This is a genomic window from Phytopseudomonas straminea (assembly GCF_900112645.1).
Classification (GTDB): domain Bacteria; phylum Pseudomonadota; class Gammaproteobacteria; order Pseudomonadales; family Pseudomonadaceae; genus Aquipseudomonas; species Aquipseudomonas straminea.
Genome location: NZ_FOMO01000009.1, coordinates 1 through 57,671, shown reverse-complemented (window position 1 = coordinate 57,671; position 57,671 = coordinate 1). Strand labels below are relative to the sequence as shown.

Annotated in this window: 49 protein-coding genes and 2 pseudogenes; 16 read left to right on the top strand and 35 right to left on the bottom strand. The window is 61.2% G+C overall.

The window, feature by feature from the left end; translation table 11 throughout:
* Positions 1–98: 98 nt before the first annotated feature.
* The gene (locus tag BM279_RS19040; RefSeq protein WP_093506340.1) at positions 99–1,529 is read left to right on the top strand and encodes a TolC family outer membrane protein; all 1,431 of its coding nucleotides are present in this window, start codon (positions 99–101) and stop codon (positions 1,527–1,529) included.
* A 171-nt stretch (positions 1,530–1,700) separates the two neighbouring features.
* Here the strand turns inward: BM279_RS19040 and waaA are convergent, their stop codons facing one another.
* Together waaA and BM279_RS19030 are read right to left on the bottom strand one after the other, a co-directional pair.
* Complete coding sequence (gene waaA / locus BM279_RS19035) at positions 1,701–2,981, bottom strand: lipid IV(A) 3-deoxy-D-manno-octulosonic acid transferase (RefSeq protein WP_093506338.1); 1,281 nt, start codon at positions 2,979–2,981, stop codon at positions 1,701–1,703.
* A gap of 51 nt (positions 2,982–3,032) precedes the next feature.
* Positions 3,033–3,920, bottom strand: a complete 888-nt coding sequence (locus tag BM279_RS19030; protein WP_093506336.1) for a LysR family transcriptional regulator — start codon at positions 3,918–3,920, stop codon at positions 3,033–3,035.
* A gap of 86 nt (positions 3,921–4,006) precedes the next feature.
* On the opposite strand from BM279_RS19030, the gene BM279_RS19025 reads away from it, so the two are divergent.
* The 4 genes from BM279_RS19025 to BM279_RS19010 all read left to right on the top strand — a co-directional run bounded on the left by BM279_RS19025 (position 4,007) and on the right by BM279_RS19010 (position 7,414).
* Positions 4,007–4,339, top strand: coding sequence for a DMT family transporter (locus BM279_RS19025; RefSeq protein WP_013793240.1), 333 nt, complete (start codon positions 4,007–4,009; stop codon positions 4,337–4,339).
* Positions 4,340–4,378: 39 nt separating this feature from the next.
* A complete protein-coding gene (locus BM279_RS19020; protein WP_093506334.1) occupies positions 4,379–5,551 on the top strand; it encodes an NAD(P)/FAD-dependent oxidoreductase in 1,173 nt (390 codons plus the stop codon).
* Entirely contained in the window at positions 5,551–6,384 is an 834-nt protein-coding gene (locus BM279_RS19015) for an aldo/keto reductase (RefSeq protein WP_093506332.1), read from the top strand. The genes BM279_RS19020 and BM279_RS19015 overlap by 1 nt, the downstream gene beginning before the upstream one ends.
* Positions 6,385–6,454: 70 nt before the next feature.
* Positions 6,455–7,414 carry a metal ABC transporter ATPase gene (locus tag BM279_RS19010; protein WP_093506330.1) on the top strand — a complete coding sequence of 320 codons (960 nt, stop codon included), beginning with the start codon at positions 6,455–6,457 and terminating at the stop codon, positions 7,412–7,414.
* A 55-nt stretch (positions 7,415–7,469) separates the two neighbouring features.
* Here the strand turns inward: BM279_RS19010 and hldE are convergent, their stop codons facing one another.
* From hldE to msbA, 4 genes are all read right to left on the bottom strand, one after another.
* Positions 7,470–8,891, bottom strand: a complete 1,422-nt coding sequence (hldE, locus tag BM279_RS19005; protein WP_093506328.1) for a bifunctional D-glycero-beta-D-manno-heptose-7-phosphate kinase/D-glycero-beta-D-manno-heptose 1-phosphate adenylyltransferase HldE — start codon at positions 8,889–8,891, stop codon at positions 7,470–7,472.
* Positions 8,892–8,959: 68 nt separating this feature from the next.
* A complete protein-coding gene (locus BM279_RS19000; protein ID WP_093506326.1) occupies positions 8,960–10,342 on the bottom strand; it encodes a PIG-L deacetylase family protein in 1,383 nt (460 codons plus the stop codon).
* A 4-nt stretch (positions 10,343–10,346) separates the two neighbouring features.
* A complete protein-coding gene (locus tag BM279_RS18995) occupies positions 10,347–11,243 on the bottom strand; it encodes a GNAT family N-acetyltransferase (RefSeq protein WP_093506324.1) in 897 nt (298 codons plus the stop codon).
* Entirely contained in the window at positions 11,243–13,072 is a 1,830-nt protein-coding gene (gene msbA, locus BM279_RS18990; RefSeq protein ID WP_093506322.1) for a lipid A export permease/ATP-binding protein MsbA, read from the bottom strand. Before msbA ends, BM279_RS18995 begins: the two co-directional genes overlap by 1 nt.
* Positions 13,073–13,077: 5 nt before the next feature.
* Here msbA and BM279_RS18985 point away from each other — a divergent pair, with 5 nt between their 5' ends.
* Positions 13,078–13,716, top strand: coding sequence for a BUD32 family EKC/KEOPS complex subunit (locus tag BM279_RS18985; protein ID WP_244154190.1), 639 nt, complete (start codon positions 13,078–13,080; stop codon positions 13,714–13,716).
* On the opposite strand, the gene BM279_RS18980 is transcribed toward BM279_RS18985, so the two are convergent.
* The 16 genes from BM279_RS18980 to glnE form a co-directional block, all read right to left on the bottom strand.
* Positions 13,686–14,483: a lipopolysaccharide core biosynthesis protein gene (locus tag BM279_RS18980; RefSeq protein ID WP_143103625.1), complete on the bottom strand. Its 798-nt coding sequence runs from the start codon at positions 14,481–14,483 to the stop codon at positions 13,686–13,688. The two genes, BM279_RS18985 and BM279_RS18980, sit on opposite strands and share 31 nt — an antisense overlap.
* A gap of 45 nt (positions 14,484–14,528) precedes the next feature.
* The gene (locus tag BM279_RS18975; RefSeq protein ID WP_093506318.1) at positions 14,529–15,473 is read right to left on the bottom strand and encodes a WaaS/CpsH family glycosyltransferase; all 945 of its coding nucleotides are present in this window, start codon (positions 15,471–15,473) and stop codon (positions 14,529–14,531) included.
* A 39-nt stretch (positions 15,474–15,512) separates the two neighbouring features.
* Entirely contained in the window at positions 15,513–16,712 is a 1,200-nt protein-coding gene (locus BM279_RS18970) for an O-antigen ligase family protein (RefSeq protein ID WP_167363172.1), read from the bottom strand.
* Position 16,713: 1 nt separating this feature from the next.
* A complete protein-coding gene (locus BM279_RS18965) occupies positions 16,714–17,823 on the bottom strand; it encodes a capsular polysaccharide export protein, LipB/KpsS family (protein ID WP_093506314.1) in 1,110 nt (369 codons plus the stop codon).
* Positions 17,824–17,974: 151 nt separating this feature from the next.
* On the bottom strand, positions 17,975–19,234 hold the full coding sequence (locus BM279_RS18960) for a capsule biosynthesis protein (protein ID WP_208604550.1): 1,260 nt from the start codon (positions 19,232–19,234) through the stop codon (positions 17,975–17,977).
* A gap of 5 nt (positions 19,235–19,239) precedes the next feature.
* Complete coding sequence (locus BM279_RS18955) at positions 19,240–20,364, bottom strand: glycosyltransferase (protein WP_093506312.1); 1,125 nt, start codon at positions 20,362–20,364, stop codon at positions 19,240–19,242.
* Positions 20,351–22,105 (bottom strand): carbamoyltransferase family protein, encoded by a 1,755-nt coding sequence (locus BM279_RS18950; RefSeq protein WP_093506310.1) that lies wholly within the window; start codon positions 22,103–22,105, stop codon positions 20,351–20,353. Before BM279_RS18950 ends, BM279_RS18955 begins: the two co-directional genes overlap by 14 nt.
* 12 nt (positions 22,106–22,117) lie before the next feature.
* On the bottom strand, positions 22,118–23,563 hold the full coding sequence (locus BM279_RS18945) for a lipopolysaccharide kinase InaA family protein (protein ID WP_093506308.1): 1,446 nt from the start codon (positions 23,561–23,563) through the stop codon (positions 22,118–22,120).
* Positions 23,563–24,306, bottom strand: coding sequence for a lipopolysaccharide kinase InaA family protein (locus BM279_RS18940; protein WP_093506306.1), 744 nt, complete (start codon positions 24,304–24,306; stop codon positions 23,563–23,565). Before BM279_RS18940 ends, BM279_RS18945 begins: the two co-directional genes overlap by 1 nt.
* The gene (locus BM279_RS18935; protein WP_093506304.1) at positions 24,303–25,034 is read right to left on the bottom strand and encodes a lipopolysaccharide kinase InaA family protein; all 732 of its coding nucleotides are present in this window, start codon (positions 25,032–25,034) and stop codon (positions 24,303–24,305) included. Before BM279_RS18935 ends, BM279_RS18940 begins: the two co-directional genes overlap by 4 nt.
* Before the next feature lie 10 nt (positions 25,035–25,044).
* Positions 25,045–26,004, bottom strand: a complete 960-nt coding sequence (locus tag BM279_RS23255; RefSeq protein ID WP_143103624.1) for a glycosyltransferase family 9 protein — start codon at positions 26,002–26,004, stop codon at positions 25,045–25,047.
* Positions 26,005–26,811, bottom strand: coding sequence for a lipopolysaccharide core heptose(I) kinase RfaP (gene rfaP / locus BM279_RS18925; protein ID WP_093506300.1), 807 nt, complete (start codon positions 26,809–26,811; stop codon positions 26,005–26,007).
* Positions 26,808–27,929 carry a glycosyltransferase family 4 protein gene (locus tag BM279_RS18920; protein ID WP_093506298.1) on the bottom strand — a complete coding sequence of 374 codons (1,122 nt, stop codon included), beginning with the start codon at positions 27,927–27,929 and terminating at the stop codon, positions 26,808–26,810. The genes rfaP and BM279_RS18920 overlap by 4 nt, the downstream gene beginning before the upstream one ends.
* A 20-nt stretch (positions 27,930–27,949) precedes the next feature.
* Positions 27,950–28,951: a lipopolysaccharide heptosyltransferase I gene (gene waaC, locus BM279_RS18915; RefSeq protein ID WP_093506296.1), complete on the bottom strand. Its 1,002-nt coding sequence runs from the start codon at positions 28,949–28,951 to the stop codon at positions 27,950–27,952.
* Positions 28,952–29,989: a lipopolysaccharide heptosyltransferase II gene (gene waaF, locus BM279_RS18910; RefSeq protein ID WP_093506294.1), complete on the bottom strand. Its 1,038-nt coding sequence runs from the start codon at positions 29,987–29,989 to the stop codon at positions 28,952–28,954. It lies immediately after the preceding gene.
* A 41-nt stretch (positions 29,990–30,030) separates the two neighbouring features.
* Positions 30,031–32,976, bottom strand: a complete 2,946-nt coding sequence (glnE, locus tag BM279_RS18905; RefSeq protein WP_093506292.1) for a bifunctional [glutamate--ammonia ligase]-adenylyl-L-tyrosine phosphorylase/[glutamate--ammonia-ligase] adenylyltransferase — start codon at positions 32,974–32,976, stop codon at positions 30,031–30,033.
* A 268-nt stretch (positions 32,977–33,244) separates the two neighbouring features.
* Between glnE and aceE the strand changes: the two genes are divergently transcribed.
* The 6 genes from aceE (at position 33,245) to BM279_RS18875 (ending at position 43,110) form a co-directional block, all read left to right on the top strand.
* The gene (gene aceE / locus BM279_RS18900) at positions 33,245–35,893 is read left to right on the top strand and encodes a pyruvate dehydrogenase (acetyl-transferring), homodimeric type (protein ID WP_093506290.1); all 2,649 of its coding nucleotides are present in this window, start codon (positions 33,245–33,247) and stop codon (positions 35,891–35,893) included.
* A gap of 11 nt (positions 35,894–35,904) precedes the next feature.
* Positions 35,905–37,881 carry a dihydrolipoyllysine-residue acetyltransferase gene (aceF, locus tag BM279_RS18895; RefSeq protein WP_093506288.1) on the top strand — a complete coding sequence of 659 codons (1,977 nt, stop codon included), beginning with the start codon at positions 35,905–35,907 and terminating at the stop codon, positions 37,879–37,881.
* Between the two features lie 310 nt (positions 37,882–38,191).
* A complete protein-coding gene (locus BM279_RS18890; RefSeq protein ID WP_093506286.1) occupies positions 38,192–40,864 on the top strand; it encodes a putative bifunctional diguanylate cyclase/phosphodiesterase in 2,673 nt (890 codons plus the stop codon).
* A 57-nt stretch (positions 40,865–40,921) separates the two neighbouring features.
* Positions 40,922–41,572, top strand: a complete 651-nt coding sequence (gene msrA, locus BM279_RS18885; RefSeq protein WP_093506284.1) for a peptide-methionine (S)-S-oxide reductase MsrA — start codon at positions 40,922–40,924, stop codon at positions 41,570–41,572.
* Between the two features lie 15 nt (positions 41,573–41,587).
* Positions 41,588–41,785 (top strand): putative motility protein, encoded by a 198-nt coding sequence (locus tag BM279_RS18880; RefSeq protein ID WP_093506282.1) that lies wholly within the window; start codon positions 41,588–41,590, stop codon positions 41,783–41,785.
* A gap of 71 nt (positions 41,786–41,856) precedes the next feature.
* Entirely contained in the window at positions 41,857–43,110 is a 1,254-nt protein-coding gene (locus tag BM279_RS18875; protein WP_093506280.1) for an HD-GYP domain-containing protein, read from the top strand.
* A 153-nt stretch (positions 43,111–43,263) separates the two neighbouring features.
* Here BM279_RS18875 and BM279_RS18870 read toward each other — a convergent pair whose 3' ends face one another.
* Positions 43,264–44,109 (bottom strand): 23S rRNA (adenine(2030)-N(6))-methyltransferase RlmJ, encoded by an 846-nt coding sequence (locus BM279_RS18870; protein WP_093506278.1) that lies wholly within the window; start codon positions 44,107–44,109, stop codon positions 43,264–43,266.
* Positions 44,110–44,269: 160 nt separating this feature from the next.
* Between BM279_RS18870 and BM279_RS18865 the strand changes: the two genes are divergently transcribed.
* Positions 44,270–46,069, top strand: coding sequence for an acyl-CoA dehydrogenase (locus BM279_RS18865; protein ID WP_093506276.1), 1,800 nt, complete (start codon positions 44,270–44,272; stop codon positions 46,067–46,069).
* Between the two features lie 55 nt (positions 46,070–46,124).
* Here BM279_RS18865 and ppk1 read toward each other — a convergent pair whose 3' ends face one another.
* Together ppk1 and hemB are read right to left on the bottom strand one after the other, a co-directional pair.
* Positions 46,125–48,338: a polyphosphate kinase 1 gene (ppk1, locus tag BM279_RS18860; protein ID WP_093506274.1), complete on the bottom strand. Its 2,214-nt coding sequence runs from the start codon at positions 48,336–48,338 to the stop codon at positions 46,125–46,127.
* Between the two features lie 18 nt (positions 48,339–48,356).
* Entirely contained in the window at positions 48,357–49,370 is a 1,014-nt protein-coding gene (gene hemB / locus BM279_RS18855) for a porphobilinogen synthase (RefSeq protein WP_093506272.1), read from the bottom strand.
* A gap of 252 nt (positions 49,371–49,622) precedes the next feature.
* Here hemB and BM279_RS18850 point away from each other — a divergent pair, with 252 nt between their 5' ends.
* Positions 49,623–50,174, top strand: a complete 552-nt coding sequence (locus BM279_RS18850) for a DedA family protein (protein WP_093506270.1) — start codon at positions 49,623–49,625, stop codon at positions 50,172–50,174.
* A gap of 142 nt (positions 50,175–50,316) precedes the next feature.
* Entirely contained in the window at positions 50,317–50,976 is a 660-nt protein-coding gene (elbB, locus tag BM279_RS18845) for an isoprenoid biosynthesis glyoxalase ElbB (protein ID WP_093506268.1), read from the top strand.
* Between the two features lie 239 nt (positions 50,977–51,215).
* On the opposite strand, the gene BM279_RS18840 is transcribed toward elbB, so the two are convergent.
* The 4 genes from BM279_RS18840 to BM279_RS18825 all read right to left on the bottom strand — a co-directional run bounded on the left by BM279_RS18840 (position 51,216) and on the right by BM279_RS18825 (position 54,927).
* A complete protein-coding gene (locus BM279_RS18840) occupies positions 51,216–51,668 on the bottom strand; it encodes a YaiI/YqxD family protein (protein WP_013793279.1) in 453 nt (150 codons plus the stop codon).
* Positions 51,669–51,670: 2 nt separating this feature from the next.
* Positions 51,671–52,300, bottom strand: coding sequence for a homoserine/homoserine lactone efflux protein (gene rhtB, locus BM279_RS18835; RefSeq protein WP_027904350.1), 630 nt, complete (start codon positions 52,298–52,300; stop codon positions 51,671–51,673).
* Positions 52,301–52,429: 129 nt separating this feature from the next.
* A complete protein-coding gene (locus BM279_RS18830) occupies positions 52,430–52,963 on the bottom strand; it encodes a mechanosensitive ion channel family protein (RefSeq protein WP_085983472.1) in 534 nt (177 codons plus the stop codon).
* 50 nt (positions 52,964–53,013) lie between these two features.
* The gene (locus BM279_RS18825; protein WP_093506266.1) at positions 53,014–54,927 is read right to left on the bottom strand and encodes an ATP-binding cassette domain-containing protein; all 1,914 of its coding nucleotides are present in this window, start codon (positions 54,925–54,927) and stop codon (positions 53,014–53,016) included.
* Between the two features lie 49 nt (positions 54,928–54,976).
* On the opposite strand from BM279_RS18825, the gene BM279_RS18820 reads away from it, so the two are divergent.
* Positions 54,977–55,450, top strand: a complete 474-nt coding sequence (locus BM279_RS18820; RefSeq protein ID WP_244154189.1) for a TIGR02444 family protein — start codon at positions 54,977–54,979, stop codon at positions 55,448–55,450.
* Between the two features lie 23 nt (positions 55,451–55,473).
* On the opposite strand, the gene BM279_RS18815 is transcribed toward BM279_RS18820, so the two are convergent.
* From BM279_RS18815 to BM279_RS23235, 6 genes and pseudogenes are all read right to left on the bottom strand, one after another.
* Positions 55,474–55,809, bottom strand: a complete 336-nt coding sequence (locus BM279_RS18815) for a hypothetical protein (protein ID WP_093506264.1) — start codon at positions 55,807–55,809, stop codon at positions 55,474–55,476.
* A 62-nt stretch (positions 55,810–55,871) separates the two neighbouring features.
* The gene (locus BM279_RS23250) at positions 55,872–56,180 is read right to left on the bottom strand and encodes a hypothetical protein (protein WP_143103623.1); all 309 of its coding nucleotides are present in this window, start codon (positions 56,178–56,180) and stop codon (positions 55,872–55,874) included.
* A gap of 104 nt (positions 56,181–56,284) precedes the next feature.
* Entirely contained in the window at positions 56,285–56,635 is a 351-nt protein-coding gene (locus BM279_RS23245; protein ID WP_143103622.1) for a hypothetical protein, read from the bottom strand.
* Positions 56,636–56,751: 116 nt separating this feature from the next.
* Positions 56,752–56,967: pseudogene (locus tag BM279_RS18805) on the bottom strand (transposase); the annotation flags it as partial.
* A gap of 371 nt (positions 56,968–57,338) precedes the next feature.
* A complete protein-coding gene (locus BM279_RS23240) occupies positions 57,339–57,542 on the bottom strand; it encodes a hypothetical protein (protein ID WP_143103621.1) in 204 nt (67 codons plus the stop codon).
* Between the two features lie 34 nt (positions 57,543–57,576).
* Positions 57,577–57,671 (bottom strand): annotated as a pseudogene (locus BM279_RS23235) (IS5/IS1182 family transposase); the annotation flags it as partial.

The following is a 57,671-nucleotide window of genomic DNA, read 5'->3' as shown; positions in this document are numbered from 1 at the left end:
GACCCGCCGGTCGCATTGCGGCCACTGGCGCCGCGCCTTGACCACCCCGGTGGCCGGGCTTAGTCTCGCCTGCTACTGCCCCTCTAGGATCCACCGACATGCTGCGCAGACTCTCCCTGGCCGTTGCCGTGACCGCCACATCAACCGCCACGGCCTGGGCAGACCCCGCGCCGCCCTCGGTGCGTACCGACCTGATGTCGGTGTATCAGGAAGCCGCCGCCAACAACACCGACCTGGCCGCCGCTCGCGCCGATTACCTGGCGCGCCGCGAAGGCGTGCCCCAGGCCCGTGCCGGTCTGCTGCCCAACCTCAGCGCCGGCGCCCAGGTCAGCGATACCCGCACGGCCCTGGAACAACCTGCCGCCACCCAGTCGCGCAGCGCCACGGTGTACCAGGCCAACCTCAGCCAGCCGCTGTTCCGTGCCGATCGCTGGTTCCAGCTGCAGGCTGCTGAGGCAGTCAGCGAACAGGCGGCGCTGGAGCTTTCGGCCAATGAGCAGAACCTGATTCTGCAGAGCGCCGAAGCCTATTTCTCGGTGCTGCGCGCCCAGGACAACCTGGCCTCGACCAAGGCCGAAGAAGCCGCCTTCAACCGCCAGCTCGACCAGGCCAACGAGCGCTTCGATGTCGGCCTCTCGGACAAGACCGACGTGCTTCAGGCCCAGGCCGGCTTCGACAGCGCGCGGGCCAACCGCATCGCCGCCCAGCGCCAGGTCGAGGACGCCCTCCAGGCGCTGGTCACCCTGACCAACCGCGAATATCGCAGCATCGAAGGCATTCAGCACAGCCTGCCGATCCTCACCCCGATGCCCAATGACGCCACCGCCTGGGTCAATACAGCGGCGGCGCAGAACCTCAATCTGCAGGCCAGCAACTTCGCGGTGGATGCCGCCGAACAGAGCCTGCGCCAGCGCAAGGCCGGCCACGCGCCGACCCTGGATGCGGTGGCCAGCTACAAGCGCGGAGACAACGATGGTTTCGGCCTGAGCAACCCCAACTACACCGGGCAAAACTACGGCAGCGACGTATCGCAGCGCACCATCGGCCTGGAGCTGAACATCCCGCTGTACAGCGGCGGCCTGACCAGTTCCCAGGCGCGCGAGGCCTACCAGCGTCTGAGCCAGTCCGAGCAGCGCCGCGAAGGCATGCGCCGCGAGGTGGTGCAGAACACCCGCAATCTTTTTCGCGCCGTGAGCACCGACGTGGAAACCGTGCAGGCGCGCCGCCAGTCGATCATCTCCAACCAGAGCGCGTTGGAAGCCACGGAAATCGGCTATCAGGTCGGCACCCGCAACATCGTCGATGTGCTCGATGCCCAGCGCCAGCTGTACAGTGCGGTGCGCAATTACAACGACGCGCGCTACGACTACATCCTCAACAACCTGCGCCTCAAGCAGGCCGCCGGCACCCTCAGCCCCGCCGACCTGCAAGCGTTGGGCGCCTACTTGAAACCGGATTACAACCCGGACCGCGACTTCCTGCCCTCGGATCTGGCCAAGGCAGGGGAAGCGCAGCTGCAGGGCGAGTAAGCACGCGGGCAGTCAGGACGAGAAATACAAAGGCAGTTGTTAAGCAGCCAATCGTGGGAGCGCGCCATGCGCGCGAAATCGCGGGCGTGGACTAGGCGCCCCCGCCCGCTCACACAATGAATCGCTGCTGTGCGCAGCGTTGCAGCCGCATCCAGGCCAATTGAGCAGGCCTTAAACGAGCAGCCTCCCCAACCCATCCAGCAGACGCTTTAGCGCCCCCTGATTGGCCTTGAGTACCGCAAGCCCTGCCTCGCGCATGGCGGCTGCACGCATGAAATTAGCCAGCAGCACTGCGACCTGATCGCCAAGCGCGTCGGCATCCGCCACTTCGCAGAGCGCGCCGTGCTCCAGCAGCTGGGCGGTGATTTCCAGGAAGTTGAAGCGATGTGGCCCCATGATCACCGGCAAGCCCAGCGCTGCCGGCTCCAGCGGGTTGTGGCCGCCGGTCTCGACCAGGCTGCCGCCGACAAAGGCGATATCGGCCAGGGCGTAGAGAAACATCAGCTCGCCCATGCTGTCGCCAAGCAGCACCTGCACCTCGGGACCGACCGCTTCGCCCGAAGAGCGACGCACAAAGGTCAGCCCCGCTTCACGCAGTTGCGTCGCGGCCGTATCGAAACGCTCCAGATGGCGCGGCACCAGAATCAGCAAGGCATCCGGCTGGCTGGCGAGCAATCGCCGGTGCGCCTGAATCACCAGCGCATCCTCGCCCTCGCGGGTGCTCGCAGCGATCCACACCGGCCGCTGACGCGCCTGCCATTGCTCGCGCAGCGCGCTGGCACGGGCGCTCACCTCGGCGTCCACCTGTTGGTCGAACTTGATGGACCCGGTCACCTCGACGGCTTCGGGTCGCGCACCAAGGGCGATAAAGCGCTCGGCTTCGACCTGGGTCTGCACTGCGAGCAGGTTCAGCTCGGCGAGCATCGGCGCAGTGAGTTTGGCGAAACGCCCGTAGCCCCTGGCCGAGCGCGCGGACAAGCGACCATTGGCCAGCGCCACCGGAATGCCACGGCACGCGCACTGGTGGATGTAGTTGGGCCACAGTTCGGTCTCCATGATCACTGCGAGCTTCGGTCGCGCCTGCTTGAGAAAGCGCGCCGCAGCCCAGGGCAGGTCGTAGGGCAGGTAGCAGTGCTGCACGCGGCCGGCGAACTGCGCCTCGGGAAACAGCGCACGGATGCGCTCGGAGCCGGTGGGCGTCATGCAGGTCAGGGTGATCGGCAGATCCGGGTAGCGCGCCAGCAGCTCGCGCACCAGCGGCGCCGCGGCGATGCTCTCGCCCACCGACACGGCATGCACCCAGATGCCACCGGGCCGCAGTGGCGGCAGCAGGGCGAAGCGTTCGCCGATACGCCTGGCATAGGCCGGCGCCCGCCAGGCCCGCCAGGCCAGCCGCAGGCCGATCAGCGGCAGACAGAAGTGAAACAGCAGGCTATAGAGATGTCGGTTCATGGCGGCGAAGCTTAGGGATGCGGGCGGGGCAGCACAAGTCGCGCCACGGGCTCATGCCTTGAGGACCCGCAAACGCTCGGTCAGCGCCGTGGCCAGCCACTGGGCAGCCGGCCCTAGCGCCTCGTCACGACGAAAGACCATTTCCAGCGGCAGCGGCGGCGCAATCCAGTCGCTGCTCAGCTCTACCAAGTGGTCCCGATAGGTCGGGTACTGGGCCACATGTCGCGGCAGACAGGCCCAGCCCAGGTTGCGCATCAGCAGCTCGGCCATCGAATAGAAGCTGTCCGCATGCCAGGCTGATGGGCTGATCCGTTCGTTGCCAGGGTATTGGGTGTCTTGCAGGGTGATCAACAGCTGGCGGTGGCGCGCCAGCTCCCGCCGCCCGACCGCACCGGCCTGCGCCAGCGAATGACCGGCGCCGCAGACCATGACCATTTCCACCATGCCCAAGCGCCGGCGCTCCAGCTCTGCCGGCATGCCTTCGTGGTGGAACAGCAGGCCAAGATCGGCACGCCGCTCGATTAGCCGGCGCGCCACCACGCCCTGCCCGCCACTGGTCATCTGCACTTCTACACCGGGAAAAGCCCGCGCCAGGCCCTCCAGGCTATCGAGTACGGGCGGCAGCGGCAGGGCTTCATCCTGGGCGAGTCGCAGGCAGGCCTCTTCGCCCTGGGCCAGGCCGAGCGCCCGCCCCTCCAGCCGCTCGCACTGGCGCAGCAACTCGCGGGCTTCCTCGAGCAGCGCCTGCCCCGCGTCCGTTAGGCGGGGCTGACGGCCGCTGCTGCGCTCGAACAGGCGCACACCGAGATCGTCTTCCAGCGTCGCCACCGCTGTGCTAACCGCAGACTGCACACGGCCCATCCGGCGCGCCACCGCCGAAAACGAATGCCCTTCGGCAACGGCAACGAAAACTTCCAGCTGCTCAAGACTCCAGCGCACAACCTATCTCCTATATAGATAGGTAATGAGTTTACCTAACAGCATGCAGCGGTAAAATCGACAGCCTGTTAAGAGGAGTGCTGCCGATGAATGGTTATCTCTATCTCGCTCTGGCGATTGCCGCCGAAGTCGTCGCCACCACCTCCATGAAGGCCGTGGATGGTCTCAACAAGCCCCTGCCGCTGCTGCTTGTGATCGCCGGTTACAGCATCGCCTTCTGGATGCTGATCTTGGTGGTCCGCACCATTCCGGTGGGCATCGCCTACGCCATCTGGGCCGGCCTGGGGATCGTGCTGGTCAGCATCGCGGCGATGTTCGTCTACGACCAGAAACCGGATCTTCCGGCCGTGCTGGGCATGGGCCTGATCGTCAGCGGCGTGGTGGTGATCCAGCTGTTCTCCCGCGTCACCGGCCACTGAGCGTTATACTGGGCGCCGGTTTTTCTGAGAGGCGCACGCATGTCCCAAACTCTGAGCACAGACGTCCTGATCGTCGGCGGCGGCGTCGCCGGCCTGTGGCTGAACGCGCGGCTGCGCGCCAAGGGCTACGCCACCTTGCTGGTGGAGCGCGAAAGCCTGGGCGGCGGTCAGAGCGTCAAGTCCCAGGGCATCATCCATGGCGGCGCCAAGTACGCCCTGCACGGTGCTTTGACGGGTGCCTCCGAGGCCATCGCGGATATGCCGCGGCGCTGGCGCGAGGCGCTGGACGGCGCCGGCGAACTGGACCTTTCCGGCGTGCGCCTGCTCTCCGATGCCCATTACCTGTGGTCGCCGGGTACCCTGGCCGGCAACCTGACCAGTTTCTTCGCCAGCAAGGCGGTGCGCGGCCGCGTCGACCAGGTCAAGGGCGAGCAGCTGCCGCCGGCGCTGCAGCATCCGAAATTCAAGGGCAAGGTCTATCGCCTGGCCGAGCTGGTGGTCGACGTACCGAGCCTGATCGCCCGTCTGGCCGAACTGGCCGGCGATAGCCTGCTGGCCGCCGATGCCATCGAGCCGCTACACGAGAATGGCCGATTGGTCGGCCTGCGTGTTGACGGTCGCGAGATCCGTGCCCAGCGCATCGTGCTCAGCGCCGGCCGTGGCAATGCCGATCTGCTGGCCAGCCTCGACGTTCCTCAGCCAGCCCAGCAGCTACGCCCGCTGCACATGGTGATGGTCAAGGGCTCGAGCCTCAAACCGCTGTACGCCCACTGCCTGGGCGGCGGGCCGAAGCCGCGTGTCACCGTAACCAGCCACCCGAGCGCCGATGGCGAGTGGGTCTGGTATCTGGGTGGCGACCTCGCCGAAGCCGACGGCGTGGCCCGCGACGAAGCCGCGCAGATCGAAGCGGCGCGCAAGGAGCTCAGTCAGTTGCTGCCCTGGATCGACTTGTCCACAGCGCAGTGGGCGACCCTGCGCGTCGAGCGCGCCGAGCCGGCGCAAAGCGGCCTGGTGCGCCCCGACAATGCCTTCTTGAGTGATCAGGGCGCGCTGCTGGTCGGCTGGCCGACCAAGCTGGCCCTGGCACCGGACTTCGCCGATCGCGTGCTGAGCCATCTCGAACGCGACGGCATTCGCCCGGCTGCTCACCCTGCCCTGCCCGAACTGCCGCGCCCGGTGATCGGTCGCACCGCGTGGGAGGCGGCGTTCTGATGCGCGACCTGCACAGCCTCCACCGCCCGCTGGGCTCCACCGGCCTGAACGTTTCCCCCCTTGGCCTGGGCACCGTCAAGCTGGGCCGCGACCAAGGCGTCAAATACCCCAACGGCTTCACCATTCCCGATGACCAGCAGGCCCTTCAGCTGCTCGGCCTGGCCCGCGAGCTGGGCATCAACCTGCTCGATACCGCGCCAGCCTATGGCACCAGCGAACAGCGCCTCGGCCCACTGCTGCGTGGCCAGCGCCATGACTGGGTGATCGTCAGCAAGGTCGGCGAGGAGTTCGACAACGGTCTGTCGCATTTCGATTTTTCCGCCGCCCACACTCGGCGCTCGGTGGAACGCAGCCTGAAACGTCTGGAAACGGACTATGTCGACCTGGTGCTGGTGCACTCCAACGGTGACGACCTGGCGATCCTGCAGCGCGAAGCGGTCTACGACACCCTGGCCGAACTCAAGCAGGCCGGGCTGATTCGCGGCTTCGGTTTCTCCGGCAAGACGGTCGAGGGCGGCCTGCTGGCCCTGGAGCGCGGCGACTGCGCCATGGTCACCTACAACCTCGGCGAGCAGCAGGAGCGCCCGGTATTGGACTATGCTGCCAGTCACGCCAAAGGCGTGCTGATCAAGAAAGCCCTGGCCAGCGGCCATGTCTGCCTGGACAGCGGCGTCGACCCGGTACGCGCCAGCTTCGAGCTGATCTTCGGACACCCCGGGGTCGCTAGCGCCATCGTCGGCACCATCAACCCGCTGCACCTGGCCCACAACGTGGCCGTGGCAGCCGAGGTTATTGTCGGCACTAAAAGTGGTAACAGAGGATCAGCAGAGTGATGGACAGGCGTTCCGATTACGCCTTTTGACGCCGCCCAGGCGGCCGACCCCGACGCAAGAAGGAGCCGACATGCCGCGCATCATTTCCCGCAAGGACCCCGCCACCTTCAAGACCCTGCCGTTGTACGTCGAGGCCACGCCCGACGGCATCGCCTACCAGAGCCTCGGCCGCCCGCTGAACTTCAGCGAAATGCTCGAACGCCGCAAACCGGTCGAACTGCCCGACAGCCAGCGCTTCGCGGTGGAGCTGGCCAACCTGGGCGTCTCGGTACGCCTGACCCTGCACTGGCAAGGCCGCGACTACTGGCTGCTGGTGCGCCAGCGCCGCCATGACCGCGGCGATGTGGTGCTCAAGCTGATCTCCGGTTACGTGCCCGCCCACGAACTCAACCTGCCGCTGTTGACTGCCCTGCAGGAAGTGGCCGAAGAGTGCCTGCTGGAAACCAGCGAAGGCTGGCTCTACGGCCGCTTCGGCGACACCTGGCTGCCGGCGCCCTACGAGGGCGCACTCAAGTACCGGGAGAACGTCCATTTTCGGCTCAGCCCACTGTCCGGCGCCACTCGCCCGGTGCAATGCGGCAACCTGACCTTGCTGGAACGCCCCCGTGCCTACGTGCATGTACCCACCGCCTCGCTGCAGCTGGTTTACGACCTGCGCCTGGACCTGCCCAAAGAGGCCAGGCAACCCAGTCTGCTGCACGTCGATGAGCACCTGGAGAATGGCAAACTGATTGCCCGACTGGATCACGCCCGCCCGGATCTGTATCTGATTCCGCTGGAAGGCGGCCGCCCTACAGCCGAACTGCTGACCTTGCGCCAGGGCCAGCTAATCCCGGCCAATACCCGCGGCCTGTGGCTGGCGGAAAGCTTCGCTGCCCAGGACGGCTGGCTGGTGCGCGACGAGCGGATTCGCTGGAAGGATTGGTTGGCGCTGCACAACCTGACGCCCAAACCCAGTAAGCCAGAATTGTTCAACTCCCACACCGACGCTTCTCCAAGCGTTCGTCTGGATACCGCCGCGGCGGTCTGATCGCCAAGCGCTACAAAACAAAACCCCGCCAGTTGGCGGGGTTTTGTTTGCGCAATCAGCGACTGCGGATCTTCTCGACGATGGCCGTGGTCGAGCTGTTCTCGACCAGCCCCAGCACCCGCACTTCGCCGCCGTAGGCCAGCACGATATCGGAACCGACCACCTGATCGATGCCGTAGTCGCCGCCCTTGACCAGCACATCGGGCTGCACCTGCTTGAGCAGGCGCTCGGGCGTGTCTTCGCTGAAGCTCACCACCCAGTCCACGGCGCCAAGCCCAGCCAGTACCGCCATGCGGCGATCCACGGCATTGATCGGTCGGCCCGGGCCTTTGAGACGGCTCACCGAAGCATCGTCATTGATCGCCACGATCAGACGGTCGCCCTGCGCCCGCGCCTGCTCGAGGTAGGTCACGTGACCGGCATGCAGGATATCGAAGCAGCCGTTGGTAAAGACGATCTTCTCGCCGTGGGCACGCGCATCCTCGGTGGCCAGCAGCAGCTGCTCGAGGCTCAGCACGCCACGCTCGGAGCCCTCTTCACGCTGCACGGCACGACGCAGCTCAGGGGTGCTGATAGCCGCGGTGCCCAGCTTACCCACCACGATACCGGCGGCCAGGTTGGCCAGGGCCACGGCCTGGGGTAGTTCCTCGCCCGCTGCGATGGACGCGGCCAGGGTGGAGATCACCGTATCGCCTGCACCGGTCACATCGAACACCTCGCGCGCCCGCGCCGGCAGGTGCAGCGGCGCATGATCGGGGCGCAGCAGCGTCATGCCATGTTCACCACGGGTAACCAGCAAGGCGCCTAGGTCGAGTTCACGCATCAGGCGCGCGCCACGGCTGACCAACTCGGCTTCATCTTCACAACGCCCGACGATCAACTCGAACTCACTGAGGTTCGGGGTGATCAGACTGGCGCCGCGATAGATGGAGAAATCCTTGCCTTTCGGATCGGCCAGCACCGGAATGCCACGCTCGCGCGCCGCCTTGATCAAGGCCTGATGATTCTGCAGCGCACCCTTGCCGTAATCGGACAGCACCAGCACCTTGACCTGATCGAGCAACTGCTCGACCTGCCGCGTCAACGCCTCGGCATCGGTCTGGAACGGCTCTTCGAAATCCATGCGCAACAGCTGCTGATGACGGCTCATGACCCGCAGCTTGACGATGGTCGGCTGATTTTCGATGCGCTGGAAGTGGGTCGCAACGCCGGCACCACGCAAGCTGTCGGCCAGGCTCTCGGCAGCCTCATCCTCGCCCGTTACGCCGACCAGAACCGCCTTGGCTCCCAAGGCAGCGATATTCAGTGCGACGTTCGCGGCGCCACCCGGGCGGTCCTCGATCTGGTCGACACGCACCACTGGGACCGGCGCTTCCGGCGAAATTCGCGATGTACCACCATGCCAGTAGCGATCGAGCATCACGTCGCCCACCACCAGAACGGCGGCTTTGTCATAGTGGGGCATGGTTAGTTTCATGGCAGCTCCAGAGGGGAGAGAAAAACAGAGAAAATCATAGCATGGCAAATTTGACGGTCAGACAGCGCTCAGCGCTCTCGAACCCAGAACAACTCGTGCCGACGCACCGCTTTGCGGAAGAACTCGTCCTCGCCGCTGGTCGGCCAGCGGCGCCCAGCCAGCACACGCTGCATGAGCCGGCGCAACCGCCTCTTGAGCGGCAGACGCCCCTGCAGGTCGTGCTGCAGAGCAAGCGCCATGGCCTTGTCCAGCTGCTGCTGGGCATCCAGCGTTGGGCTCCACAGCCGGTCAGCCGGTAGCGCCGTAATGGCCGGCGGCAAGGCAATGCCGTTGCCAGCCGGCCCCATTGGCCAACGGTCGTTGTCATGTAGGTGGTTGGCATACAGCAGCAAGGTTTGCGGTTGCCAGGTGCTTAGGGCAAAAGCCTCAAGCAACGCCCTGGTGCTTGCCACATGGTCATGGTGCGGATCCAGCTCCGGATGGGGCGTCAGCACCACCTCCGGCCGATAGTGATCAACGAGCGCAGCCAGATCCGCGACCAGATTGCGCCAAGTCGGCAGACCATCCTCATCAGCGGGCAGGTGCAACGAGTTGTATTGGCGGGCCGCACGAATATCGGCCTCTCCGGATTCACGAGAGCCAAAGGGCGTTTCTGGCTGCTCAGCCATAGCTGGCAACTGCAGGCAGTAATAACCCAGCTGCACGCATTGTTCCTGTCGCACGCCACCCCATAACGGCGCCGCAATGCTGTCCCAGGTACGCAACCGTCCTTTCAGACGTGCAGCCGCCGCTTTGTCCAACCCGAGTCGCTCATAGGCTTCGGCTTCGATTTCGCCTTGAGTCAGGGTGACGATGGCAACATCAGCGGCCCGGCTGTAGAGGTCAAAGGCCGCCAGTTCGGCATCGTCGGCATGGGGGGCGACGATCATCAGGCGCTGCCTGGCGAAGTCTGGACTGCGCATGGCGTGCAGGCGCAGCTCACCGACCACGCGGCACCAGCGACTGGCGATGCTCAGCCCATTGGCTTGCTGCCCAGACAGGTTGAGGTAGCGTCGCCCGGATACTCCACGCTCGAAGTCCTGGCGATCACTGCCCAGCAGCACATAAGGATCGAGCCAGCGCCCCAGCCAGGTCGCCTTTAGCTGCAGCTCGAGGATCAGCGTATCGTAGCTGTCGAGACTCTCATCGACGCGCAGCACGCCCTGCTCGAGCCTGGCCCGGAAACTCAGACAATCCGCTGGAAACTCATGCTGATAGTCATCGCGGGGTGAATAGAAAAGATGGTCCGCGAACCAGGCTTCATGGGCAATCCATCCCCCGACCAGCAGGGTCAGTGGCACCCACCATGCCAGCAACACGCCAGCGACCAGCAGCACCACTAGCGCAACGGCAAGTGCTACCCGCTTGTTGCGCCGATGGCGCTTGAGCAATTGCTGCTTGCGTCCTGTCATTGATTCAAACCTGATAGACCGGCACGCGGTTGCACCAGCGATCTTTGTACTCGCGATCAGCGCGGCCGAACGAATAGCGCAGCGGCTTGCCATGGGCGCGGGCCTGCTCCCACTCACTTTGCGTGTTGACGAAGCTCAACACGCTACCTGGGCTGAAGTCGCGCTGTTGTGGATCGACACCACCATTGATGTACTCGAGGCTGACCCATTGCGGCGCCTGGACTCGATAGAGAATCTGGATGGCCACCGGCTGGTCATCCAGATAGATCAGCGAACCGGTCATGAACTCGCGCATCAACTCGAATACTTCAGCCAGATGCTCCTTGCCAGTAGCCTCGAAGCCCCAGCGTCGCTGGAACAGATCCGCGTATATACGCGCCTGCTCTGCCGCTGTGAGCTCCAGCATGGGGCGAATCACGCCACCGGCTTCTTCGAGAAGGCGCAGCTCACGACGCTGGTTGTAGCGAAACTTCTTACTGTACTGCTCCGGCTCCCTGGCCAGCGCCAGGCCCTCGGGCTGCTCACGCAAACCGACGAGCTGCCCGGCATTACATTCGGATACGTAGCGCAGCTGGTGCCGCACCTGGACACGAACCGCCGGGGCAATCGGCAGAATCACCTCGGCATTGCCAAGGTCGAACAAGCCGCGCTTGCCCTGCTGCTTCAATACATCCTTACTCAAGGCAAGATGCCGGCCCCACGTCGGCATTGCTGCCCGCACCTCACCCTCGACGAAATGCCCAAGGTAACGCACAGGAATACCCGCCAACACGGCCAGCCGTGCCACCACCTCGGGATGAGTGGCGACACTGCCCCCAAAGGTATTCCAGGCAGCTGCGTAGTCATCCGCCGAGATAGGCCCCCAACCCCGTTCACGCCAGAAACGCACACGACTGAGCATCAGGCGTCCTGCTTGGAAGCAGCGGAGTCGTCATCGTCCTCGAACTGCTTGGCATGCAGTCGAGAGTAATAGCCGTTTTGCGCGAGCAGCTCAGCGTGGGAGCCACGCTCCACGATCTGCCCCTGATCCATCACCAGGATCAGATCGGCCTTCTCGATGGTGCTCAGACGATGGGCGATCACCAGTGTCGTACGCCCTTGCATGACCTGATCCAGCGCAGCCTGAATATGCCGCTCGGATTCGGTATCCAGCGCTGACGTGGCCTCATCGAGAATCAGCACCGGCGCATCCTTGAGCAGCGCGCGGGCAATCGCCAGGCGCTGGCGCTGACCACCGGAGAGCAACACGCCGTTCTCACCGACCAGGGTATCGTAGCCCTGAGGCATCTTCTCGATGAACTCCGCGGCATACGCATCGCTTGCCGCTTGTTGCACGGCCTCCAGTGGCGCCCCGGCAAGATCGCCATAGGCAATGTTGTTGCGCACCGTATCGTTGAACAGAGTGACGTGCTGGGTTACCAGCGCGATATGACGGCGCAGGTTGCGCAGTGTGTAGTCCTCTACATCCAGGCCATCGAGCAGGATCTGTCCTGTCTCATGGTGGTAGAAGCGCGGAATAAGATTGGCAAGAGTTGACTTCCCGCTTCCCGAGCGGCCGACCAGAGCGACCATCTGCCCAGGCTCGGCGACAAAGGAAATATGGTTCAGTACCGGCTTTTCAGAACCGGGATAAGTAAAGCTCAGATCTCGCACTTCAAGACGACCGCTGACGCGTTCGCGCTCCTGAGTACCGTTATCTACTTCAGGCTCTTCATCAAGTTGCTCGAATATGGTCTCGGCGCCGGCCAACCCTTTCTGGATGGTCGAACTGACCTCGGACAACTGGCGAATCGGTTTGGGCAGCAAACCAGCTAGGGTGATATAGGCCACCAGATCCCCAGCCGACGAATCACCGCGTAACCAGAGGACAAGAAACATCAACACGGCCATGGCACTGTAAATCACCAGTTGCAACGAAGGTGTATACACAGCACCGGTGCGCACCATTTTCAGCTGCTTGTTCTTGTTCTCCTCGCTGGCCTTGAAAAAACGCTCCTTCTCGTAATCCTCGCCGCCGAAGCTACGCACCACACGATAACCATGGATGCTCTCGGACGTGACATGGGTGACGTCCCCCATACTGGTCTGAATCTTCCGGCTTTGCTTGCGGAATTTCTTGCTGGTGCTACTCACCATAAGGCCGATGATTGGCAGAATGGCCAACATCACCAAGGTCAACTTCCAGTTCATCCACAGCAGGGTGATAAACAGAAAAATTACCGTCATGCCTTCACGTACCACCACCTTGATCGAGTCGGTGGCAGCGCCGGTAACCATCGTTACGTTGTACGTGATGCGCGAAATCAGGTGGCCAGAGTTGTGGTTGTCGAAATAGCGGTTGGGCAACATCAACAGGTTGTTGAAAAGTGCAATACGCAGATCCTGCACCAACCCCATGGAAACCTTAGCTATGTAGTAATTGCCAAGGAAGGAGCCAAGCCCCTGCCACAAGGCGATCAGTATGATCAGCAGCGGTACGGCCTGCAGCAGCTTGAGGTGGGCCAGCCACGGCGCATGCTCCAAAAGCCAGGGAACACCTGCGAATAAACTGGCGTCAGGGTTCGACAGGCCATCGACAAAATACTTGAGGATGTAGCCTAGCATTGGCTGGGTGGAGGCAAAGATAAGGAAGCCAAAGAGGCTGATGGCAAAAAGCCCCCAGTAGGGGACCACGTAACGCAGCAGACGCAGATACACCTTCAGGCTGGATTGCTGGGTAGAATTGGCCATTCGGCATGTCCCACAACTGGCTAGAGAAAACGATGCGGATTGTAACAGCGAACGAGCTACAGCACTGGCTTAACACAGGGCAGATCGTGGAGAAGGACTCCCGCGGCCCGAAAGTCGTTTGCCTTCAAGATGGGCGGTTTCTTAAGATCTTTCGTAGCAAAAGACCGTGGCTAGCACGCTGGCGCCCCGAAGCAAAGCGATTTGCCCACAACGCCCAAGCGCTGGGAAGCTTGGGCATCGCCACTCCCGAAAAGATTGAAAGCGTTTGGCTTGAACCAGACAAAGGGGTTAGCGCCTGCTTGTATTATCCTCTGAACGGCACTCCACTGGAGAGCTTGTTCAAGCAACAACGACCACTCTTCGACGCGCTTCTAGCGGATTTCTCTGCCTACATATACCACCTGCATCAGAACGGCATATATTTTCGGTCACTGCATTTGGGCAATGTATTACTGCTGCCTGCAGGAGGCTTTGGGCTCATCGACTTTCTAGACCTGCGCATTAAGCGAAGTCCACTAAGTCAGAGCCTGGTACGACGTAATTTTGCTCACCTGCAAGGCTATTTGAAAAGGCGAAACGTAGAGGGTTTTCCCTGGGAAGAACTCATACGCGATTACGAATTAACCAATAAGCCGTCCAACTGATCGATACCTATTTTAGGAATCAAATCGGCAGGCAGTCGGCTATTGGGCGACAGATTGTAGACAGCGAAGTGCTCTCCCACTACACGTCTTGCCATCAGCTGGAAACACGGCAGGATGTAGTCAAAATAGTCACCATCCAAACGGCTGGGCACCGCGTCGGCACCCTGCTCATAAAAACGACCAAGACTCGAATCAAGATCGACGCCTACCAAGAACACCCGACTGAACCCCAAGTGGTACGCCAGCTGGATGCCTGCATAAGGAATTGTTCGACCACTGAAGTATCCCTTGGCAAGATTACGGCAGAAACCAATGCGATTGGGTTTCTGCCGTAGCAGGGAGAAATGACATTCCATGTCCGAATCTTGACGCGCGCGCCAAGCAAAGCATCTATCACTCAAAGCGGGCTTATTTTCCCCGGGGCGATTCACACGCTCAAATCGGTAGATGCCCACGTCATCAAGCGCACGCTCTTGCAGCCTCAACAGGTTATCGATGACCCCAGGGCTCAGTGCTAAGTTCTGAGAAATCTCGACAGCCCGTAACAGCAACGGCAATCGATTACGTACGAAGCTGCCATCATCACACATATAAAAGAAAGGCGAGATACCCGCCTCATCAAACAAACGGACAGATCCATTCAAAGCCAGCATAGGAATATGCGAATACTGCATCAACGGAAACTCGCGAGCAGAGGGCCCGCTTGCAATAATAAAAACATCCCCTCTTTGGGAATTTTGCACATTCGCGATATCTAAAGAATTCAAACAACCTCCTTATCAAGAACCGTCAACCCGCCAAGACAAAAGCAATCAACCACTGTACCCATGATTGCGCATCAGTGTCTCTAGCATGTGCTCAGGTGAATACTCATAGATCAACGATGATGCAACAGGCTCAACCGTCGACGCGAGAAAGCGCTTGAGCTCTTCCACATCAGGTAAATGACAGTCATCAAGGATATAAAAATTACATGGATTATAAAAAGACAGCTCACGCACCGAGCTATTAGTCGTTATCAGTTTCTTTCCAAAGTAGGCTGCCTCCAGCGCACGCAGGGTAACGCCTGCCTGCCCTGACTGATTAACCTCAACAATGACGTCGGCACCAGCGCTAGCCAAAACGTAATCCCGGTAATCGACCAACTCCGTAACATGGTACTTTGTCTTACCAGAAAACTGCTTATCAACCAGAATTCTAAAATCCACCTCACAGCCGCACTCCACCAACGTCTCAGCCAAACGTATTAACGCTTGGCCTCTTCCCTTATCCCTCCCTATGAACAATGCTTTTGTAGTGGTCCATTCATATGAGGACGCAACAGCTTTGGCATGGGCAAACCCCATAGGAAAGAATTGATGAAGGTACTTTATGCCAAGGACTTCACACTGCTTACGATCAAAGCTGTACACCGCATCAAAAAGACCGGCCCACCTTATAATAAAATCAGAGTCAACCAAATCCCTTATCAGTAATAGCTTCACACCGGGAAACGCTCCGACTATAGGCGCGTTGAACTTTCGATGTATCTCTCCCTCGTTGCATATCAACAGATCATTCGCAGAAAATCCCGACCGCCATACATAAAACAACGCGAGTCGTGACTGCCATCGCCCCCCCAGAAAACGGCCAACCAACCTGTTGAGACGGTTCCAAAACTTGGACTGCTCGAGATAAACGACATCATAGCTCTCTGCAAGGTGATCAATAAAAAGCTTTTCGTATTGGGCCTTCCAGCCGAGAAAGTAAACCGTCATAGGCAGCTCAGCATCAACTGAAAAGCAAAAATCATCAAATCAGCGAACATGATCTAATCCTGCCTTCACGCTCTCTGTGGCAATAGCCTCGGACGCATCCTCTTTTACCGCAAGCACCAAACCTATCGCTACAGGTAACCAAGTAACCATCCAGTCTGCATTCGGCTTAAACCATAAGCCGATACCATCGGTGAGCAATGACACGCTCGAAAACGTCCATAGCCCAAGCAAGGCAAGCCCTAAGTCGACTCGACGGTTATGCCACGCCCGCCACCCTACACTCGCCCACAACATGAAAAATAGAGCAAGCCCAACCGCCCCCCAGCGAATCCCCGTATCCAGATAAAGATTGTGGGGATGTTTAAAGGTTCGTCCTAGCGCATCCACTGTGATTCCGTACTCACCAAAACCGACTCCCAGCATCCAGCTCTCTGTAAAAATCGCCAGCCCCTTTTGGAACAGTTCGGGGCGATACGACAGGCCGCGCTGAGCCAGGAACTCGGGAAAGAACAGAGCCACTATGGCAATTCCTAACCCTCCTAAACATAGAGTAAACACGCCCAGCCGCGTAGGTCTTGCTAACACAATTACTATAAATGCGGCGACCAGAGCGATCCAAACACCGCGCGTTTGACTCAGTAGAACGAAGAGGCCCATCGCGCCAATAGCTAAAAGGATTAGGAACTTCGACCAACCAGATCGATATCTAACGCTCAGCAAAACACCTAGAACCAGAAGCGCACCTACCGCATGAGCGGCCATGATGACTGTGTCCCACAGCCCAAGGGCTATAACTCGATGTCCAAGGTCGTTACCTGCTAAGTAATAAACCTTAACAACAGACAATAGTGCAAAAGGCCCGGCTACAAGCGCAGCGGCGCACAGCTGGCTCTCGATGGAATATTTCCTTTGCTGTGCCGCAAGCACCACGCCAAGCAAAGATAGCAGCACATAGAACGGTAACTTGAGACTACTGAGCACGTCCGCTCCGCTATGGATGAGCGTTACGATTAGCGTCCACACCCCCAGCAAAACAAAGAGCACAAACTCAGGCTTCAGCAAATGCTTACGAAACTCGACATGTTTTAGCGCGAACAACCCTGGCAACCAGAGGAGAACAATCAAGAACTGGTGATAAAGCTTGTTACTAGGCATCACCCAAGGAGCACAAAGCAGCGTAAGAAAACCTAATAGCGCCCAAGTTGCCAGAAGATCAAGTCGTGGATAAATCGCTCTCATATCAGACTCTGTTATCCAGCATTCGATTCGCCACACGCTGTAACTGGGCCCCATCGGCTTCCCGCCACCCACCTTGGATACAGTATTCCGCAGCCAAGTAACGCAAAAAGCTCTGCCGCAGCTGATCATCCAGCCCCCACCGCGGAAAGTTCGCAGCCAACTCAAGCAGCTCGCTGGCCGAGTCAGCATGCGCAACAATCCCGGGGATATTGAAAAAAGCCTGCCCGAGGGTCATCACTGGTTTCCCCAGCAGCAAACTTTCAAGTCCGACTGTGGAATTGAGCGTCACGACAAACTCACAGTTCTGGATCAACTCTTGAGTTGGATTGCCATTAGCGAAAAGTAGCCTTTCATGCACCTGTGCATGAAGGTCGGGATAGGTCTCCCTGCTAGAGGGATGCTCCTTGAAAACTACGGTAAGGCCACACTCGTCAGCCAAACGCTTACCAAGAGCAAACAGCTGACGCATATCGCCCACCCAAGGTGAAAACAGTCGCACCTGAGTATCACGGTCATCTTGGAAAGGCATAAATACATAGCGATGTGGCAAGCGGATGGGCTCAAGACCTTTATTGCGTGACGGACGTGGGATTAGCTGTAGACGGGCCTCAACCGCGCCTTCTGGCGCAATGTAGCGTCGATAGAACTCGGCGTTGCGAGGAACCGAATTGCGATAATTTACACCTTTTGAATCAAGTGTCGTCGTGTCCGGAAGCAATCCATTCTCAAAGAAGAAAGTGCCGCAGCCTTCAGGACGTAGAGCTAGCAGCAGCTGGCAGTAACGATGCGAACCATTCCACATAGCAACATTTTCTGGCTTCTCGCGATGCAATAGCGCTTCTACTCGCAGCGCCATCCAGGCCAATTCCAGCCTTAGCAGCAAACGGTAGAAAAACCCTTCATATTTACGCTTTACTCGCCTCTCTTGGCACTTCTCCTCGATGAGCCCTGCCCAGTCGAGCCGACCTGCGATGGCTGACAACCGCCATGGCCGCGGTAAGGGTAACTGGCTGGGCTGAAAAACCTTGCCCTGCAATTCCGTTTCATCAAGCAGCCGTTTGAAGTAAATAAGCTGATGTTTGGCCAGCGCCAGAAATAGAAACTGAGTCATTCGTTAATCCGGTGAAGAGCGTCAAACCTAACGCAAGATTGTTTGACGGGAAACTCGCTTAAAATAGCGATCCGATTCATGAGGAGTACACCAACCTCTTCATACAAGAATCAATACATGTATTGATGGGGTCTGACAGACAACATTGCTATCAACATTGAGCTAACTCGACTGTCGAGTGGATCACCTGCAGATCGCCAGGAGGGGTTCGACGCTCAAGCAACGTAGCCAGCGCGTCGAGGGTGCTGGACAAACCTGCGCAACCATTCGCCAAGTGGTATTCAGCGAAATCTGAGCTTTGCTCGACGGCTGCTCTATAGCCGCGCTCTGCAGCAGATACCTGCGCCTGCAAAGCGTCCACCGATGCAACACCGGGCCCGAAGAAACGCTGGAGAGCGAAGATGTCCCGCTCGCCACTGACACTTATGCTTATTACCGGGCGCCGAGCCAGAGCGGCCTCAATAACAGCATTGGACATTATGTTGATTACCATCGAAGCGCGTTGCAACGCGTCTGCCAGATGGCAATCGCGTGACAGAACCGTAAGCTGTGGTATCTCGCTAGCAACCTGCCGCCAGAATGCCGCTTGACTACGCGGATGAGCCCTGAACAGAACTTTGTACTCGGAGTGCTCCCGCGCCCAGTCTCGCAGCAACTCATACGCAGCCTTATACCCCGCCTCCTTCTCCTTATCCGGACCAACGCCCAAGATAAGAATTGTGCGCAACTCCGGATCTGCCGGCGCCAAGTCATAGGTGTTGTCAATCATATGGGAGCCGGCAAGGACGGCCGTTGAATTGCCAAAGCGCAACGTTCGCTTCTGCAGCGCCTCCAATGAACTACGTCCGAACAGAAAGTAATAGTCGTAATCGTTCATTCCCAGCCGACGTGAACTTTCGACTGTAGTGGCGTGAGCCAGATGCACCAATAGGTTTTGCCGGGCGTTCAGGGCAAGCCGCAGAAATGGCGCATATAAGCTGCCATTACGATCATTGAGCAAGACGCGCGGATGGTAACGCTCGACTAGCCACTGTGCATGGGCTGCGTAACCGAAATAGCGAACGGGAATCGGGAATGGCGGCTTGCAGAGCATACGTTGACGGAGCATCTCACCAGGCTCAGGCAACGCAGTTTCCACCAAGCTATAGCCGCGGGCTACCAGCGCATCCTTTAACAAGCGTTTACGTTGCAGGGGAATGACTTTCGTCATCGACTGCAGCAACAGGAAATCGCAGCTCTGCGTTTGCGGATTCGCCACCAAACGCGTCATGGCACGAACACCTAAAATCCAGTCCCGGCTCGCATCGCGCACAAAGCGCAAGACGCTACCCAATAGACCATGACGCTCACGCAAGAGCAGCCAGCGATATCGGTCCAGCATTCGGCACTTGTCCAGCCAGGGATTGCTCATATGCGTTATGCCCAGCTTGACGGTATCAACAGCGTCCGAAAACGCTCAGCAGCAGCCTGATCCGAAAATAATCGTTGCAGGCGGACCAGCATCGCTTCACTTGAGGCCTGCACAGTAGGCACTCGGAGCAACTCGCTGGCTAACCCTTGCACATCGCCCAGCGTGAAAACCTGTCCAACGCCGCCCACAACCTCTGGCGCTCCGCCACAATCGCTGCAGACCACCGGAACACCTCCAGCCATCGCCTCCAGCAACACCATGCCGAAGGGCTCATGATCAGAGGTCAGTGCGAATACATCGAAGGCCTTGAAGTAGCGACGCCCATTCGGTATCTGCCCAAGAAAACGCACTGACTCACTCACCCCTAACTCCATAGCGAGGGCCTTGAGTGAGGACTCCAGACGGCCACAGCCCATAATGGCCAATAGGCTAGACACCGGCAACTGGGGTAGAGCTTCGGCAAAACCACGAATCAGCGTGGCCTGGTCCTTGTCGGGGTGCAGACGGCCTACATTACCGACCACCCAAGCATCCTGAGGTAATCCCAGATGCTCACGCGCAGCCTCACGAGGTAACTGCTCTGCCCGCACGGCATCGATATCGATACGGTTATAGAGAGTTTCGATGCGCCCGGTTGGCCAATCAGGAAGGCAGGCGCGCATGTCGTCACGTACGGCGTTGGAAACGCCGATCAACATCAGGCGCTTGCTGAAGAAATTGGCGAACAGTTGCCTCGAGCGGCGCTTATAGTCGCCAAAAGCGTGATGTACGCCAATCACCGGCAGGTTGCTGCCCAGCAGAGCCACATAGATCGGTTTGAAGCGGTGCGCGATGCACAGGGCGAAATCGCGTGAGGCAGCAATCCGACGAAAATCCCGGACAGCCCCCAATTTCAGCGCGCGCACCTGGGCGCTGGAATAGTCGAGGAAGATCACCTCGTCGGAAACCGAGCCGCGCTCGACCTCCGCCGATGGCTTGCCGGTCAGATAGACAGTGCAAACCTTGTAGGGCGTGTCTTTGAACAGCACCGCGTATTGCCGCGCGCAGTCCAGAAAGGGGCCGTCATAGCCATGGCAGAACTGCAGAACCCAGCGCTGCGTTTGGCCGTCTGCCTGTTCAGACGCCGTCATACCAATCCTTGCCATCCTTGACCACGAGCACATCTTCCATGATGAGGTACTGCAGATCCGAGCCGTAGAACATGTTCAGCGCGTCGGTCGGCGAGCAGATCATCGGCTCGCCACGACGGTTGAGCGAGGTGTTCAGCGACACGCCATTGCCGGTCAGCTTCTCCAACTCCAGCATCAGGTCATACCAGCGCGGATTGAAGCGGCGCTCCAGCACCTGAGCGCGCGAGGTGCCGTCTTCATGCACCACTTCACTGACGCGCTCCTTCCACTCCTCGTTTACCTCGAAGGTGAAGGTCATGAAGGGGCTCGGGTGATCGACCTTGAGCATCTTCGCTGCCACGGTGTCGAGCATGGACGGGCAGAAGGGTCTCCAGCGCTCGCGGAACTTGATCTGCTCGTTGATGCGGTCGGCCACGCCCGGAATACTCGGGCAACCGATGATCGAGCGGCCACCCAAGGCGCGCGGCCCGAACTCCATGCGGCCCTGGAACCAGGCTACCGGGTTGCCGTCGACCATGATTTTTGCGATGCGCTCAGCCGTGTTGTCGATGCGTTTGAAAACCGGCTGGTTCGGGTGCTTGGCGCAGGCAGCGATGACGTCTTCGTTGCTGTACGAAGGGCCGAGGTAGACGTGCTCCATCTTCTCCACCGGCACGCCACGCTGGTGCGAGACGTAGGCGGCGGCGCCGACAGCCGTGCCCGCGTCGCCAGAGGCCGGTTGCACGAAAAGCTCCTTGACGTCATCGCGGGCGATGATCTTCTGGTTCAGTTTGACGTTCAGCGCGCAACCGCCAGCGAAGGCGATCTTGCCGGTTTCCTTGAGGATGTCGCCGAGGTAGTACTCCATCATCTGCAGCGCCAGCTTCTCGAACAGCGCCTGCATGCTGGCCGCGTAGTGGATGTACGGGTCGTCGGCGATATCGCCCTCACGCTTCGGCCCCAGCCACTCGATCAGCTTGGGCGAGAAGTAGTAGCCCTTGCCGTTTTCCTTGTAGCGACGGAAACCGATGACGTTGGCGTAATGGGTGTTGATGATCAGCTCGCCATTCTCGAACTTGGCCAAACGCGAGAAATCGTACTTGGCGGCATCGCCATAGGGCGCCATGCCCATGACCTTGAACTCGCCATCAAGCATCTCGAAGCCCAAGTATTCGGTGATCGCACCATACAGGCCGCCGAGCGAATCCGGATCGAAGAATTCCTTGATCTTGTGGATTTTGCCGTTCTCGCCGTAGCCGAAGAAGGTGGTGGCGTACTCGCCCTTGCCGTCGATACCGAGGATGGCAGTCTTTTCCTTGAAGCCCGAGCAGTGATAAGCACTGGAGGCGTGCGCCAAGTGATGCTCGACAGGCTCGATCTTGATCTTCTTGGTGTCGAAGCCCAGTTGCTCGAGGCACCAAACGATCTTCTTGCGATAGCGCTTGTAGCGGCGGTTGCCGAAAAGAATCGCATCGAGGGCACGATCGGGCGCGTAGGCGTAACGCTTGGCGTACTGCCAACGGGCTTTCTCGAAGATACTGATGGGCGCGAAGGGAATCGCCACCACATCGACGTCAGCCGGTTTGATCCCGGCTTGCTCCAGGCAGAACTTGGCCGATTCGTAGGGCATGCGGTTCTTCGCGTGCTTGTCGCGCACGAAGCGCTCCTCTTCCACTGCCGCGATCAGCTTGCCGTCGATGTACAGTGCGGCGGACGGATCGTGACTGAGGGCGCCGGACAGGCCGAGAATGGTCAATGCCACAGGTTTGAGCCTCTAATTCGGGCAGGTGCCGGGCACCTGCGGTAAACGTTGGTCGAGCAACTGGTGCAGGGCGGAACCCGCCGGCCAATTGCGCAGAAAACGGGCGCGGTCACGGGCATAGGCCCGAGCGAAACTGCGCATACTGCGATGCTGCCGCATGGCGTCCAGGTCGATCAACGACCAGGCGCCCTGCGCATCATCCCAGAACAGATTGTGCCCCTTGAAATCACCGTGGCTGATGCGTTCACGCAGCAACGCAGCGAATAGACGATCCAGCGCCAGCAGTTCGTTTTCCGGGGGCGTCGCCTTCTGATGTGCCTCGAAATGCGCGATTATATCCTGCCCGCCGCAATAGTCGGTAATCAGGTACGCCCTACCGCGCAGCCAGCACCAGCGTCGCTCGATCACCGCCAAAGGCGTCGGCGTGGCGATGCCCAGCAGCTGCAGGCGGTTGCCTTCAACCCAGCTATGCCAGGCGCGACTGGGCCGCCAGAAGCGTTTGAGCCAGTGCAGCCAGTTCTTGACGTTGTAACGTTTGACGACCAGAGGCCGAGCGCCAACCTCGACACGTGCCACGGTGGCGGCGCCGCCAGTCTTGTAGATGTGCCCGGCCTCGATGCGTGCGTCCAGATCGGCCAGCAGCGGCTGCAGCGCCGGCTCTGCCTCACGGCGCACCACACGCAGGCCAAAAGCGCCAATGCGCGCGGCGAACAGGCTGCAATCCCGTGCGGTTTTCTTCAGGTAATCGCGCAGACGCCAACGCCGCACCTTGGCGATCTCGGCCTGGAGCATTTCCAGCGGCAGCGCGTGCTCGCCGTTGGCCAGCAAATAGTGGATCAGCAGCTCTTCGAGAACAGCATCCAACTCGGCCGGTAGCTGGGCGAAGAACACGCCGAGGTTTTCCAGCACGCGCGCACGCGACAGCGGCTGCCCTGGCGTTTCGCAGCGCACGCCGCCGCCGTCGATCAGATACAGGCGGCCTTCATGCCGCAGCAGGTTGTCCAGATGCAGGTCGGCCTGCCACAGGCCTTGAGCATGCATCAGCCCAATCGTCCCCAGCGCCTCGGCCAGCACCGCCTGTTGGGCATCGCTCAGCAGCGGCTCGCGTGCTGCCTGACGCCAAGCCTCCCAGAGGCTCCGCGCGCCTTCCAGGTAATCGAACAGCAGCCAACCGCCCTGCCCCTCGACGAAGCCCTGTACCAACAGCTCGGGGGTGACCAGTCCTTGTCCAGCCAACAGCTCAGCACCCTCCAGCTCGCGCTGAAAGTGGCGCTGCGCCTTGCTGCCGACCAACAACTTGGCCAACACCTGGCGCCCCTGCCAGCAGGCCACAGCGACGTAACGCTGCCCCGGCAACACGCGCAGCAGGCGCTCGAACACCAGTGTCTCGCCAGCGATATCCAGCGACAGCGGCAGCTCAGGTGCGCGACCAGCGTGGTTCAGCTCGCTCAGAAGCATCACCGCGCCTCCTTCTTGCGCTGTCGTGCAGCGACCAAACGCCACCAATGCTCAACATCTACCACATCGCCCAGATATGCATTCAGCAGCTCGCGAACTTCGGCTTCGTTCCAGATGGGGGCTCGGCGTAACAGTGGCTCAAGATCCTTGATCCGGTCACGTCGCCCCAGCAGCAATGGTCGAGTTTTCTCCAGATCGATCAGTTGCGCCTCGAATGAGGCGCCACGTTCCTGCAAAAAAATATGCTTGGGATAGAAGCAGCCATGCATTTGCCCAGCCTGATGCAGACAGCGCGCTAACTCACCGCAGGCACGCAGAATCGCGCTTCGCTTTGCCCACTCAAGGCTCGGCCAATGTTCGAGCCAATGCGCAAGATCATTCCAACCATCCAGCGCGCGGGTCAGCAGCACAGCTCGGCGCTCGCCCGGCAAATTACGTTGGCCGAAGAAAGTTGCCTGCAGCGCAGGAATACCTCGCCCTGCGTAGCGGCGGATATTGCGAAACTCGCGGGCAAACGTTGGCTCGCCGAATGGATGCAACAGGCTACGCGTCAGGTGATTGCTCTGCCGCTTGAGATAGAAGGCGCGCTCACCAAGATCCAGGCGATACACCGAACTCCAGCCGCCACGCTCGGTGTTGGGCTCGTCCACGGCCTCCAATTTCAGTGACCAGAGGGCGTCAAAGCTCGACAGGCCGTGGCGCTCGAGCAGGGCACGATCTTGCGCGGCGATGAAGTCACTCATTCACGTCCCTCGAAGAATTTCAGCACTTGCCGCACGCGTTTCTTATCCTCGTCATTGAGATGGCTGCAACCCTGATATTGCAGATAAAAACGCAAGCGCTGCGTACGCGACAACACTCGCTTGGCGACCTTGTCGAGACAGGCCAGATCCTTGACGATGCGATAACGCAATAACGAGCCCCGCCAGAAACTGCCAGTAGGACAGTCGATGAAAAACAGCTCGGTCTTTTCGTTGACCAACAGGTTGCGCCACTTCAGATCATTGTGGGTGAAACGATGGTCGTGCATGAGCCGGGTTGCACGAGCCAGCTGAAGACTCACGCAGTCGACCCATGCAGCGTCATGCAAACGGGGGTCATTCTGACGAGCCATGCAGGCCAGATCCAGAGTCCCCTTCAACTCTCGGGTAATCAGCGCCCCGCGCAGAAAAGTCCCTGCCTTGCGCTCCAGGCCGTGGGCGACGATGGGCGCGGTTGGAATGCCCCACTTGGCAAATAGCTGCAGGTTCTGCCATTCCGCCTTAACGCGCGGTCGCCCCAGAAACCGACGCATGCCCTTGCCAGCTCCCCAGTAGCGCTTGACGTAGTAACGCGCACCTTCGATCTCAACCCGAATGACCTCGGATAGAGGGTCGGATGTCAGACGCTCACCCTCTAGCCGAAAAACAGCTTCCAGGCTATTGAAATGGCCTGACGAGGGGTCAGTTGCATCATGCTTCCAGACAGACATGCTTATTGCGCTACCACTTAGGGAGCTCCCGGATGAGACGACGGTGAGAAATGAACGGGCGCCAGATTGGCCGTCCCAACCATTTGAAAGTAATGCTGGGATTGATGACTCGGTTAAGGGAGTTGAATCCGGGCCGCCAGGTAAAGTCTTCACGCCTGCGCGTTATCGTGAACGTATGAAGCCCCAGAAGAGATGCGATGTGACCGCCTCCTGAGTCGTTACTGATCACTACCGAACAGCTACGCAGATAATCAACTAGCCCCTTCAGATCACTAAATGCGTGAACGATATAATTCGGGTAAAGCGACTGTAGTGCCACCTGTTCCGGGACGGTGCCCACAAACTCGACCACCCACCCCTTGGCGGCCAACTTATCGGCAAGACGCTTGAACCCAAGCGCTGAATAATTCTTGTTGATATCTGGGCTGGTAGGGAAAATGGCGATGCGCCGTTTCGCATCCTCACTGACCGCTGGCAGCAACTGGAAGCCAGCCGGAGCAGCAGCTACGTCCAAGCCAAGAATCTCGCTAGCATACAAATCGATCCACTGGGTCATGGTTTTACCAGCCCGAGAGTCTCGACAAATCACATTGTTGCCGCCTGGCAGGATATTGCCTCGTATCAACACTTCACGCCGCGCCAGCGGATGGTCTGAAGAAAATTTTTTGCTTGCCAAATAAGCGACATTGCTGGGTTCAGAATCGCTCAACTCATCAAAACGTTTCAGCGCGCATATCACCAAGTCATTGGAACGCGCCAGACTCGGTAGATCATAATGACCATCAAGGATCGTCAAGCCAGGTAAATAATGACTTAAAGACAACAATCCTTTAGAGCACAGTGACACTTCTGCTCCAGCAGCCTGTAAGCGCCAAGCCAGCCACAAAAACAGCGTGGTATCGCCCAAGGCCGGGCATGGCACAAGTGCTACTTTCATCCCTGGCCGTATCAAAGAATCGTTCTCCAACATTTACAGCAGCTCTCCATATCGCTGTTTTCTTTCATACAGTTTCGCCGCTTTACGCTCTAACCAGGCAAGCACGACGGTCTCCTCGCGCAGTAGTTGTCGCAAGGGAAGCTGGAAATAGTCACGTAGAAAACGCAGTTTGTCGCGCTGCGTCAGACCAACATCCAAAGCTGAAAAATACAGGGCAGCCAGATCCTTGTTGCGCCAGCGCAGGGGCGTTGCGCGGCGCACCTGCGCGCGGTGCAGGTCGATGATCGACAGGCGCAAGTTGCTTGCCTCGATCGGCCGGTCGGTATGCAGCAGGAAATGGCAGATGTAGCAGTCGCGGTGATTGACACCCGCACGGTGCATCGTGCCTGTCATTGCGGCGACTTCGCGGATCAGTGCCCATTTGAGCACTGGAGCCGGCGGCTGCTGGGGCCAGTCGAGGCTTAGCTGCTCCAGGTCGACCGTGGGCGCGAGCTCCTCGGTAACGATGAAGGAGTGCTGCTTCGCCGGGTTGACGCCCCGCTCGCCGAAGGCGACGGCGGTCATGGTCGGCACACCCGCGTCGGTCAGCCGCTGAATCGCTTGCCACTCCTGAGCGGCTCCCAGCACCGGAAGCTTGGCAGTAAGTAGGTTTTTGGCAATCTCGCCCCAACCGATTCCGCGGTGAATCTTGACGAAATAGCCGCGGCCATCCACCTCGGTGCGCAGGGTACGGCGCCCTTCCAGCTCACGGTAGACCTGCCCCTGCAAGGCCTCGACGGCCTCGAACGGGTTGGCACCAGCCCACAGGCGCTTAAAGGGCTCGGCCAACATGAGTTTCACCGGCGGCTCCTCAGAATCAAATCCGCAGCCCGCTGCGGCATGCTGTAAAGATCAGCTGTATCGGCATAAGCCAGGCCATTTTCTTTCCACTGCGCACTCGCAGCGTCGTCGGCCAGCATCTCGGCCAGCAGGCGGTTCAGCGTGGACTGTTCGAACGGACTAGGCACTACGCGGCCGGCGTCGGCATCCTCGATGTAATGGGCATAGCCGCAGACATCGGTGACCAGCACCGGCAGCCCGGCGACCAGCGCCTCAAGCAGCACGGTGCCGGTGTTTTCGTTGTAGGCCGGGTGGATCAATAGGTCGGCGCCGAGCAGGAAGCGCGGAATATCGCTGCGCCCTTTGAGAATCTGCACCTGATCGCTCAGGCCGAGGGCTTTTACCTGCAGCAGGAACGGCTTAGGGTCGTCCTGGCCGATGACCATCAACCGGGTACGCCTCTTCAATGCTTCCGGCAAGGCGGCCAGGGCCTTGAGGCTGCGATCCAGCCCCTTGGTCTTGAACCCCGAGCCGATCTGCACCAGCAAGAGATCGTTATCGCCCAACGAGAATTCGCGGCGAAACTCGGCACGAATCTCGGCGGCATTGGCCGGCGCGCGGCGATCTAGGGCGATGCCCGGCGGCAGCAGGTGAAAGCGCTCGGCAGGCGTGCCGTAATGTTTGACGAACAGCGGCTGCTGCACCTCGGAGATCATCAGGATCTCGGTGTTCGACTCGGGCGCGAAAACCGCTCGCTCGTACTCGGCGAAATGCTTGTAGCGGCCCCAGCGGCGATACAGCGGGTTGCGCAGGGTCTGCGCCTTGTCCTCGAAGCAGCCGTCGGCAGCGTAGTAGACGTCCAGCCCCGGCATCTTGTTGAAGCCGACCACCCGGTCGACCGGGCGCTCGCGCAGATCGGCCTGCACCCAGGCGGTGAGCTTCTCGTTGCGGTGATGGTTGAACAGCGCCTTGACCGGCACCACCACAACCTCGAAACCCTCCGGTACCTCGCCTTCCCAGATCGGCGTGTAGACGCGGATGCTGTGGCCGCGCTGCTGGCACTCCAGGGCGATACGCATGAAGTCGCGCTGCAATCCGCCGTAGGGGAAGTACTTGTAGAGGATAAAAGCCAGGCGCATCGGCCCTCCGCTCGCTTGCATCAGTCCAGCCCCAGATCCAGCAGCAGGGCATGTAATTCGGTGAACACCCGCTGTGGTTTCAAATCATCGAAACAGGGCTTTTCGCGGTCACCCTTGCCGGCATCCGGGCCGCTGGCGCACAGGTGCACCTGGGAGCGCCCGTAGGCACCGACCCGGCCCGGCAGGGTCGGGCCGTACAGCGACACGGTGGGCACATCCAGCGCTGCCGCCAGGTGGCCCAGGCCGGTATCGACGGCCACACAGGCCTGAGCACCGGCGAGTACCTTGGCCACACCGGCCAGATTGAGCTTCGGCAGCACGGCGGCGTTTTCGATGCCCTCGGCGATTCGCTCCGCGCGCGCCTTCTCGGCTTCGTTGCCCCACGGCAGGCGGATCGCCCAGCCCTGCTCGGCGACCTGCTCGGCCAGCTCGCGCCAGTAGGCTTCGGGCCAGTGCTTGCTGGCCCAGGTGGTGCCATGCAGGAACACTAGATAAGGGCTTGCGGCCGGATCTGCAAGCTGGCCGCGGTTCAACCCGTAGTCGCCCAGACCAGCGGGCACGCTGTAGCCCAGTGCCAGACCGAACAACTGGCGGGTACGCTCCAGCGCATGCTGGGCCTGCGGCACGCTGTAGCGACGGTCATAAAAACGCGCAGCGACAGGCTCGCGCGCGGATTTGCCGTCGAGGCCAGCCACCGGCGCCTTGACGTAACGGGTCAGCCAGGCGCTCTTGAACAACCCCTGAGCATCGATCACCAGGTCGTAATGACTCTCGCGCAGGCGCTGCTTGAACCGCGCCCACTCGCCACTGCGCAGGGTTTTCAGCGGGTGCTTGCGCCAGCGGCGGATGGCCACCGGAATCACCTGGGAGACGGCCGGATGCCAGGCTGGAATCTCGGCGAAGCCTTCTTCCACCACCCAGTCGAACCGGATGCCAGGGATCGCCCGGGCCGCGTCGGTCAGGGCCGGCAGGGTATGAATCACGTCGCCCAGCGATGAGGTCTTGATCACCAGCACACGCATTCAGGGCATGACCTCGACGGGCTCGCCGGCCAGGCGCTGCAGCGCGTCGACCGCAACCCGTGGCTCGAGCTGCACCAGGCAGTTGTAATGACCGAAGCGGCAGGTGCGCTCGAAACAGGGGCTGCACTCGATGCCCAGACGGATGATTTCCACCTGTTCGGCCAGCGGCGGCGTGAATTGCGGCGAAGTCGAGCCGTACACCGCCACCAGCGGGCGATTGAGCGCCGCGGCCACGTGCATCAGCCCGGAGTCGTTGGACACCACCGAAGCGGCACAGGACAACAGGTCGATGACCTGGGCCAGGCTGGTCTCGCCGGACAGGTTGACGGCCTCCTCACGCAGACCGGGAATCAACCGTGAACGGATGTCCTCGCCCACCGGGTGATCCTTTTTCGAGCCGAATAGCCAGACCTGCCAGCCCTCACGGATCTTCGCCTCGGCGACCTTGGCGTAATGCTCGCTGGGCCAGCGCTTGGCCTCGCCGAACTCGGCGCCGGGGCACAGGGCCAGTACCGGGCGGTCCAGGGAAAGGCCGAAATGCGCCAGAGCCGCATCGCGGGTAGCGGGATCGATCTGCAGAGACGGGCGCGGATAGGGCTGCGGCAACTCGGCGCCGGCCGGATAGGCCAGGGCCATGAAGCGCTCGATCATCAGCGGGTAGCGAGCCTTGTCCAGCTTGCGTACGTCATTGAGCAGGCCATAACGCATTTCGCCCTTCCAGCCGGTGCGCAGCGGGATGCCGGCGAAGAACGGCACCAGCGCCGACTTCATGGAATTGGGCAGAAGGATCGCCTGATCGTAACGGCCGGCCAGGGACTTGCCGATGCGTCGCCGCGTGGCCAACTCCAGCACGCCATGGCCAAGTGGAAAGCTCAGGGCCTGACGTACCTCGGGCATACGCTCGAGGATCGGCCGGCTCCAGTCCGGGGCCAGCACGTCGATGGCGCAATCAGGGTGACGCTGCCTCAGACACTGGAACAATGTCTGCGCCATCACCATGTCGCCTACCCACGAAGGGCCGATGATCAGAATATTCATACACTCAGTTCGCTAGAGAAGCCCGATGGCGGCGGCGGCCATTAACTCAGGCCCAGTTCACGCCAGATGCGCATCACGTTGCGCCGGTGCTCGTGAAACTGGTCGCCACCCACTACCCCGGGCTGCTTCTGCAGGGCCTGCCGATGGGCTGCCGAGCGGTAGGCCTTGTAGGCGTCCTGCAGCAGGGTCGCCTCGCCATCGCGGAGCAGACCGAGCCGGTCCAGGCCTTCCAGAATGCGGATGTTATCGGTGAATTCGAGCAGCGCCGGATGCTGCTTCGACCACGCCAGGGCCGCGTATTGCACCATAAATTCGATATCGACGATACCTCCGGCGTCCTGCTTGAGGTCGAAGGGCGAGGCCGCGTCGAAGGCATTCTCCGCCGTGCCGGCGGCGGTGGAACGGCTGCCGAGGTTGTCGCGCATCTTGGCGCGCATCTCGCTGACCTCGGCCTGCAACTTGGCCTGATCGCGCTCGCGGCCAAGCACGGCGCTACGTACTTCATCGAAGGCGGCGCCCACGCGCTCGCAGCCAACCAGCACCCGGGCGCGGACCAGCGCCTGATGCTCCCAGGTCCAGGCCTCGCCCTCCTGGTAGCGGCGGAAGGCGCCCAGTGAACTGACCAGCAACCCCGCCGCGCCGGAGGGACGCAGGCGCATGTCGACGTCATAGAGCTGGCCGGAGTTAGTCTGTGCGGTCAGCAGGTGAATGATGCGCTGGCCCAGACGGGTGAAGAACTGTGCGCCGTCGATGGGCTTGGCGCCATCGGTCTCGGCCTGGGGGTCGCCGTCGTGGATGAACACCAGGTCCAGGTCCGAGCCGTGGCCCAGTTCGATGCCGCCAACCTTGCCGTAGCCGACGATGATGAAATCCGGCGAGCACGGGCTGCCATCGGCGCGCAGCGGCGTGCCGTGGCGGCTGACCATCTGCCGCCAGGCCAGGGCCAGCACCTGATCGAGAATGGCCTCGGCCAGCCAGGTCAGGTAATCGCTGACCTTCATCAGCGGCAGGCTGCCGGCGATTTCCGAAGCCGCCACGCGCAGGCCGTGGGCCAGCTTGAAGTGACGCAGCGCTTCCATCTGCTGCTCCAGATCGTCCTCGGGAATACGCGTCAGCCGCTCGCGCAGCTCGGCGGCCAGCTCCGGCGCATGGGGCGGACTAAATAGCCGGCCTTCGTTGAGCAGCTCGTCGAGCAGCAGCGGGAAGCGGCTGATCTGCTCGGCGATCCACGGGCTGGCGGCGCACAACGTGAGCAGGCGCTGCAAGGCGCCGGGGTTTTCCGTGAGCAGCACCAGATAGGCCGAACGACGCGCCACTGCCTCGATCAGCGGCAGCACTCGCTCCAGCACCAGATCCGGCTTGTCGTGCTCCACCGTGGCAGCCAACAGACGCGGGATGAAGGCATCCAGGCGCTCGCGACCGATACGCTGCATGGCACGCACCTGATTGCCGTTACGCAGCCCCACCAGCCGCTGCCAGGCAGCCTGAGCCTCGACGAAACCGGCCTCAGTGAGTTGCCGGCAGGCCGCCTCTTCATCCTGATCATCGTTCCACAGAGGTAGCCAGTCAGCGCCGACCATAGGTTCCTCGCCACCCTCCTGATCCTCGTCGGGGTCGGCGATGACCTGGCGAAAATGCCAGTCGACCCGGCCACGCCAGTGCATCAGCTGCCCATGGAAGGCCTCCCAGCTGTCGAAGCCGAGCATGAAGGCCACGCGCGCGCGGTCCTGATCGCTGTCCGGCAGCATCTGCGTCTGCCGGTCGTCGATGGCCTGCAGCGCATGTTCGGTGTAGCGCAGGAAGGCGTAGCCGGCGAGAAGCTCATCGACCGCCTGACCAGGCAGGTAGCCCTGGTCCTTGAGGGTTTGCAGCACCTTGAGCAAGGACCGCTGCTGCAGGCTGAGGTCACGCCCGCCATGGATCAGTTGAAACGCCTGGGCGATGAACTCCACCTCGCGAATGCCGCCGGCGCCAAGCTTGATGTTCTCGGCCATGCCCTTGCGACGCACTTCCTGCTGGATCAGCTGCTTCATGGTGCGCAGCGCATCGATGGCGGAAAAGTCCAGGTAACGGCGGTAGACGAACGGGCGCAGCATCTCCAGCAGGTGCGCACCGGCCTGCTGATCACCGCCGACCACCCGCGCCTTGATCATCGCGTAGCGCTCCCAGTCGCGCCCCTGGTCCTGGTAGTACTGCTCCAGCGCATTGAAGCTGAACACCAGCGCGCCGCTCGAGCCGTAAGGGCGCAGGCGCATGTCGGTACGGAACACGAAGCCGTCGACGGTGATGGCGTCCAGTGCCTTGATCAGCTTCTGGCCCAGGCGAATGAAGAACTCCTGGTTATCCAGCGGACGCTTCACGCCCTGGGTCTCGCCGCCTTCTGGATAACCAAAGATCAGGTCTATGTCCGACGACAGGTTCAACTCGAAGGCGCCGAGCTTGCCCATGCCGAGGATGACCATATGCTGCGGCTCACCAGTGCGGCGCCCGACCGGCGTGCCGAATTGCTCGCAATGCCGCGGGTAGAGCCAGTGATAGGCCAGATCGATGCAGGCATCGGCCAGATCGGAGAGATCGCGGCAGGTCTCTACCAGATCCGCCTGACGGCTGATATCGCGCCAGATGATGCGCAGCTGCTGGCGGTTGCGAAATTTTCGCAGGCTGCGTGCCAGGGCATTTTCATCGACACATTCAGCCAGTTGCTCGGCCAACTGATTACGTAACTCACCGCCCGCCAGGCGCCGCTCCAGCTCGCCACTGGCGGCCAGGTCAAGCAGCATCTGCGGGTCGCGCAGGCTCTGCTGGGTGACGAAGTCACTGGCGGCCGTGACCCGTTGCAGGTGCTCCTTGCGCTGCGTCGGCCAGGCAGCAAAATCGGCGGCAGCTTCACTGGATAAGACGGCGAAGGCCTGAGTGAGCGTCTGCTCGGCACGCAGGGCGATGGATTGCAGGGCGGCAGGCAAAGGGACGAGCGCGGGCAAGCTCATGGTCTATCCTTTTCGGCGGGCTGGGGGCCTGTTGGAAAACCGGCGCAGCCCCTGCGAAGGCTCGCCGTTTCTGGCTCTCGCCTGATTTGATTGTAGTTTTGCCACGACTGGATTGATCGATAGAGCTGAAATCGTCAACGAAATGTAGTAAAACTACACGAAGCCGGATCTACCCAACCGGTACATCCAAGAATTTATGTGCCCGCTCAAAAAGCCGGCCACGCATCTGGTTTCCGATTCTGGAAGCCTTTCCGCTCTGGAGCAAGCCATGCAAGACCTCGATCCAATCGAAACCCAGGAATGGCTGGACGCACTGGAATCCGTCCTCGACAAGGAAGGCGAAGACCGTGCCCACTATCTAATGACGCGTCTGGGTGAGTTGGCCACTCGTAGCGGCACACAGCTGCCCTATTCGATCACCACTCCCTACCGCAACACCATTCCGGTCACGCGTGAAGCACGCATGCCGGGCGACCTGTTCATGGAACGCCGCATCCGCTCGATCGTTCGCTGGAACGCTCTGGCCATGGTCATGCGCGCCAACATGCAGGACCCGGATCTGGGTGGTCACATCTCCACCTTCGCCTCCAGCGCGACCCTCTACGACATCGGCTTCAACTATTTCTTCAAGGCGCCGACCGAAGAACACGGCGGCGACCTGATCTACTATCAGGGCCACGCATCGCCCGGCATCTACGCTCGCGCCTTCCTGGAAGGCCGCCTGAGCGAAGAGCAAATGCTCAAGTTCCGCCAGGAAGTAGACGGTGATGGCCTGTCGTCGTACCCGCACCCGCACCTGATGCCGGACTTCTGGCAGTTCCCGACCGTGTCCATGGGCCTGGGCCCGATCACCGCGATCTACCAGGCGCGTTTCATGAAGTACCTGGAAAACCGCGGCTTCATCCCGGCCGGCAAGCAGAAGGTTTGGTGCTTCATCGGCGACGGCGAGACTGACGAGCCAGAAACCCTGGGCGCCATCTCCCTGGCCGGCCGCGAGAACCTCGACAACCTGATCTTCGTCATCAACTGCAACCTGCAGCGCCTCGACGGCCCGGTTCGCGGCAACAGCAAGATCATTCAGGAACTCGAAGGCGTGTTCCGCGGCGCCAACTGGAACGTCAACAAGGTCATCTGGGGCCGCATGTGGGATCCGCTGTTCGCCCAAGACGAAGACGGTCGCATGCAGCGTCGCATGGACGCCGCCATCGACGGCGAATACCAGAACTACAAGGCCAAAGACGGCGCCTACGTGCGCAAGCATTTCTTCGGTGCCGATCCGGAACTGCTCAAGCGCGTCGAGAAGCTGTCGGACGAGGAAATTTTCAACCTCAACCGCGGCGGCCACGACCCGTATAAGGTCTATGCGGCCTACCACCAGGCGGTCAACCACAAAGGCCAGCCGACCGTCATCCTGGCCAAGACCATCAAGGGTTATGGCACCGGTGCCGGCGAAGCGAAGAACACCGCGCACAACACCAAGAAAGTCGATATCGAGTCGCTGAAGAAATTCCGCGATCGCTTCGACATTCCGCTGAACGACTCGCAGCTCGAAGAACTGCCGTTCTACCGTCCGGCCGAAGACAGCGCCGAGATGAAGTACCTGCGCAAGTGCCGCGAGAAGCTCGGTGGCCACCTGCCGCAACGCAACCGCGGCAGCATCAGCATCCCGACGCCGCCGCTGGAAACCCTCAAGGCCGTTCTGGATGGCTCGGGCGACCGCGAAATATCCACCACCATGGCGTTTGGGCGCATCCTCGCCTCGATGGTCAAGGATAAGGAGCTGGGCAAGCGCATCGTGCCGATCCTCGCTGACGAGGCCCGTACCTTCGGTATGGAAGGCATGTTCCGCCAGCTGGGTATCTACTCCCCTGTCGGCCAGCTGTACGAGCCGGTCGACCGTGACCAGGTGATGTACTACCGCGAAGAGAAGGACGGCCAGATCCTCCAGGAAGGTCTCAACGAGGCCGGTGCGTTCTCCTCCTTCATCGCTGCCGGTACCGCCTACAGCAACTACAACACGCCGATGCTGCCGGTCTATATCTTCTATTCGATGTTCGGCTTCCAGCGTATCGGTGACCTGGCCTGGGCCGCTGGCGACGGCCAGACCCGCGGCTTCCTGCTGGGCGGCACCTCGGGCCGTACCACGCTGAACGGCGAAGGTCTGCAGCACGAAGACGGCCACAGCCACATTCTCGCCAGCACCATCCCCAACGTGCGCAGCTATGACCCCACCTACGCTTACGAGCTGGCGGTGATCATGCGCGAAGGCACGCACCGGATGATGACTCTGCAGGAAAACGTTTATTACTACATCACCGTGATGAACGAGAACTACCAGCAGCCGGCCATGCCCGAAGGTGTCGAAGACGGCATCATCAAAGGCATGTACCTGCTCGAAGAGGACAAGAAGGAAGCCGCCCACCACGTGCAACTCATGGGTTGCGGCACCATCCTCAACGAAGTTCGCGAAGCGGCGAAGATCCTGCGCAACGACTACAACATCGGTGCCGATGTGTGGAGCGTCACCAGCTTCAACGAACTGCGTCGCAACGGCCTGGCCGTAGAGCGCAGCAACCGTCTGCACCCGGGCGACGAGCCCAAGCAGAGCTATGTCGAGCAGTGCCTGAGCGGTCGTAAAGGTCCGGTCGTGGCCAGCACCGACTACATGAAGCTGTTCGCCGAACAGATTCGTCAGTGGGTACCGGTCAAGGAATACAAGGTTCTGGGCACCGACGGATATGGCCGCAGCGACAGCCGTCGCAAGCTGCGCGACTTCTTCGAAGTGGACCGTCGCTGGGTTGTTCTGGCTGCGCTCGAAGCGCTGGCCGATCGCGGTGAAATCGAACGCAAGGTGGTGGCCGAGGCCATCGTCAAGTTCGGTATCGACCCTGAAAAACGCAACCCACTGGACTGCTGAGGAGACGCATTGTGAGTGAATTGATTCGCGTACCCGATATTGGCGGCGGTGAAGGTGAAATCATCGAGCTGTTCGTTAAGGTCGGCGACCGCATCGAAGCCGACCAGAGCCTGCTGACCCTCGAGTCGGACAAGGCCAGCATGGAAATCCCGGCCCCCAAGGCCGGCGTCGTGAAGAGCCTAAAGGTCAAGCTAGGCGACACCCTGAAAGAAGGTGACGAGCTGCTCGAGCTGGACGTGGAAGGCGATGCCGAAGCCGCTCCGGCAGAGCAGAAGCAGGAGCAGGCTTCAGAACAGGCAGCACCGGCTGCTGCCGAGGAGCCGGCTGCCGAGCCGCAAGCTCAGTCGGCAGGCAACGCCGAGCCTCAGGAAGTCAAGGTGCCGGACATCGGTTCCAGCGCCAAGGCGAGCATCATCGAAGTGGCGGTCAAGCCGGGCGACACCATCGAGGTCGATCAATCGCTGATCACCCTCGAGTCCGACAAGGCCAGCATGGAAATCCCCTCGCCGGCTGCCGGCGTAGTGGAAAGCGTATCGGTCAAGGTCGGTGACGAAGTCGGCACCGGCGACCTGATTCTGGTGCTCAAGGGCGCCGGCGGCGCTCAGAAGCAGGCCGCCATCGCGCCAGCGCCTACGGCCGCTCCGGCCCAGGCCGAAGCACCAGCGACTGCCGCTGCCGAAGAGCCGGCCGGTGAGAGCACTGAAGAAGTGCGTATCCCGGACATCGGCGCCGACGCTGCCGGCGTCATCGAGATGCTGGTCAAGGTAGGCGACAGCGTGGAAGCCGAGCAATCGCTGATCACCCTGGAGTCGGCCAAGGCGAGCATGGAGATCCCGGCTCCCAAAGCTGGCGTGATCGAAAGTATCGCCATCAAGGTCGGTGACCAGGCCAAGACCGGCGACCTGATCCTGACCCTCAAGGTCCAGGGCAAGGCTGCCGCCAAGCCGGCTGCAGCCCAGGCGCCAGCCGCTGCACCCGAGCAGGCCAAGCCGGCCAACGTGCAGGGCAGCGCACCGGCCAAGGCTACGCCGCAGGCCGCCCCTGCGGCCGCGCCAAGCCGCGACGGCAGCAAGGTGCACGCCGGCCCGGCGGTGCGTCAGCTGGCCCGCGAGTTTGGCGTCGAGCTGAGTTCGGTACCTGGCAGTGGCCCGAAAGGTCGCATCCTCAAGGAAGACGTGCAGGCCTACGTCAAATCCGAGCTGCAGAAAGCCAAGTCGGCTCCTGCCGCAGCTGCCGGTGCAACCGGTGGCGCCGGCATTCCGCCGATCCCGACTGTCGATTTCAGCAAGTTCGGTGAAGTCGAAGAAGTGCCGATGACCCGCCTGATGCAGGTCGGCGCGGCCAACCTGCACCGCAGCTGGCTGAACGTGCCGCACGTGACCCAGTTCGATTCGGCCGACATCACTGAGCTGGAAGCCTTCCGCGTTGCCCAGAAAGCTGTCGCCGAGAAAGCGGGCGTCAAGCTGACCGTGCTGCCACTGCTGCTCAAGGCCTGCGCCTACCTGCTCAAGGAACTGCCGGACTTCAACAGTTCGCTGGCGCCAAGCGGCAAGGCCGTGATCCGCAAGAAGTACGTGCACATCGGCTTCGCCGTCGATACCCCGGATGGCCTGCTGGTGCCGGTAATCAAGAACGTCGACCAGAAAAGTCTGCTGCAACTGGCTGCCGAAGCCGCTGCCTTGGCCGAGAAAGCGCGCAACAAGAAGCTGTCGGCTGACGACATGCAGGGTGCCTGCTTCACCATCTCCAGCCTCGGCCACATTGGCGGCACCGGCTTCACGCCGATCGTCAACGCGCCGGAAGTGGCGATCCTCGGTGTCAGCAAGGCGACCATCCAGCCGGTATGGGATGGCAAAGCCTTCCAGCCCAAGCTGATGCTACCGCTGTCGCTGTCCTACGATCACCGCGTGATCAACGGCGCAGCAGCTGCCCGCTTCACCAAGCGCCTGGGTGATGTGCTGAACGACATCCGCACCATGCTGCTGTAAACGACACCTTTCGAGCGCCACGCTCGTATCCTCAACCCCGCCCAATCAGGCGGGGTTTTTTTTGACCGATCATCGGCTTAATCACCTCGGATTACAGGTTTTTCTTTCTGCAATATCTCTTTCAAATCAGCAAGTTAAAATAAAGACGTCACAATGCCATTAGATTCCTTGTCAGCCGCTACTGCCATGGTGCAACCTAGGCCGGCTATCGCCTGTGCGGAGCTGCAACCAATACTGTATTCAACCCTGTTAGCGCTATAGTGGTAGGGCCGGGCAATAGCCTGTGCCAGCCGATGGATAACGCCATTCGATGAAAAGTCATCCCGATGCCACAGGCCGTGCCATGGCCGAGGTCGTCACGCAATTGCCCGTGCCCTCTCGGCTCGGCATGATGCGTTTCGAGCGGATGAATGAGCCGAACTGGCTCCTGCTGTTCATCGATGCGAGCTGCGAAAAGCAGTTCGGCATTCCTCCCAGTGATCTATGCAACCTGGTGGAAACGCCTTATGCCAGTCTGATGGAGCCTGAGGAACGCTACCGTCTGCACGACTCCATTCAGCAACAGCTCGTCGATAATTCGCATTATCTGGTGCGCTACACCCTGCACACGCCCCAAGGTCCTCTGAAGTTGATGGAGCTGGGCGAGCCCTTCAAGCAGCGCGGACGCGCCCTTCTACGCGGCTACCTGCTGGTAATCAGCGAAGAGCCGGGCGACTTGACCCCCACCATGCAGCCGTCAGCAGCGCTGGAGGACCTGCAGCGCAGCCAAGCCGAATTGCTGCAACACCAGTCACGTGCCCTAGCCCAGCAGCAGCTCATCGTGCGCCTGGCCAGCCAACGCTACCAGGGCACCGACCCATGCCGGGAAGCCGCTGAACTGATCACCCGCAGCGCTTGCGAGATATACGATGTGGCACGGGCCGGCATCTGGCACATCAACGGCGACACCCTCGAGCCGGTAGCACTCTATGTGCAGGAACAGGGGCATCACGAGATGCCGCCGCCGATAGACGGTCGCCGTTATCCCAGTTACCTGCGCGCGCTCAAGGAAGGCCGGGCGCTCGACGCCCACGACGCAGAGAACGACCCGCGCACTCGCGAGCTGTTCGACGACTACCTGCGGCCCAAATCGGTGACCGCGATCCTCGACGCCAGCATCCGCGTCGGCGGCGAACTGGTGGCCGTGCTCTGCCTGGAACACACCGGTGGCCCACGTACCTGGCAGGCGGACGAAGTGGCCTTCGCCGGCGAGCTGGCCGACCAGTACGCCAACGTGCTCAGCAATCAGGAACGACGCAACGCCACCAGTGCCCTGTACCTGTTCCAGCGCGCCGTCGAGCAGAGCGCCAGCGCCTTTATCCTGCTCAACCGCGACGGCATGGTGGAGTACGTGAACCCCAGCTTCACGGCCATCACCCAGTACAGCGCCGATGAAGTGCAAGGCCGCCAGCTCGCCGAGCTGCCGGCCCTGGAAAACCTCAGTGACCTGCTGTTCAACACCGACTCGGGCCTTGCCGAACAGAACAGCTGGCAGGGCGAGTTCAAGAGCCGGCGCAAGAACCTGGAGCCATACTGGAGCCAGTTCTCGATCTCCAAGGTACATGCCGACGACGGCAGCCTGACCCATTACATCGGCATCTATGAAGACATCACCGAGACCAAGCAGTCTCAGCAGCGCATCGAGCGCCTGGCCTATAGCGATAACCTCACCGGCCTCGGCAACCGCTACGCCTTCATCCGTGCGCTGGAGCAGCGCTTCAGCAGTGACACCGCGCCGGTCAGCCTGCTGCTGGTGGATATCGATAACTTCAAGCGCATTAACGACACATTAGGCCACCAGACCGGCGACAAACTGCTGGTCAGCCTTGCCAAACGCCTGCGCAACAGTTTCAGCGGCGAAGGCACCCTGGCGCGCTTTGCCAGCAACGAATTCGCCATCCTGCTCGATAATTGCGAGAGCCAGCGCGGACAGGAAATTGCCCAGCAGGTGCTGGAAACCCTCGACAAGCCGCTGTTCGTCGACAATCAACTGATCATCATCAGCGGCTCCGTGGGCCTGGCCAGCTCGCCCGAGCATGGCGCCGACCCGCAGACGCTGATGAAACATGCCGGCCTGGCGCTGCACAAGGCCAAGGCCAACGGCAAACACCAGATGCAAGTGTTCACCGATGCCCTGAATGCCGAGGCCAACTACAAGCTGTTCGTCGAGAACAACCTGCGACGCGCCCTGACTCAAAACGAACTGGAAGTGTTCTACCAGCCCAAGCTGTGCCTCAAGACTGGCCAGCTGCTGGGTATGGAGGCGCTGCTGCGCTGGCAGCATCCGGAAAAGGGCATGATCCGCCCGGATCAGTTCATCAGCGTGGCCGAGGAAACCGGCCTCATCGTGCCGATCGGCAAGTGGGTGGTGCGCCAGGCCTGCCGCATGAGCAAGCAACTTACCGCGGTCGGGCTAGGTAACCTGCAGGTGGCCATCAACCTGTCGCCCAAGCAGTTCAGCGACCCGGACCTGGTTGGCTCCATCGCCACCATTCTTCAAGAGGAGCAGTTGGCGCCAGAACTGCTCGAACTGGAGCTCACCGAAGGCTTGCTGCTGGAAGCCACCGACAGCACACGCAGCCAGCTCAACGAACTCAAGCAGTTGGGCCTAACCCTGGCCATGGACGACTTCGGCACCGGCTATTCGTCGCTCAGCTACCTGAAAAAATTCCCCATCGACGTGATCAAGATCGATCGCAGCTTCATCAAGGACATTCCTGAAAACGAGGACGACATGGAAATCACCTCTGCCGTGATCGCCATGGCCCACAATCTCAAGCTCAAGGTCGTCGCCGAGGGCGTCGAGACGCCGGCACAGCTGACCTTCCTGCGTCGTCAGAACTGCGATATCGGCCAGGGCTATCTATTCGATCGCCCCATTGCGGGCCGTGATCTGGTAGAAAGTCTCAAGCGCTACTCGCGACGCCCGACCGCCAGACGGTAATCAACCTCCGTCAGCCGCCGCGGTCTACCCAGAACATCGATTTGGAGAACCTCCACCATGGCTCTACGCTCGGAAATCCTCACCAAAAAGCTCGAACTGCCCAGCGCCGAGCAGGCCTTGCCGGGCCGTGAAACGCCGATCTCGGTTCCCGAGGCGCACTTCGTCAACGGCAACCCGCTCAAGGGCCCATTCCCTGCAGGCCTACAGACCGCCATTTTCGGGCTGGGCTGCTTCTGGGGCGCCGAGCGCCGTTTCTGGCAGCAATCTGGCGTATGGACCACCGCGGTTGGTTACGCCGGCGGCTACACGCCAAACCCAACCTACGAGGAAACCTGCTCGGGCCTGACCGGCCATGCCGAGGTTGTGCTGGTGGTGTTCGATCCCAAGCTGACCAGCTACGAAAATCTGCTCAAGGTATTCTGGGAAGTGCACAACCCGACCCAGGGCATGCGCCAGGGCAACGACATCGGCAGCCAGTATCGCTCGGCCATCTACTGCGTCGATGAGCAGCAACTCGCTGCCGCCAAGCACAGCCAGGAGCAGTTCCAGGCAGAGCTGCGCAAGGCCGGCCTGGGCGACATCACCACCGAGATCGCCTCCGCGCCGACCTTCTACTACGCTGAGGCTTATCACCAGCAGTACCTGGCCAAGAACCCGGAAGGTTACTGCGGCCTGGGCGGCACGGGTGTGTGCCTGCCACCTCAGTAACAGGAGCAGACGGACGTGGAGTTGAGCAGCATTGCCAGTCAGGTATCGAGTCAGGCATCGGCGCAGTTCTCCGCGCAGATGTCGCTCCTGCTGCTGCGCAAGACGCTTGAGCTGCAGGCCGCCAGCGTCGGCGGCCTGGTGCAGGCCGCTTCGCCTGCCAGTAGCCCCGTCAATCCGCCAAACCTGGGCAACAGCATCGACGTGATGGCCTGACGAACTACTGCCATCCCATCGTCAGCCCGACTAAACTTGTGGGCAATTAGCCAGTAATCGACGAGCACCGGATGCCCGCCAACCTGCCCTACATTTCGCCCGAGCAGCTCTGCGTCGGGCTGTACATCCAGCTCGACCTGAGCTGGTGGGAACATTCGTTCGCGTTCAGCAATTTCAAGATCAAGGACGAAAGCCAGCTCAAGCAGCTGCGCGCCCTGGGCCTCAAGCGCCTGCGCTACGATCCGGCGCGTAGTGATTGCGACCCGCTACCGCTGGCCGAAGCGCCAGTCGAACAGCCTGCTGCACCGCCTCCACCGCCAGATCCCCAAGAGCAGGCACGCCAGGCGCGGGTCAAGCAGCTCAGCGTGCTGCGCAAACGCCTGTCGGAGGTCGACCGCGCTTTCGTCCAGGCCAGCCAGCGGGTCAAGGCCCTCAACCAGAGCCTGCGCAACCAGCCGGAGGAATCGGTCAAGCAGGCTGGTGCGCTGGTCAACGAGCTGGTTACCACCATGCTCGGCGAAGACGGCGTTGCCCTACATAGCATCAACGGCAAGGCTGCTGAAGACGCTTACCTGCATTCCCTGAACGTCACCGTGCTATCGATGATGCTCGGTCGTCAGTTGGGCCTGGATGCTGAGGCCAGCCACATGCTCGGCATGGGCGCCCTGCTACATGACATCGGCAAGCTGGAGCTGCCCAGCAAGGTGCTGCTCAAACCGCCACCGCTGACCCGCGCCGAGCAACAGCTGCTGGAAATGCACACGCTGTACGGCAAGCGCATGGGCGAGAAGTTGATGCTCGACGACGATGTGCTGCGCATCATCCATGAGCACCACGAACACTGTGACGGCAGCGGTTATCCACAGCAGTTGCGCGAGGCCTCCATCGGCCGGCTGAGCCGAATCGTGTGCATCGCCAACCACTTCGACAACCTGTGCAACCCGGTCGACCCGCGCACGGCGCTGAGCCCCCACGAGGCGCTGGCGCGGATGTTCCTGCCACAGTATCGGGTGCGTTTCGACGATGTCGCCCTGAAAGCTTTCATTCGCTGTATGGGCGTCTACCCGCCGGGCAGCCTGGTTCAGCTTGAAGACGAACGCTACGCGCTGGTGCTGGGCATGCATCCGACCCTGCCGATGAAGCCGACCCTGATCATCTACGATCCGGCAGTGCCCAAGGAGGAAGCGCTGATCGTCAACCTGGAGGCCGAGCCGAAACTGGCCATCGCCGCCAGCATCCGCCCTTCGCAACTACCGTCTGAAGCGCTGGAATACCTCAACCCGCGCCAGCAGCTGACCTACTACGTCGATCCGCGACGCCGCTAGACAGCGGCGGGTGAGAACGTAGGAGGGGCTTTAGCCCCGAGCTTTATGAGGGCGTAAAGAGCTCGGGGCTAAAGCCCTCCTACAAAAAGCACGCATTCACCATCCGCTTCTGCCACTCAGCTGCCAAAAGGCTGAAAGATCGCGAACAGGCTCCTAGGGCTGCTGCTCGGCGATCAGCCAGTCCAGCCGCCAGCTGCCCTGGCTTTGCGCCAGGCGCTCGGCCAGCCATGGCAGCAGCGCACGCAGTTCCTCCTCCAAACCCCACGGCGGATTGCTGATCAGCAGGCCCGAGCCGTTGAGGCGCCCGGCCTCGTCGGCCGGATGGACGAACAGCTCGGCGCGCAGCAGTTTCGGCGCGGCGCTCTTTTCCATGTCCCGGTAGAAACGCTTGAGCTGGCGCTCGTCCTTGATCGGGTACCAGATCGCCACGATGGTCTGGCGCATGCGCCCGATCGCCTCGTTGAGGGCGGTGACGCAGCGCTCCAGCTCATCGGCCTTTTCGAACGGCGGGTCGATCAGCATCACCGCGCGCTTCTCGCGAGTCGGCAGCAAGGCCCGCGGCAGATGCCAGCCTTCGCCCAGATGCACGGCAACGCGACGGTCACCGGCCATGTTTTCCTTGAGCGCCTGGCCGTCGTCCGGGTGTTTTTCGTTGAGGTGCAGGCGGTCCTGCTCGCGGGTCTGCAGGCGGGCCAGCTCGGGCGAGCCTGGGTAATGGCGCAGCACGCCATCGGGGTTCATCGCGCGAATCACTTCCAGGTAATCGAGCAACGGCTCGGGCGCGTCCGTAGCCTCCCAGAGCCGGCCGATGCCTTCGCGCCATTCACCGGTGCGGCTGGCCTGATCGCCCTGCAGGTCGTACAGGCCGACGCCGGCGTGGCTGTCCAGGTAGGCATAGGGCGCGTCCTTGCGCGCCAGCAGCGCGAACAGACGGCAGAGCACCAGGTGTTTGAGCACATCGGCGTGGTTGCCGGCATGGAAGGCGTGGCGGTAATTCATCGTCGGCTCCTGAGCAGGGGACGAATTGTAGCCGGCCTGGGCGCCTGACGCAGCGCCCGCCCGACGCCGCTCGACTTCTCCCCGGATATCACCGGTTTCGATGATGCTGGCGAGGCGTGGTAAGGCCCCTAGACTGGCCTCATTCCAGCGGAGAACCACCATGTCCGATACCCTGCTCAGCGCCCGCAACCTGGCGTTCGAACTCTACGAAGTGCTTAATGCCGAAGCCCTCAGCCAGCGCCCGCGCTTTAGCGAGCACAACCGGGAAACCTTTGACGCCGCCCTGGGCACCGCGCGCAGCATCGCCGAAAACCTGTTCGCCCCGCACAACCGCAAGAACGACGAGCACGAGCCGCAGTACGTCGACGGCGGCGCCAAACTGATCGCCGAGGTAAAACCGGCGTTGCAGGCCTTCAACGAGGCGGGCTTCCTTAACGCCACACGGGATTTCGAGCTCGGCGGCATGCAGTTGCCCAATCTGCTGTCCCAGGCGTGCTTCGCGCACTTTCAGGCGGCCAACATCGCCACAGCGTCCTACCCCCTGCTGAGCATGGCCGCCGCCAATCTGATCGAAGCCTTTGGTGATGACATACAGAAGCGCCGCTTCCTGCAGCCGATCATCGAGGGGCGCTTCTTCGGCACCATGGCGCTGACCGAGCCCCACGCCGGCTCTTCCCTGGCCGACATCCGCACCCGCGCCGAGCCAGCGAGCGACGGCAGCTACCGTCTCAAGGGCAACAAGATCTTCATTTCCGGCGGCGACCACGACCTCAGCGAGAACATCGTTCACCTGGTGCTGGCTCGCCTGCCTGACGCGCCGGCCGGTGTGAAGGGTATTTCGCTGTTCATCGTGCCGAAGTTTCTGGTCAATGACGATGGCAGCCTCGGCGCTCGCAACGACGTCACCCTGGCCGGCTTGTTCCACAAGATGGGCTGGCGCGGCACCACGTCCACGGCGCTGAATTTCGGCGATCATGGCAATTGCATAGGCTATCTGGTCGGCAAGCCCCACGCCGGGCTCGTCTATATGTTCCAGATGATGAACGAGGCGCGCATCGGCGTCGGCATGGGCGCGGTGATGCTCGGCTATGCCGGCTACCTGTATTCGCTCGACTACGCCCGCCAGCGCCCCCAGGGGCGCCTGCCCGACGCCAAGCAGGCCGACGGCCAGGTGGCGATCATCGAGCACGCCGACGTGCGCCGCATGCTGTTGGCGCAGAAAGCCTACGTGGAGGGTGGTTTCGACCTGGTGCTGTACTGCGCGCGCCTGGTCGACGACAGCCAGACCCTCGAAGACGCCGCCCAGCGTGAACAGGCCGCCCAATTGCTCGACCTGCTCACGCCGATCGCCAAATCCTGGCCGTCCGAATACTGCCTGCAGGCCAATGCCCTGGCGATCCAGATTCTCGGCGGCCACGGCTACACCCGCGACCACCCGGTGGAGCAGTACTACCGCGACAACCGCCTCAACCCGATCCATGAGGGCACCCACGGTATCCAGTCCCTCGACCTGCTCGGCCGCAAGGTTGGCCAGCATGGCGGCGCTGGCCTGCAGGCGTTGCGCCAGCGGATTCTCGATACCTGCCAGCGTGCCGAGCCATTCAGCGAACTGAACGCCCTGCGCCAGGCCTTGCAGGCGTTGCTGGAGCGCCTGTCGGAAATCACCCTAGGCCTACTTGGCGACTTGCAGCAGGGCCACATCAATACGGCGCTGGCCGACTCGGCGCTGTACCTCAAAGCCTTCGGCCATCTGGTGCTCGGCTGGCGCTGGCTGGAGCAGGCGGTACGCGCCGAACAGGGCCGCCTGGCCGGTAAAGGAGGGGACGCTGACTTCTACGACGGCAAGCTGCAGGCCGCGCGCTACTTTCTGCTGCGCGAAGTGCCAGGCTGCCACCACGACCTGGATATTCTGGCGCGCCGCGACGATACCTGCCTGGCGATGCAGGACGCCTGGTTCTGAATTAGCCAAAATAAAAAAAAACGGGCCCAGAGGGCCCGTTTTCTTATCCAGCTGATCAGCGCGCGGTGATCACCGGTGCGCTGAGCTTCTCCAGCAGGCTGGCTTGCGCGCTGCGCGAGTTCTGGTTGCCGGTTGGCGACAGCCGCACGTAGCGGCCATCGGGCTGCAGCACCCAGGCGTGGGTGTTGTCGGTGAGGTACGCCTCCAGTTCCTTCTTGACCCGCGTGATGAGCTTCTTGCCCTCCACCGGGAAACAGGTCTCCACCCGCTTGTCGAGGTTGCGCTCCATCCAGTCGGCGCTGGAGAGGTAGATCAGCTCGTCACCGCCATTGAGGAAGTAGTAGACGCGGGTGTGCTCCAGGAAACGGCCGATGATCGAACGCACCTGAATGTTGTGCGACACGCCGGGAATGCCCGGACGCAGGCAGCACATGCCGCGCACCACCAGATCGATCTTCACGCCGGTCTGGCTGGCCTTGTACAGCGCGCGGATGATCTTGGCGTCGGTCAGCGAGTTGAACTTGGCGATGATGTGCGCCGGCTTACCCTCGGCTGCGGCCGCCGTCTCCTTGGCGATCAGGTCGAGCAGCGTCTTCTTCAGGGTGAAAGGCGCGTGCAGCAGCTTCTTCATGCGCAGGGTCTTGCCCATGCCGATCAACTGGCTGAACAGCTTGGAGACGTCCTCACCCAGCGCCACGTCGGCGGTCAGCAGGCTGTAGTCGGTGTACAGCCGCGCGTTACCAGCGTGGTAGTTACCGGTACCCAGGTGCGCGTAACGACGGATCTCGCCGTTCTCGCGGCGCAGGATCAGCATCATCTTCGAGTGGGTCTTGAAGCCGACCACGCCGTAGATCACCACCGCACCAGCTGCCTGCAGGCGGCTGGCCAGGGCCAGGTTGGACTCCTCGTCGAAGCGCGCGCGCAGTTCGATCACCGCGGTGACTTCCTTGCCGTTGCGCGCGGCTTCCACCAGCGCGTCGACGATCTCCGAGTTGGCGCCCGAGCGGTAAAGGGTCTGCTTGATCGCCAACACGTGCGGGTCTTTCGCGGCCTGACGCAGCAGGTCGACGACCGGCGTGAAAGACTCGAAGGGGTGCAGCAGCAGAATGTCCTGCTTGCTGACCACGTTGAAGATGTTCTCGCTGTTCTGCAGCAGCTTGGGGATCACCGGGGTAAACGGCGCGTGCTGCAGCTCTGGGTGGCTGTCCAGGCCGGTGATGCTGAACAGGCGAGTCAGGTTGACCGGACCATTGACCTGATACAGCTCATGCTCCGACAGGCCGAACTGCTTGAGCAGCTGGTCGGTGAGGTGTTTCGGGCAGGTATCGACCACTTCCAGGCGCACGGCATCGCCGTAACGGCGGCTGAACAGCTCGCCACGCAGAGCGCGGGCCAGGTCTTCGACGTCCTCGGTATCCACCGACAGGTCGGCGTTACGGGTCAGGCGGAACTGGTAGCAGCCCTTGACCTTCATGCCTGGGAACAAGTCGTCGGCGTGGGCGTGGATCATCGACGACAGGAACACGTAGTTCGCACCTGGGCCACCCACCTCTTCCGGCACCTTGATGATGCGCGGCAGCAGACGTGGAGCCGGTATAACAGCGAGACCGGAGTCGCGGCCGAAGGCGTCGACGCCTTCCAGCTCGACGATGAAGTTCAGGCTCTTGTTGACCAGCAGCGGGAACGGGTGCGTCGGGTCAAGGCCGATCGGGGTGATGATCGGCGCGATCTCGTCACGGAAATAGCGGCGCACCCAGGCCTTGTGCTTGGTGGTCCAGTAACGCCGGCGGATGAAGTTGATGCCGTGCTTGGCCAGTTCGGGGAACAGCACATCGTTGAGGATGGCGTACTGGCGGCCGACCTGCTCGTGCACCAGTTCGGCAATGCGCGAGAGCGCCTGGTGCGGCTGCAAGCCGTCGGCACCGGCCTGCTCACGGGCGAAGTTGATCTGCTTCTTCAAACCGGCAACACGAATCTCGAAGAACTCGTCCAGGTTGCTGGAGAAGATCAGCAGAAACTTCAGGCGTTCCAGCAACGGGTAGGACTCGTCCAGCGCCTGTTCCAGCACGCGGATGTTGAACTGCAGCTGCGACAGCTCGCGGTGGATGTACAGGCTACTGTCATCCAGGCTCGGCACCACCACGGGCGTTGCCGCGGCTTCGACTACAGGTGTTTCCACGACTGTTTCCACCGGTGCTTCGTCGACCACCGGCAGGCTGACTGCCGCTACGTCGAGCTGTTCGTTCTCACTGAGTCCTTCGTTGCTCATTGAATTACCCTGGAGGGCTTATTGCCCCTGTCGTAAGAGTTCGGCCGCACGCACGGCGAAGTAGGTGAGGATGCCATCGGCACCCGCTCGTTTGCAGGCGGTCAGCGATTCGAGAATCACCGCCTCGCTCAGCCAGCCATTCTGGATGGCGGCCATATGCATCGCGTATTCGCCGCTGACCTGGTAGACAAAGGTCGGCACCTTGAATTCGCTTTTGACCCGGGAAACGATATCCAGATAGGGCATGCCCGGCTTGACCATGACCATGTCGGCGCCTTCGGCCAGGTCGCTGGCCACCTCGTGCAGGGCCTCGTCGCTGTTGGCCGGGTCCATCTGGTAGGAAGCCTTGTTGGCCTTGCCCAGGTTCAGCGACGAACCCACCGCATCGCGGAACGGGCCGTAGTAGGCGCTGGCGTACTTGGCAGAGTAGGCCATGATCCGCACGTTGACGTGATCGGCCAGTTCCAGTGCTTCGCGGATCGCCTGGACGCGCCCGTCCATCATGTCCGACGGCGCGACGACCTGAGCGCCGGCTTCGGCATGGGACAGCGCCTGCTTGACCAGCGCATCGACGGTGATGTCGTTCTGTACGTAACCGTCTTCGTCGAGAATGCCGTCCTGGCCATGGGTGGTGAACGGGTCCAGCGCCACGTCGGTGATCACCCCCAGTTCCGGGAAGCGCTCACGCAGCGCACGGGTGGCGCGCTGGGCGATGCCGTCCGGGTTCCAGGCTTCACGACCGTCGAGAGTTTTCTTTTCCGCCGGGGTGACCGGGAACAGCGCCAACGCCGGAATGCCCAGCGCCACCCACTTTTCCGCTTCCTGCAGCAGCAAGTCGATTGACAGCCGCTCGACGCCCGGCATGGACGTCACCGCCTCACGCTGATTCTCACCATCGAGCACGAATACCGGCAGGATCAGATCGTTGGTGGTCAGCACGTTCTCGCGCACCAGACGCCGGGAGAAGTCGTCGCGACGATTGCGACGCAGGCGGGTGGCAGGGAACAGGCGGTTGGCGGGGGTAAAGCTCACGGCAGACTCCTGGGCCCGCTCGAACGGGCGAAGTGTGACAGTTATAAGCCGCCATTATGACTAAATGATGACGAGCACAACGAATACTGCGACGGTGCGTCGCAGCCAGTAAGGCACATCCCGGCGCGCAAAAGCTCGCAAAATCCGCCGCGGGCTCCGGCGCTCGGGATATTTCACGGGTTTTCGACAAATGCTGTTTTAGAGTGTCGAACGGCGTAGCCTTGCCAACCCATTTGCGACGGTCATCTCTACATGCTGGAAAATCTGCTGCAGCACTTCGGTTACCCGGCCCTCGCGTTGGGCACCTTTCTCGAAGGCGAAATGTCGCTGTTGCTGGCGGCCTACCTGGCGCTGCGCGGCATCCTGCAGATCGAGCTGGTGATGCTGTTCGCCTTCATCGGTACCTACGCCAGCGACCAGCTGTGGTTCCACCTGGGCCGCCGTCACGGCCGCCGCATTCTCGAACGCAAGCCCAAGTGGCAGGCGCTGAGCGACAAGGCCCTGGTGTACCTGCGCCGCCACCCTGACCTGTGGGTGCTGGGCTTTCGCTTCTTCTATGGCATGCGCACGGTGATGCCACTGGCCATTGGCATTTCCGGCTATCCGCGACGCCGCTACGTGATTCTCGACGCCATCGGCGCCGCCATCTGGGCCATCGCGCTCGGCACCCTGGCCTACAAGCTCGGCCGCGCCCTGGAAGGCCTGCTCGGCGAACTGCACGAGATCCAAGCCTACCTGTTCGGCGCCCTGCTGGTGTTCGGCCTGGGCGTCTGGCTGTACCGGCGCAGACAGCGCGAGAACTAATCAGCGTTGGCTTGACGAACGCGGCGCAGGCGTTCAAAAGGCTGTAACAATCCCACGACTGGCCAGTCATACTTTCAGGCAGGTTTTTCTCAAGCGAGCGCCGCATTCGACGCAGCGCTGGCCCTTCATCAGGAGTTGGTCGATGAACAAGAAAGTTGCAGTGATCCTTTCCGGTTGCGGCGTCTACGACGGCGCGGAGATCCACGAAAGCGTCATCACCCTGCTGCGCCTCGATCAGCGTGGTGCCCAGGTGCAGTGCTTCGCGCCCGATATCGATCAGGCTCACGTGATCAACCACCTCAAGGGCGAGGAAATGCAGCCGGCCCGCAACGTACTGGTGGAATCGGCGCGCATCGCCCGCGGCAACGTCAAGGACGTACGCGAACTGCGTGCCGACAATTTCGATGCGCTGATCATCCCGGGCGGCTTCGGCGCCGCCAAGAACCTCAGCGACTTCGCAAGCAAGGGCGCCGACTGCACCGTGCAGCTTGATGTACTGGCAGCGGCGCAATCCTTCGTCAGCGCCGCCAAACCCATCGGCCTGATGTGCATCGCCCCGGCCATGGCCGCGCGCATCTTTGGCACCGGCGTGACCTGCACCATCGGCAACGACGCCGATACCGCCGCCGCCCTCGGCAAGATGGGCGCCGAGCACGTCGACTGTCACGTCGAGGACATCGTCGAAGACCCCGAACGCAAGCTGGTCACCACCCCGGCCTACATGCTCGCCAACTCCATCGCCGAAGCGGCCTCGGGCATCAATAAGCTGGTCGACCGGGTGCTGGAGCTGACTCACGAGTGACAGACCGCTCCATCCTGGGGACTGATTCGCTTCGGCTAATCGCATAAGGCGCGCGATCTCAAGTCGATGTGGGAGCGCGCCATGCGCGCGACTTTACGGGCATGGACTGGGACGTCCCGCCCGTTCCTACATCGGTCGATCAGATCCGTAGGATGGGCGCAGCCCATCAACGAGCACATCGCTCAATAGCCTGCTTCGCCCGGGTATCGCTTCGCTCCACCCAGGCTACGACTTCAGACTCAACCCCGCGCCAAACGCGTCAACAACCGATCCAGCGAGTTGGCGAACGCCTGACGATCCTTGTCGCCATAAGCCGCCTGGCCACCACCGACCTGCCCCTGCTCACGCAGGTCAGTGAACAGGTTACGCACCGCCAGACGCTCGCCCATATTGCGCTCGTCGAACTCGCGGCCGCGGGGATCCAGCGCTAACACGCCCTTCTTGACCAGGCGGTCGGCCAGCGGCACGTCGCTGCAGATCACCAGTTCGCCTGGCACGGCGTGCTCCACCAGATAATCGTCCGCCGCATCGGGGCCGCTGGGCACCACGATCAGCTTTACACAGGCGAAGTTTGGCCGCGCCACGGCCTGGCCAGCCACCAGCACCACCTCGAAATTACGCTTGAGGGCGAACTTGACCACCTGATCGCGGGCCAGCCGCGGGCAGGCGTCGGCGTCGATCCAGACACGCATGCTTAGAGCGGTGCGCGGCGAACGGTGGCGAGCAGCGCTGCCGCACCCACAAACAGGGCACCAAAACTGCGGTTCATGATGCGCTGCTGGCGCGGCGTACGCAGCAGACGCAGCACCCGCACGGCCAGGCCGGTGTAGCCAGCCATGACGATCAGGTCGACGGTGACCATGGTCACGCCGATGATCAGGTACTGCTCGGTCAGCGGCGCATGGGGGTTGATGAACTGCGGCAGCACCGCGAGCATGAACACGATGGCCTTGGGGTTACCGAAGTTGACCAGAAAGCCACGCAGCACCAGGCTCAGCGGCCGACCGATGGGGCGCTCGCCCGCGACGTTCATGTCCGCCGGCTCGGCGCTCCATTGACGCCAGCCCAGATAGACCAGATAGGCCACACCGAACCATTTGATCAGGCTGAAGGCCAGGGCCGAGGTGGCCAGCACCGCGCCGACGCCCGCCGCGACGATGGCGATCTGCAGCGCCAGGCCCAGTTGCAGGCCCAGGGCATTCCAGTAGCCGCGCCAGAAGCCGTATTGCAGCCCCGCCGACATCGAGGCGATGGCACCGGCACCCGGCGACAGACTGATCAGCCAACAGGCGACGAAGAAAGCGAGCCAGGTTTCCAGAGCCATGATGGCGACCTCGGTGAGGGATTAGCGAGACGTCGAAATTACCTGAATTGCTGCAACAGCGGCAGGGGCTGCAGACGCTATTTCACAGGCGGCGCACACGGCCCCAAATGAGCGCCGCACCGCCTCTGATCAAGGCTCGATCTTGCGCGCCGTCGGCAGCTCGCCGTTGCGCCAGCGGCGTACCGCCTTCTGGAAGAACAGGCTGTTGGGAATCTGCAGCCAGGTGCCCGGCGCATCGCCGGTCAGGTCTTCCAGGGTGGTGTAGAACAGGTTGATGGCCAGCACCCGTCCGCGCACGCCGGGCTTGTCGGCGCTTTCCAGCACCTCCACGCAGTCGCCGATACGAAACGGCCCGAGGGCGAAGATCAGCAGCGTGCAGAACATGTTGGAGAGCACGCTCCAGATCGCGAAGAAGGCGATCGCCGCCACCGCCACGAAACCGGTCAGCGCGCCCCACAGCACCTGGGCGGACACGCCAAGGCGCTCGAGCACCAGCATGATGGCGCTGCCCAGAATCAGCCAGCGGGTCAGGCCGCGCAGCGGCATCAGCAGCTCCGGCGGCAACTGCGGGTAACGCTGGCCCAGGCGGGTGATGCCGCGGGTGAGGATGCGCTGGGCAATCCATGCCAGGATGAGGATCAGCAGCACCTGACCGGCGCGCATCAGCGGCTGGCTCCAGGACACCAGCCAGGCCCAATCGATCAGCTCCAGGTTCAAACCACTGCCTCCAGTTCGCGTTGCAATGCTTCGAGGGTTTCCAGGGCTTCGAGCCAGCCCTCCTCCAGTTCAGCCTCGCGAGTCTTGAGCTGCGCCTGTTCGGCCAGGGCCTGGCGCAACTCGTCCTTGCGGGCGGCTTCGTACATTGCGCTATCGCCCAGACGTTCTTCCAGCGCCGCGAGCTTGGCCTGCACCTGGCCGAGCTCGGCTTCGAGCTTGTCGGCGGCCTTCTTGTGCGGCGCCAGTTGCTGACGCAGCGCGGCGGCGGCCTGGCGCTGGCCACGCTTGTCGTTGCCGGCACCAGCAGCCGGTGCTGCAGAGACCGGCGCAGCCTGACGCTGGCGATAGTCGACCAGCCAGCGGGCGTAATCCTCCAGATCACCGTCGAACGGCGCCACGCGGCCATCGGCCACCAGCAGGAATTCGTCCGTGGTGCTCTTGAGCAGGTGACGGTCGTGGGAGACCACCACCACGGCGCCGGCGAACTCCTGCAATGCCATGGTCAATGCCAGGCGCATTTCCAGGTCGAGGTGGTTGGTCGGCTCATCGAGCAGCAGCAGGTTGGGCTTGCCCCAGGCGATCAGCGCCAGGGCCAGGCGGGCCTTCTCGCCACCGGAGAAATTCACCACCGGCTCGTCGCAACGCGCACCGCGGAAATCGAAGCCACCGAGAAAGTCGCGCAGCGTCTGCTCACGCTCGGCCGGTGCGATGCGCTGCAGGTGCAAAAGCGGGCTGGCCTTGTCGTCCAGGGCATCGAGCTGATGCTGGGCGAAATAGCCGATCACCAGGTTTTCGCCGCGGGTCAGGCTGCCACTGAGCGGCTGCAGCTCGGCGGAGAGGTTCTTGATCAGCGTCGACTTACCCGCACCGTTGGGGCCAAGCAAGCCGATGCGCGCGCCCGGCACCAGGCTCAGCTTGACCTGCTGCAGGATGGTCTTGTCGCCATAACCCAGGCGGCCTTCGCTGAGGCTGAGCAGCGGTGTGGAGATCTTGTCGGCCTCGCGGAACACGAAATCGAAGGGCGAGTCGACGTGCGCCGCGCTCAGCTCTTCCATGCGCTCCAATGCCTTAATGCGGCTCTGCGCCTGGCGGGCTTTGGTGGCCTGGGCCTTGAAGCGGGCGATGTACTTTTCCATGTGCGCGCGCTGCGCCTGCTGCTTCTCGTACGCCTGCTGCTGTTGGGCCAGGCGCTCGGCGCGGGTGCGCTCGAAGGCCGAGTAGCCGCCGCGGTACAGGGTCAGCTTGCGCTGCTCGACATGGGCGACGTGGTCGACTACGGCATCGAGGAAATCCCGGTCGTGGGAGATCAGCAGCAAGGTGCCGGGATAGCTTTGCAGCCAGCCTTCGAGCCAGAGAATCGCATCCAGATCCAGGTGGTTGGTCGGCTCGTCGAGCAGCAGCAGGTCGGACGGGCACATCAGCGCCTGGGCCAGGTTCAGGCGCATGCGCCAGCCACCGGAGAAGTCGCCGACGCGGCGATCCATCTGCGCGTTGTCGAAGCCCAGGCCGGCCAGCAGCTTGCGCGCCCGGGCGTCAGCCGTGTAGCCGTCGGCGCTGTCCAGCTCGCTGTGCAGGCGGGCGATGGCGGCGCCGTCATGGCCCTGCTCGGCCGCGGCCAGCTCACGCTGCACGCGGCGCAGGTTGTGGTCGCCATCGAGCACGTAGTCCACGGCCAGGCGGTCGAGGGTGTCGACCTCCTGGCGCATATGGGCGATGCGCCAGTCGCCGGGCAGCAGGCAATCGCCGGAATCGGGCGTCAACTCGCCGCGCAGCAACGCGAACAGGCTGGACTTGCCGGCGCCATTGGCACCGATCAGGCCGGCCTTGTGGCCGGCGTGCAGGGTCAGCTCGGCGTTCTCGAGCAAACGCTGAGGGCCACGCTGTAGGGTAAGATTCTGGAGTCGGATCATAATGGCGGCGGATTCTACCAGAGTCCCCCGCCGCATACTCGGAGCACGCATGAGCCCTGACCTGTGGACCTTCGCCACCACCCTCTACGCCCGCCCAGGCGTCGAGGCCGCCTGCCTGGAACTGCAGGCCGCCGGCGCAGACGTCTGCCTGCTGCTCTGCGGCCTGTGGCTGGACAGCCGAGGCGTGGCCCATGACGCGGAGCGCGAAGCGCAGCTGCGGCGCATCGCCGAGCCGTGGCAGCAAGAGGTGGTGAAGCCGCTGCGAGCTCTACGTCAGAGGTGGCGCGAAGCGGCCGCCCATGATTCGGCGCTGAGCGGTCTGCGCGAGCGGGTTAAGCAGTTGGAACTGGAGGCTGAGCGGGAGCAGTTGGGGCGGTTGCAGAGACTGAGCGCAGGGTGGTCAGCTCCAGCCGGAAGTCACCAACTAGCCTGGCTGAGCAGCCTAACTGACGACTCACCAGCAACTCACGCAGCGCTGCAATACTTGTACAGCATGAGCAGTGCACTACAGGCAGAGCTGTAGCTGCTTGAGCGAACTATGTGATCTCAAGGCGCGTCGGCAGCTGCCGGAGCAGGCGCCTGCTTTGCGGCATTCCCACAGCGAGCAGTTTCGGTCAACAGCACTGCTGACGCATTGATTTGCTGACCGTTGTAGTAAGACACAACCGGCTCGGTACTCAGTGCACCCTCACCAGCCAGGGCATAACCGCGCTCACCACAGAGTTTGCTCGCTTTCTTTTCGATGGATTTCAACAAGGTTTCTTTCGACTGGAAAATGTTGCCGTGAGCAGTAAGGCGATATTCACCGGGTGCCACCTCTTGATAATTGGTGATGGCGCAGCCAGCTAGGCAGAGCAGTGGCGTGAGCAGCAGTAAACGCATGATGGCCTCCTTGGCCCTATCCAAAATCCAGCGAACGTAGAGTATCTAATGGTCGTATCCGATCAATGCTTTGATTCGTCTACTTCTAGATCAGTTTGAGCACAAAAATTTTCCAGCTTGCGCCAAAAATTCTCATCGTAGTGATAGTCCTGATCCAGACCTAGTGCTAGGCCGATACACAGAACCTCCGAGCGGTGCTCACAGAGGCACGAATCACTCTCCATCAATTCCAGCAACAGGTACTCATAAGCCATCGCATACTCTGTGTGCTCTACATAGTGATTAATATCAAGAAAAGCTTCTTGCCTGATAACATTCTTGCGACTACCTAAAACTGCCAGTATCCAGTCACGAATTTCATATGAATCCATAGGCACCTTAAATTAGCCTCAGCCATCTCAACAATATCTATAGCCCTTAGATTCGCTCGCGATAGATAAAATAGGCTTCTCCCACCTCATTAAAGCCATACCAATTACGAAGACTCCCTATATCGAGGATCAGCCTGCATAATTTTTAAAAGCTCAGACCACCCAAACAAGACACCAGGAACCCTAGCCTCTGCAATAAGTGCAGCCCTCTGCGAAAACGGAAACTCATCCATTGCCATCTTGCAATATGCATAAAACAGATTAAAACAAACTTCATCTACATAATCCAAAACAATGAAGCTTTGCCCCTGCTCATCAAGCGGCGCATATATCGATTCAAGACAACATTGCTCATCTTCTTTGAACAGCCCTCTCGTCGCCTCAACAATACAATCAAAAACCCCACCAGATGCTGACCAGCCAGTACCCTCACCAATAGAAACATACATCCCCATGAATGACCTCAGCATGAGAATCTTACTCTGCCGTTTAAAAACGAGATTCTTTATCTACGAACTCTATGCCCTTGAAGCAGGGGGATTGCTTCGACTCTTGAAAGCGGGATCAGCTAAGCAATGCTCTCGTCGGGCGCTAGCAGCAGATGAACATGATTCGTCATCAGGCAATAAGCGTAGCCCTTGACCCCGAACGCATCTTTCAACTCGTGTAGATCTGCTATGTAGCGCTGATAGTCCTGCTCAGCGGCAAACACTACCTGCCGGTTATGCCCTCGCTGCACCACATGACGTGGGTAGTTCGGCAATACAATGCGCTCAACCCTTGGCATGACAATCTCCTTCCATTGAGATCTTCAACTTAGCCAATCAGGAGAAAATAAATCTACCCCCTTTTCCCTATTGCCACTTTCCCCTATAGATTAAAAATAAATCCACCTCCTTTTTTCCTGTCTAGACCACATAACCAGCGGACCTCATCAATAGCAATAGTGTTTCATCAAGCGCTTCATCAGTCATCCCTCTACTTGACCTAATACTTTTCCATTTCCATATCACAGGAAGCACCCTACTGTCCAAGCGCTCAAATTCCTCCAAAAACAAATCAGCTAAATCATATTTATTTGAATCATGAGACGCCTCCAGTATCATATTCAGAACAGCACTAGGAGGAACCCCATCCAAGATCTTTTTTAGCAGATGCTTATTTTCCAAAAGTGACATAAGTAATATGCCCAACAACTTCTATCTTCTCGACTTTATCATATCCATACTTTTGCGCAATCCGGCCCGTCCAAGTATTCAAAGCAGCAGCCTCCCTTGACATACCCTCACTTATATTTTGCATATACTGGGCAGTGTTAGTACTACCAGCGCCAGCCTCCCAAGCCCCGCGAATCTTGCTCACCTGGACGCCCTCGCTATTTAGTCTCTGCATTGCGCTAGGTTCTGTACGAAAAGTACTGCCTTAAGCATCGCAGCGCGCAAGCCAGCGTGACCATCGCGCCAAAACTTCTGGCGAGCTTGTCGTAGCGGG

Coding starts and splice junctions, on each gene's coding strand:
- BM279_RS19040 (WP_093506340.1), top strand. CDS start 99: ATGCTGCGCAGACTCTCCCTGGCCGTTGCCGTGACCGCCACATCAACC.
- waaA (WP_093506338.1), bottom strand. CDS start 2,981: ATGAACCGACATCTCTATAGCCTGCTGTTTCACTTCTGTCTGCCGCTG.
- BM279_RS19025 (WP_013793240.1), top strand. CDS start 4,007: ATGAATGGTTATCTCTATCTCGCTCTGGCGATTGCCGCCGAAGTCGTC.
- BM279_RS19020 (WP_093506334.1), top strand. CDS start 4,379: ATGTCCCAAACTCTGAGCACAGACGTCCTGATCGTCGGCGGCGGCGTC.
- BM279_RS19015 (WP_093506332.1), top strand. CDS start 5,551: ATGCGCGACCTGCACAGCCTCCACCGCCCGCTGGGCTCCACCGGCCTG.
- BM279_RS19010 (WP_093506330.1), top strand. CDS start 6,455: ATGCCGCGCATCATTTCCCGCAAGGACCCCGCCACCTTCAAGACCCTG.
- hldE (WP_093506328.1), bottom strand. CDS start 8,891: ATGAAACTAACCATGCCCCACTATGACAAAGCCGCCGTTCTGGTGGTG.
- BM279_RS19000 (WP_093506326.1), bottom strand. CDS start 10,342: ATGACAGGACGCAAGCAGCAATTGCTCAAGCGCCATCGGCGCAACAAG.
- BM279_RS18995 (WP_093506324.1), bottom strand. CDS start 11,243: ATGCTCAGTCGTGTGCGTTTCTGGCGTGAACGGGGTTGGGGGCCTATC.
- msbA (WP_093506322.1), bottom strand. CDS start 13,072: ATGGCCAATTCTACCCAGCAATCCAGCCTGAAGGTGTATCTGCGTCTG.
- BM279_RS18985 (WP_244154190.1), top strand. CDS start 13,078: ATGTCCCACAACTGGCTAGAGAAAACGATGCGGATTGTAACAGCGAAC.
- BM279_RS18975 (WP_093506318.1), bottom strand. CDS start 15,473: ATGACGGTTTACTTTCTCGGCTGGAAGGCCCAATACGAAAAGCTTTTT.
- BM279_RS18970 (WP_167363172.1), bottom strand. CDS start 16,712: ATGAGAGCGATTTATCCACGACTTGATCTTCTGGCAACTTGGGCGCTA.
- BM279_RS18965 (WP_093506314.1), bottom strand. CDS start 17,823: ATGACTCAGTTTCTATTTCTGGCGCTGGCCAAACATCAGCTTATTTAC.
- BM279_RS18960 (WP_208604550.1), bottom strand. CDS start 19,234: ATGAGCAATCCCTGGCTGGACAAGTGCCGAATGCTGGACCGATATCGC.
- BM279_RS18955 (WP_093506312.1), bottom strand. CDS start 20,364: ATGACGGCGTCTGAACAGGCAGACGGCCAAACGCAGCGCTGGGTTCTG.
- BM279_RS18945 (WP_093506308.1), bottom strand. CDS start 23,563: ATGCTTCTGAGCGAGCTGAACCACGCTGGTCGCGCACCTGAGCTGCCG.
- BM279_RS18940 (WP_093506306.1), bottom strand. CDS start 24,306: ATGAGTGACTTCATCGCCGCGCAAGATCGTGCCCTGCTCGAGCGCCAC.
- BM279_RS18935 (WP_093506304.1), bottom strand. CDS start 25,034: ATGTCTGTCTGGAAGCATGATGCAACTGACCCCTCGTCAGGCCATTTC.
- BM279_RS23255 (WP_143103624.1), bottom strand. CDS start 26,004: ATGTTGGAGAACGATTCTTTGATACGGCCAGGGATGAAAGTAGCACTT.
- BM279_RS18920 (WP_093506298.1), bottom strand. CDS start 27,929: ATGCGCCTGGCTTTTATCCTCTACAAGTACTTCCCCTACGGCGGATTG.
- waaC (WP_093506296.1), bottom strand. CDS start 28,951: ATGCGTGTGCTGGTGATCAAGACCTCATCGCTGGGCGACGTGATTCAT.
- waaF (WP_093506294.1), bottom strand. CDS start 29,989: ATGAATATTCTGATCATCGGCCCTTCGTGGGTAGGCGACATGGTGATG.
- glnE (WP_093506292.1), bottom strand. CDS start 32,976: ATGAGCTTGCCCGCGCTCGTCCCTTTGCCTGCCGCCCTGCAATCCATC.
- aceE (WP_093506290.1), top strand. CDS start 33,245: ATGCAAGACCTCGATCCAATCGAAACCCAGGAATGGCTGGACGCACTG.
- BM279_RS18890 (WP_093506286.1), top strand. CDS start 38,192: ATGAAAAGTCATCCCGATGCCACAGGCCGTGCCATGGCCGAGGTCGTC.
- msrA (WP_093506284.1), top strand. CDS start 40,922: ATGGCTCTACGCTCGGAAATCCTCACCAAAAAGCTCGAACTGCCCAGC.
- BM279_RS18875 (WP_093506280.1), top strand. CDS start 41,857: ATGCCCGCCAACCTGCCCTACATTTCGCCCGAGCAGCTCTGCGTCGGG.
- BM279_RS18870 (WP_093506278.1), bottom strand. CDS start 44,109: ATGAATTACCGCCACGCCTTCCATGCCGGCAACCACGCCGATGTGCTC.
- BM279_RS18865 (WP_093506276.1), top strand. CDS start 44,270: ATGTCCGATACCCTGCTCAGCGCCCGCAACCTGGCGTTCGAACTCTAC.
- ppk1 (WP_093506274.1), bottom strand. CDS start 48,338: ATGAGCAACGAAGGACTCAGTGAGAACGAACAGCTCGACGTAGCGGCA.
- BM279_RS18850 (WP_093506270.1), top strand. CDS start 49,623: ATGCTGGAAAATCTGCTGCAGCACTTCGGTTACCCGGCCCTCGCGTTG.
- elbB (WP_093506268.1), top strand. CDS start 50,317: ATGAACAAGAAAGTTGCAGTGATCCTTTCCGGTTGCGGCGTCTACGAC.
- BM279_RS18840 (WP_013793279.1), bottom strand. CDS start 51,668: ATGCGTGTCTGGATCGACGCCGACGCCTGCCCGCGGCTGGCCCGCGAT.
- rhtB (WP_027904350.1), bottom strand. CDS start 52,300: ATGGCTCTGGAAACCTGGCTCGCTTTCTTCGTCGCCTGTTGGCTGATC.
- BM279_RS18830 (WP_085983472.1), bottom strand. CDS start 52,963: ATGCGCGCCGGTCAGGTGCTGCTGATCCTCATCCTGGCATGGATTGCC.
- BM279_RS18825 (WP_093506266.1), bottom strand. CDS start 54,927: ATGATCCGACTCCAGAATCTTACCCTACAGCGTGGCCCTCAGCGTTTG.
- BM279_RS18820 (WP_244154189.1), top strand. CDS start 54,977: ATGAGCCCTGACCTGTGGACCTTCGCCACCACCCTCTACGCCCGCCCA.
- BM279_RS18815 (WP_093506264.1), bottom strand. CDS start 55,809: ATGCGTTTACTGCTGCTCACGCCACTGCTCTGCCTAGCTGGCTGCGCC.
- BM279_RS23250 (WP_143103623.1), bottom strand. CDS start 56,180: ATGGATTCATATGAAATTCGTGACTGGATACTGGCAGTTTTAGGTAGT.
- BM279_RS23245 (WP_143103622.1), bottom strand. CDS start 56,635: ATGGGGATGTATGTTTCTATTGGTGAGGGTACTGGCTGGTCAGCATCT.